Below are 56,914 nucleotides of genomic sequence, written 5' to 3'. Positions count from 1 at the left end.
CGGCTGGCCACCGGGGCCGCCACCGCCCTGGCCGCCATCCACCGCGCGGGCGTCGTCCACCGCGACCTCAAACCGGACAACGTCCTCCTCGGCCCCGACGGCCCCCGGGTCATCGACTTCGGCATCGCCCGCACCGAGGACATGTCGATCACCGCGACCGGACACCTGATGGGCACGCCCGGCTACATGGCCCCCGAGGTGCTCACCGGGCAGCGCGCGGACGGCGCCGCCGACGTCTTCGCCTGGGGAGCGGTGATGCTGTTCGCGGCCACCGGACGCGACCCCTTCCGCGGCGAGAACATCGGCGAGATCGTCGTACGGGTCACCGAACACCACCCGGACCTCACCCCCTTGCCGCCCGCGCTGCGCGACCTGGTGGGCGAGGCACTGGCCAAATCCCCGGCGGACCGCCCCACCGCCACCGGGCTGCTGCTGAGGATGCTGGGCGGACCGGCCGACTCCGCCGACGCGGCGCTCCTCGCCGCCGGCCGGGACAACGCCGGGCGGCTGCGCGACGCCACCGCCGACGCGTCCGAGCCCGCCCTTGGCGCCACGGCGGAGGCCACGTACCAGCGCCTGCCGGAACCGGTCCGGCAAGCCGTACGGGAGATCACCCTCCGCCTGATCGTCCCCGGCACCGCCGCCGACGGCTCCCAGGACACCCTCCGCACCGCCGCCACGGCGGAATGGCTCGACGGCCGCCCGTACGAGGAACGCGGCGCGCTGCGCGACGCGTTCGACTCCCTCGCCGTCGCCCGGCTCCTCATCCTGGACGACGACGCAGCCCGCCTCGCCTCCCTCGGCCTGCTGCGCGCCTGGCCCCGGTTGCGCGACTGGGTGGACCACGACCGCCAGGCACTCCTCCTGCTGCGCTGGCTCACCGCGGCCGCCGGGCACTGGGACGGGCAGGGCAGGCGGGCCGAGGACCTCCCGGCCGGCCACGCCCCGGAGGCGGCACGCGTCTGCGCGGCAGGGGCGCCGGAATGGCTGCGCGCGAGCCGGCTCGAGGGCGCGTTCCTGGAGGCGTGCCGCCAGGCGGCCGCAGCGCGTCAAAGGCGCACCCGGCGGCTGCGTACGGGCGCGGCGGCCCTGCTGTCCCTCGCGCTCGTGGCGGGCCTGGTCGCCTGGCAGCAGAAGAGCGTCAGCGACGAACGGGCCCGCCAGGCGTCCGCCCGTACGATGGCCTCCATCGCCGAGAGCCTGCGTACCTCGGACCCCGAAATGGCCGCCCTGCTGAGCGTCGCGGCCTGGCGGATCGCACCGGTCGACGACGCGCGGGCCGCCCTGTACGGATCCCTGGGCCAGGACGAGCGCGGCGTCGCCACCAACGCGGCCCGGGTCTCGACCGGCTACACCGACGACCACGCCGACTTGCTGCTCGACGGCCGGACCCTGGCCGTACTCGACGCCCAGAAGAGCGTGGAGGTCTGGGACGTGGTCAGCGGCGAGCGAACGGGCCGGGCCGAACTGCCCGCGGGTACCCCGGATCTACCGGCCGCCGTAGACCCCTCGGGAACCGTCGCGGCGCAGCCAATGCGCCAGGGCGTCCAACTGCTCGACCTCAAGACCGGCAGGGCCGGCCCACTGCTCCTGCCGGACAAGGCGACGCCCAAGGTCCTCGCGGTCTCCAGGGAGGCAGCCCTGCTCGCGATCGCAACCTCCGACGAAGTGGTCCTCGTCGACGGGCGCACCGGCCGGCCGGCGCTGCGCACGCCGGGGAACGGCCCGGTCGCCCTCTCCGAGGACGGGGCGACCTACGCGGTCTGCCCGGCGGGCAGATCCTTACAGCTGTACTCACCGGCCACCGGGCGGACAGCGGAACTGCTGCGGGACCCCACCCATCCCGTGGTCACCTGCGAGACCAACCAAGGACTGGACTTCAGCGCGGACGGCAAACGCCTGATCCACACCGGGACCGGCGGCGTCTCCACCCTGTGGGACGTCCCCTCCCGCACCGCCGTGAAAGACTTCCCCGCGGGTCGGGTGGCGGCCCTCAGCCCGGACGGCGCGCTGGCCGTCGAGATCACCGGCACCCAGCTCAAGGTGTGGGCCGCCAACGCGACCTCGTCCGCCCTGCTCGGCTATCCCCGGCTCGACACGGACGGCCGTCCCACGAACCTGTCCGTCGCCTTCGACACGGACAGTCGGCTCCTGCGGTACGTGGCCAGGGACCGTCAGGTCCGTTCGCTGGACCTGACGTTCGGACTTCAGGACACGGCCGCCAAGGCGAAGGTCTCCGAGGCAGTCTTCGCCCCGGACGCGGCGACGCTCGCGACCGTGGGCGCCACCGAGAACGACGCCGAAGACCGCTTCAGGCTGTGGACCGCAGCCGACGGCCAGGTGCGCAACCTGCCGCACCAGCCCCTCGCGGCGAGCGCCGATGGCCCCCACGACGAGGACGACGACGGCTCGTCCGCGTACTCGCCCGACGGGCGGCTCCTCGCCACCGCCATCGCCTCCCGGCACGAGGACGAGAGGCTGCGCGTGACGGTGTGGGACGCCCGTGAGAACCGGCTGCGGACCGACCTCACCCTGCCCGAACCGGTCTTCCGCATCATGGGGTTCGCTTTCACTCCGGACGGAACCCGTCTGGCCGTCGCGGTCACCAAGGAGAACGGCTCCGGCCCCTTCACCCGTGCCCTGCAGGTGTGGGACCTCGGAACCGGCCGCCAGGAGTACGAGATCGCGGACGCCGGCGCGGCCAACCTCGCGATCAGCCCCGACGGCTCCCTCCTGGTGACCTCCGCGGGGGAGCGCGTGGACCTGGCCACCCGCGCCGTCGAACGTGGCGTCCTCGGCCCCGGTGTCATCCAGGACCTGGAGTTCAGCGACGACGGCTCGGTGCTGGCGGTGAGCCTCCTCCAAGGGACGGTCACGTTATGGGACGGCTCCGGGCGCCGCCGCCTGGGAGGCCTGTCGAGTACGGCGGCCACCCGGGGAGACGATTTCGGCGGGCGGGTGGCGGGGCTGCGCTTCTCCCGCGACGGCAAGACCCTGGCCGCGATCGTCGGCGACAGCCGGATCCAGCTGTGGGACGTACCCGCCCGGCGCCGGCTGGGCGATCCGCTGCGCGGGTCGGCCGGCCTGCTGACCGCCCTCGCCTTCGACTCCCGGGGGCGGCTGCACGTCTCCTCCGTGTACCGTCCGCACCGCGTCTTCGACCTCGACCCGAAGGCCGTGGCACGGGCGCTGTGCGAGCGGGTCGGCTGGGACCTCACCCGCGCGCAGTGGGAGCAGAACGTGCCCGACCTGCCCTACCGCCCGGCCTGCTGACGCAGGCCCGCTGCCGGCGGGGACCAGACGGCAAGGTCCCCGCCGGGCAGCGAGACGAAGCGCCAGCCGCGCGGTCCCGTGATCTGCCATGCCTCGAACGAGTCGTCGGGCGCGCAATTCAGATGCGTGCCGCTGTCGAACACCACCCGCAGGCCGCCGTACTTGAACGCGACCGCGGACAGGACCTTCGCCCCGAACAGGGGAAGGGCCGCGGCCACATCCTGGGACTCCGGCGTCAAAGGCACGCCAGGGTTGGCGAGGACCGACCCTGCCGAGAGCCGGGCCGGTGCTTCCAGCACGATCTCCCACCCTGCGTCGAGGGTGAGCGTCAGCCGGAAGTCGATGCCGATCCTGGCGACACTCAGGCCACGCAGGTCCAGGATCCACCGGTCCTCCTGCTCGAAGGGTTCCCGTTCGGTTTCAGCGCTCATCGCCGGCTCCTGTCTTGACGGGGACGGCGACGGCGACGTCCGGGGCCGGCTCGTCGGCCCTCTCGCTGCCGCCCTCGCCCTTGAGCAGCCGTGGCACGTCATCGCGACCCGGGTGGCGGCGGGCCGACACGACGAGGCAGGCGACGGCGCCGGCGAAGACCACGACGGAGGTCCAGCCGTTCAGACGCAGGCCGAGGAAGGCGTGGGACTCGTCGATGCGCAGGTACTCGGTCCAGAACCGGCCGACCGTGTAGGCGGCGACGTACAGGGCGAAGGTCCTGCCGTGATCGAGTGCGAAGCGGTGGGCCGCCCACAGGACCAGTACGGCGACGCCGATGTCCCACAAGGACTCGTAGAGGAAGGTGGGGTGGTACGTCGCGACGTCGGGCAGGGCGGGCGGACGGTGTGCGCGGTCGATCTCCAGGCCCCAGGGGAGTGTGGTGGGGCGGCCGTAGAGTTCCTGGTTGAACCAGTTGCCCCAGCGGCCGATCGCCTGGGCCAGGGCTATGCCCGGGGCGACCGCGTCCGCGTAGGCGGGGAAGGGGATGCGGTGGCGACGGCAGCCGATCCACGCGCCGACCCCGCCCAGAGCGATGGCGCCCCAGATTCCGAGCCCGCCCTCCCACACGTACAGGGCCCGGATCGGCTCACCGCGTTCGCCGAAGTACGCGTCGGGGCTCGTGATCACGTGGTACAGCCGGCCACCGGCGATGCCGAACGGCACGGCCCAGAGGGTGACGTCCGCGATGACGCCCTGTTCCCCGCCCCTCGCAACCCAGCGCCGATTGCCGAGCCAGACGGCCACGAACACGCCGAGGATGATGCAGAAGGCGTACGCCCTCAACGGAACCGGGCCGAGGTGAAGGACTCCGGTCGAAGGGCTGGGCAGGTAGGCGAAGTCCATGGCGCTCCGTTGGCGTCTCAGTCGGTCAGCTTGGCGAGGGTGGTCATGCGGTGTCTGCCCGGGGCTTGTTCCGGACGGCCTGGGCGAACGCCTCGCAGCCGGTGCGCCATGCGGCGTCCAGGTCTGCGCCGGACGGGAAACGGCCGTCGAGTTCGAGCACGACCATGCCGTGCGCGAAGGCCCAGAAGGAGCGTGCGACGTCGATGTCGCCGTTCACCACGCGGGCCAGCGGCGCCGCCGCGCGATCCTCGAGTCCCTCGGGGAGCGCCGCGCGGGCGAGCGGCCGACTGTGGGTGATGCGGTAGAGGTGCGGGCCGGCGAGAGCGTGCCGACGATAGGCGCGGGCGAGAACGAGCAGGGGCGGTTCGCTGCCCATCGCTGCTTCGGCTGCCTCCAGCTCCTGCGCCAACCGGGTCATCCCTTGCGCCTGGAGCCCTGCCTCGACAGCGGCCTTGTCGGCGAAGTGCTTGTACAAGGAGGGCGCCTGGATACCGACCTGCTCGGCGATGCGCCGCATCGACAACGCATCCGGCCCTTCGGCGTCGAGCAGTGCCCGGGCCGCGGCCAGGATCTGCTGTGCGCGGGCGGCGTTCATGGCGCCCCTCTCCCGTTGCGACCGACCGTATGGCTAACAGTGTTAGCCGCAGGTCGTCACGGTATGGCTGCCGGTATGAGCCGTCAAGTCCGGAGGGTGCCGAGGAGGCGTCAACCTGTCGTGGGTCAGGGCCCGTTGAGGCCATCCGGCAACTTCCCCGGTCAACGGGATCGCGCGCCCATTTCTTAGCAACAGAGGCCAAGTATTCGTCCGGTCGCCGCCGGGGCGACTACAAAGGTCCTCACGGAACCGAACCCGGCGATGGGGTTGATGTCATCCCGTCGACGATCGGAACGATGTCGAAGGCGGTGGATTGCGTGCGCGAGTACAGCAGGATCGAATCGACGGCGGTCAGATTACTTACGGGGAGACCGGGTTCCGGCTCCTTCCTCTGATCCGGGGCGGCCATGCTGAAACCAGTCTGCTTTTCCCCGGCGTACGCATCGGTGGACGACTACCGGCTCCTGACGTCGACCATCCGGTCGCGGGTGGAAGATGCTCCGGGCTGGTTCAGCACGGCCGGGCACGGGGAGGGGGGAACTCCTCACCTCCCCCTGCGCATTCACCTGCGAGGTCTGTTCATCGAGCTCTACGTCCAGCTCCGCCTGCAGAATTCCGACCTTCGCATCGTCGGATTCCGCAACACCTTCGAGAACTGGCAGGCCCCGCCGGAAGCGTACGTCCACCACGTGCGGGACTGGGTCGCGCCGCCGGGGATCCGCCGCACGGAACCCCTGCCCTTCGGCGGAGGGCGATTCGACTTGGAGACGGCCGCCGACGTGCGCCGTTCGGGAATCTCCCTGGGGCGCCGCGCCTTGGGCGACGCGGTCGTCCGGCTGCATCGGAACCGCGATCCGAAATGCACCGCACACGGCATTCTCGTGCTCTCGGAAATGCTCTGTGAGGCCGCCCGGTACCCGGCCCTGGCCGATGCGATGTCGCGCATCTGGATGACCGGCGGGCGGCTGTCGGCCGAGGCGGGAGCCGCCTGAGGAATCGTCATAGGGGCACCCGTCCACAAGTGTTCGGAACGGAAGGAGGAGAGCAAGACCGAGACCAGGAGCGAGACACCTCTCAAGGAAACCGTTTCAACCCCGTACGATCTGTGATTCCCGTTCCGGGGATCCACGGAACAGGAGCGAAAGTGATAGTCAAGCGCGCCGGTCGCCTCGTGGTTCTCGCCGCCGTACCCGCCGCAGTGTGCCTGACCCTCGGCCTTTCCGGACCAGCTCTCGCGGAGGGCGGAAAGGCGTACCAGATCGACCTGGCGCAGCTGAACGCATCAGGCTCCAGCGGTACGGTCATGCTCAGCCTCAAGGGCAACCAACTCACCGTGCAAATCGAGTCCAAGGGAATGGTGCCCGGGCAGCCGTCGGCCCAGCACCTGCACGGTTCGACGAAGGGGCACGACTTCAAGTGCCCGGACGCCACCGACGACACCGACGGCGACGGGGTCCTCAGCAACACCGAGGCCACGCACGACTACGGCGACATCAACATCTCACTCACCACGGCCGGGGACACCAAGGCCACCAGCGGTCTCGCCGTGGACCGCATGCCCGTCGCCGACAAGCAGGGCAAGATCTCCTACAAGCGGACGATCGCCGTCGGCCAGGACGTGGTCGACCACATCAAGGACCTGCACGTCGTACAGCACGGCATCGACCGCAACAAGAACAAGAAGTACGACTTCGAGGGCGCTGGCAAGAGCGAGCTCGACCCGAAGCTGCCCCAGGAGGCCACGGCTCCGACCAACTGCGGAGAGGTGAAGGGCGCGGCCGTGGGGTCCATTCCGGTCGGCGGCATCGAGACCGGCGGCGGCTCCCCGCAACACGCGTCGGCGCCGGTGACGGTGCGCGACGGGGCGGCGATCACCGTACTCGCGGTGGTGGCGGCCGCGGTGGCCGTCACGCGGAAGCGGGCCGTTGCCGTTCCCGTACGCCGGCAGAACACCGGGGGCGGCGCGTGAAGCCGGCTCCCGCGCTCTCCACACCCGCCGCACCCGCCGCGTCCACCACACGGCCCCGACGCCGGACCGCGGGTCCCCTGGCGGCCGCCGTCCTCGCCGGGCTGCTTCTGGCGGGGTGCTCCGGCCAGAACGAGGCGAAGCCCCCCGCTTCGGACGGGCAGGCACTCAAGGGCGGGGCGCCGGCAGCCGCGGGCGGCGCCCCCACCGGGAAGGAGCCCGCAGCCGGTGACTCCGCGGCACCCGCAGACGGATCGCAGAGCGGCACGGGTACGGGTGCGGGTGCGGGGCGGGCCGAGCCTGCCCTCGCCCGGTCCGAGCCGCAGAAGATCACGATCCCCTCCCTCGGGGTGTCCAGCACCTTGGAGACGCTGCAGCAGAACGCGGACGGCACCATGCAGACCCCGAAGGACCCCGCGCTCGCGGGCTGGTACGAGCCGGGGCCGACCCCCGGTTCCCAAGGGCCGGCCGTGATCGCCGGCCATGTCACGTGGAACGGAGCATCCGCAGTGTTCGAGAAGCTGAAGACGATGAAGGGCGGCGACACCATCAAGGTGACCCGACGGGACGGCAAGACGGTCACCTTCACGGTGGACCGGGTCGCCGAGTATCCGAAGGCCGAATTCCCCACACTGGAGGTCTACAAGAACCTCGACCACGCCGGCCTCCGCCTGGTCACCTGCGGCGGCGACTTCGACCCCAAGAAGCACTACTACGACAGCAACGTCGTGGTGTTCGCCCGTATGACGGGCGCCGCGTAGCAGGCCGCCGAGGCGGAAGGACGCCCGTCAGCCGCAGACCCCCACTGCGGCCGGCGGGCGCTGCCGTGCTCCTCCACGAGCCGCCCGGCCCGCCTCGGCGAACAGGCCTCCGCGCACGCGACGGGCTCACCTCCCGGCGACAGCAGGCCGCGCCGTCTGGGAGCACAGCCTGAATGTGGGACGTTGGATCATCGACGGGAGCGATTCGTTGTACACACTGTGTACAACCCGAGCGATGAGGAGGACGTGATGAGCGCGGCCGACGAGGGACGGCGCTGGCCGGACGAGGTCAGTGTCGACAACGCGAGGATGACGCTGCTGCAGCTCCTCGCGCGGACGGGGGTCCCTTCCGGTGACGCGCGGCAACTGATCGGACTCCTGGAGGCGGGCGCCCTGGCCCTCGCGCACGAGGAGCTGAGCGGCGGCTGGAGCGCGCCGGGGGACAAGGGCGAGGAGTACGAGTCGGGCTGGCTCGACGGCGCCGGGTACCTCCTCGAAGAGCTCGGAGCCGTCGCCGAGCGGACCCTCGTAGAGGTCGTGGGGGCGGACGGGCAACCGGGCCCGGCGGGGGAGCGCCGTCGGGCCGGGCGCGTGGAGGTGGAGCGGGCGCGGGTGGCCGTCACCCCTCTCTACCTGTCGTTCACCGCGGTCTCGGAGCTGGATCCGGAGGTGACCGACGAGGTGCTCGCCGCCGTCCTCGGCACGATGAGCCCCCGGCAGCGGGCCGGGTACGCCGGGCGGCTGACGGAGTTCGCCGCAGCCCACAGGGCCCGGCTGGAGCGCATGTTCGCGGCGTACGGACCGGACAGCGCGATCACGCTGCACGGCCGGTACTCGCTCCTCCACTCGACCACGAGCATCGCCGTGCTGGAGCGGCTCGTCGCCGCGCCGGAGGAACTGCGCGACGAGTGGGACGCCGCAGCACTGCCGCCCGCATGGCTGGACGGCCTCACGACCGCCTGGAACGCCCCGGACTGACCGTCCTCCGAACGAACTGGCCGCGGAAGCGTTCGCGCCGAACCGGTCGTCTACCCTGAACTCCTCGTCGAGCCCGCCGCGATGCCGGAGAACGGGTTCGACCGGTTCCTCGAGGGTGGAGTCAGGTGAAGGACGACGAAATACGCTCGCGCTTCGACGGCCGCGGCCGCGTCGAGCTGTTGCCCGGCCAGGCCACGGCCGCGGAGCAGCGTCGCATAGAGGAGATCGCCCATGCTTTCGGCTACCGCCTGCTCACCGTCCACAACCTCGGCCTCGCGGGCGTCCGGCTCGTCTACGAACGTGACGACGCCCCGCCCGCCCGCCGTCGAAACGAGCTGACCATCGCGCGCCTGCGCGCGGGTGGGCCGCTGCTGCCGGCGGTCGAGCCGCCTGCGCCCCCGCCACCAGGTCCGACGCCACCGGTGACACCGCGGGTCCCGCGCCAGCGATCCGGCCGTTCTCCGTGGGAGCCCCCGCCGCCCCCGCCGCCGTTTCCCCCGCCACCCCCTGCCGCCCCGACCTCCTGACGGGCCGGGCGGCACAGCGGCGCCACCTCGGACCTCGAACCTCAGACCTCAGACCTCAGACCTCAGACCTTCGAGTCCGGCTTCCAGTCCTGGGCGAGGAGCCCGAGCAGCACCTCGTCCAGGAACTCGCCCATCACCCAGGCCGAGGAGCGCAACACGCCCTCGCGGACGAAGCCGTTGCGCTCGGCGGAGCGCAGCATCGCGGCGTTGTCGGACAGCGTCTCGATCTGCAGGCGCTGCAAGCCGCGCACGACGAAGCCGTAGTGGCAGAGCACCGCGACCACGTCGGTGCCGTAGCCCTTGCCGCGGGAGGACGGCAGCAGTCCGAGGCCGATGTGCGCGAACCGGTTGTGGTTGTCGATGCCCCACAGGTTCGCCGTGCCGACCAGCGTGCCGCCGTCCAGCTCCACCACGGAGAACGGGACGTGCCCTTCCGCCTTGTCGTCCACCACGAGCCGCGCGTCCTTCGAGCCGGGCGTGACCGGCCGCCACGGCCGGCTTTCGGACCGCGAGGCGTTGACCACGTCGTCGTAGAGCTCGGCCCGCAGGATCGGGATGTCGTCCTCGTGCCGGGCCCTGAGCCCGACCTTGCTGCCTCTAAGCATGCAGGCTTCCTATCCGACCGTGCTCGCCCACGGCAAACCAATATGGCAACTCCCTCGGCCGGCACAAGTGCCGTTCGGGCGCGGGCACTCGGCGGTGCACTCAGCTGATCTGGTAGTCGAACCAGATCCGATGCGTGCCGTCGGCATCGACGAAAGTTCCAGTGGCTCTGATGGGTTCACCGTATCGACGCGCTCTGACAATGCGCGGCCGCGCGAGCGCTTCACCCGTCAGGCGTCGAAGCGGTGTCGGGAGGCCTCGATGTGGCCGAAGTACCGGTGGGTCCAGTCGCACAGTCCGTCGATCGTCACGCGCAGGGCCTGGCCCGGATCGGTGAGGGTGTACTCGACCCGTGGCGGCACGACGGGGTGGACCGTCCGCTCGACCAGGCCGTTGCGTTCCAGCATGCGCAGGTTCTGGGTGAGCATCTTGTGGCTGATGCCCTCGACCTCGTCCCGCAGCTCGCCGAAGCGCAGGGTGTGTTCCCCCAGGGCCTCGATGATCAGGAGCGCCCACTTGTTGGCGACGTCCGAGAAGATCTCCCGCCCCAACGAGTCCGCGCGCCGCAAGTCCGCCTCGTCGGCCGTGCCGCTGACCTGCTTGGTCACCATGAGGTTCCCCAGTCACTGAAAAGTGCGTTCTTCCATGTCAGCGACCACTCTCCTACGGTTCCTGAGTAACCACAAGAGAGCGTGCACGTCGCGGCTCGATGGAAGCCGCCTCGCGCGCTCGCACGGCAACGGAGGCATGCGACATGGCCATCACCCTGATCAACCCCAGTGGACTGCCGGAGGTCGACGCCTATCGGCAGGTGTCGATCGCGACCGGATCGAAGCTGGTCTTCGTCGCCGGACAGGTCGCCTGGGGCGCCGACGGCGTCACGGTCGGCGAAGGCGACCTCGCCGCCCAGGTCGAGCGCTGCTACCTCAACGTCGGCACCGCCCTGGCCGAGGTCGGCGCCTCCTTCGACGACGTGGCGAAACTGACCCTCTACGTCGTCGACTGGACCCCCGACAAGATGCCCCTGCTCATGGAGGGAATCACCCGGGCCGCCGCGAAGCTGGGGGCGGCCCCGGTCCCGCCGGCCTCACTGCTGGGCGTCGCGGCGCTGGACGTGCCCGAGCACCTGGTCGAGCTCGAAGCCACCGCGGTGATCGACTGAACCGGCGCTCTGCGCTCCGGAACCGGTGCGGCCCTGTGGTCAGTTCGGTTGCCGTAGTCCTGCGACGAGGAGCGCGACCAGCCGGCGTGCGTCGTAGCGGGTGTCGCTCTCCGCGCCGATGCAGAGGTTCCCGATGCCGCGCATGAGCTGGTACGCGTCGAGGTCGGAGCGGATCTCGCCGGAGGCGGTGGCGGCGTCGAGGAGCTGGGTGCACACCGGCACGAGGCGTTCGAGGAAGTAGGCGTGCAGCGTCTCGAAGCCGGTGCCGTCCCCCTGCATCGCGGCGGCCAGGCCGTGTTTGGTGACCAGGAAGTCGACGAAGAGGTCGACCCACAGCCCCAGCGCGGCGTGGGGCGTCGGGCTGGTCTCCAGCAGCGCCGGGCCGGCCTCGGCGCAGGCGTCGACCTGGTGGCGGTAGACGGCGATGACGAGGTCCGCCCGGGTGGGGAAGTGGCGGTAGATCGTGCCCAGCCCGACACCCGCCTCGGCCGCGATGTCGCGTACCGGCGCTTCCACGCCCGAGGTCACGAAGACCGCGGCCGCCGCGTCCAGCAGGGTCTGCTGGTTGCGCCGGGCGTCCTTGCGCTTGGACCTGGCGGAGCTTCCCGGGGCCTGGCCGCTTTCGTTCACCACGGCACTCCTTCCCTCATCGGCCTTGTGAATCGGAACAACGTTCCGTATTTTTAACGGAGCGATGTTCCGTTTCATTCATGATGACAGAACCGGAGCGCGGCCGACCAGGCCGCCGCCGTGCGCGATCGCCGACCATCGAACCCAAGCCTGCGAGGGCACAGAACGGAAGGCACTTCCATGTCCCACTCGAAGACCGCGAACGCGCAGGAGCTCGCGGGCCCGCCCGCCATGGTCGTATCCGCGAAACCGGTCGTCCTGGCCGCCGCCGGTCGCGGCGAGGACCTCCAGGTCCGCGTGTCCGCCCCCGCCACCGGCGGCGATCTGCCCGTCATCGTCTTCTCGCACGGCTTCGGCTGGTCGATGAACGGCTACGCCCCGCTGGCGGACCACTGGGCGGCTCACGGTTTCGTGGTCATCCAGCCCACCCACCTCGACTCCAGGACACTCGGCCTCCCTGCCGAGGACCCCCGAACCCCGCAGATCTGGCGCTTGCGCATCGAGGACATCACGCGCGTGCTGGACGAACTCGACGGCCTGGCGGCGTCCGTGCCGGGCCTCGCCGGGCGCCTCGACCGCAGCCGCATCGCCGTGGCCGGCCACTCCTGGGGCGCCCAGACGGCGAGCGCCCTGCTGGGCGCGCGCGTCCGCGACTCCGACGGCGTTCCCGGCGAGGACATGTCCGACCCCCGCGTCAAGGCGGGGGTGCTGCTCGCCCTGCCCGGTCTGGGCGACGACCTGACCCCGTTCGCCGCCGAGCACCTCCCCTTCATGAGGCCGTCCTTCGACACGATGACCACCCCGGCTCTCATCGTCGCCGGAGACCGCGACGACTCCGCACTGACCACGCGCGGACCGGACTGGTTCACCGACGCCTACACCTACAGCCCGGGAGACAAGAGCCTGCTCACCCTCTTCGAGGCCGAGCACTCGCTCGGCGGCATCCCCGGATACGAGGTCGCCGAGACCACCGACGAGAGCCCCGCACGCGTCGCCCTGATCCAGCAGCTCACCACGGCCTTCCTGCGCAGCGCCCTCTGCCCCGAGGACACCGCTTGGAAGGCGGCGGCCGCCGCACTGGAGGAAGGCCACCCTCTGGGGAACCTGCGGCACAAGTAGACGGGCAGCCGCCGAGCCCGCCCTTCCGGTCGCACGAGCGGGCCGGATCGAGGAGGATGGTCGCCGTGATCGATGACCGCGGGCACACACCGCCCCCGGCCGATGGGCGGGGCGTCCTGGCTGCCGGCTCCCGGGGCGAGCCCGCGATGGCCCGGCCGGTTCCAGGAGACGCAACCGCGCCGGAGGCGCCGGCGGGTTGCCGAGGCGGACGGGAGCCACTTGATGGCGGAACGGATCCCGCCGGACGTCTGGGAGAAGTTCGACGCCGCACTGCAGCGGGAAGTCCTCGCCGACCGGCCTGCCGAAGTCTCGGTGCTCATCGTCCTCACTCCGGTCACTGATCACCCGTCAGGACCGGCCGTGACGCGTGGCGAGGCCGTCGACGCGATGCGTCGGGCATTCGGGCGCCGCGCCGAGGCGGTGGTCGCCACCCTCGTTGCGTCGGGTGGGCGAGACATCCGCGAGTTCTGGCTCAATCACACGGTTGCAGCTCGTCTATCGATACCGTCGTTGCTCGCGGCCGCGGGCCGTCCGGAGGTCCGGCAGGTACTGCTGGATTCGCCGAGGCAGGCCGAGATCGTGGCCGAGCACTGAGAGGAGCCAGGATGCCCTCGCCGACCGCTGGAAGGGACGACCGGTCAGCAGCCGACCGTAGCCGCGAACAGTTCGACTGGTACGTACAGACGAGACGCCGCAAGCAGCTGGAAGAGCTGACCGCGGAGAGCCCGGCAGCGGTGCCCAAGATCGATCCGTGGGTCGTCAACACGATCCTCCACGAGCGCGAGCAACGCAAGCTCGCCACCTGGACGGGTGCGCCCGGCGTGACCGAGGAGCCGGTGCACGAGGTCCTGATCAATCTGATGTCGGGCCGGGATGCCGTACGCCGGGGCGCCGTTCCGAAAGCGGAACGGGCCCGGGCGATCGAAGTGCGTCAAGCCGAGGCCGACATCTTCCTGCAGGGCATCCGGGCGGACCTCGAACGGCGGGGCATCGACGTCCAAGAGGAGTTCTGGCTGACCCACAGCGTGCGCGCCACGCTCACTACGTCCGAGGTGCTGGCGGTGGCGGCGCGAGCCGATGTCAGCAGTGTGACCAGTAACAAGCAGCGCCATGTCGAGTGCCTCGACGTCAGCCGGCCGCTCATCCGGGCGGACGTCCTGCCCACCGGAATCACGGGTGCGGGCATCTCCGTAGCGGTCATCGATACCGGTGTGGACGCCGCGCACCCCGCGCTCGCGGGCGTGGTCGGCCCGCAACAGGACATGACCGGTACGGCGGTGAACCGCGACGACAGGGGCCACGGAACTCATTGCGCGGGGATCATCGCGAGCCGGAACGCGACATTCCGAGGCATCGCCCCCGGCGCGAACATCATCGACATCCGGTTCATCAGTAACACGGGCGGTGCCACTCCGGCGTGGGCGACCGCGGGGCTGACCGCGGCGGCGACCTCCGGCGCCGACGTCGCGAGCAACAGCTGGGGCTATTCGCACCGCGACGGCGCGTGGGTCTGCCCCTCCGGCAACTGCGTGCTGTGCACCGCCGCCGACAACCTCGTGAACCTCGGCGTGGTGGTGGTCGTCGCCTCCGGCAACGAAGGCGTCGACTTCTGGGGAGATTACGCGACCAAGATCCGCTGTCCCGGTAACGCACGCAACGTCATCACCGTCGGAGCCACCGACGACGGGGACAACATCGCGGACTTCACCAGCCACGGCTCGACCCCGGACGGCAGGCCGAAGCCGGATGTCGCAGCCCCGGGGGTGTTGACCGCCTCGGCGCGGGCGCCGGGAACGGGAAGGCCGCAAGACGTCGTCGCGCCGGGCTTCATCAACAAATCCGGCACCAGCATGGCGGCCCCCCACGTGGCGGGTGTCGCCGCGCTCATGCTGGACAAGAACCCCGACATCACCCCCGCCACGGTCAAGAGGCTCATCGTCACGACCACGCCGGGACCGATCCCGCTCGTCTGGTACGGCAGGGTCGACGCGCTCGCGGCGGTCAACGCCACGCCGGCGCCGCCGTGACGGCGCACCACACCACCGGTCGGAAACCGCCCATGAGGAGAGACGTCCCATGCCCGACGATTTCGCGCCCCGAGCAGCAAGCGTCACCGACAACGACAGAACACTGGCGGGCGCGGTGCGGAGCGGGGTCAGGGACTTCAAGACCGAAAACCCGGTGGAGTTCCGGGAGATGGTGGGCGAGTTCGACGGCCGCCAGGCCAACGTGGCCGTGCTCGGCTTCGGCCGGATCAACGTCCGCGTCGGCGGCGGGGACGTCGTCATCGAGCCCGGGCTGGGATCGGGGGAGATGATGCACGGCGCGGTGTACCGGGAAACCGCCCAGCTGATCGCGGCCGGCCGCCTCACACCACTTCAGGCGTACTTCCGGGGAGACGTCATCGTCCGGGCTGCGGCCGGCGACCTGCACAACGGCTACGGCTTCTTCGTACGGTTCGCCGAACTCGCCTTCGGATCGGCAAGGCTGCGCACGCAGCTCGACGAGCTGTGCGATGAATTCCTCTGAGACCTTGACGCTCTCCCTCGACAACGGGTGGGCCGCGCGGCTCGACGACGCCCTGCACGAGGCGGTGACCGCACAGGACGCGGACCTGGGACGGATCGCCGGCGGATTGATCCGCCACGGCGGCAAGCGGCTGCGCCCGCAGTTGTTGTTCCTCGCCGCGAGCCTCGGCGAGGCCGACGAAACGCTGCTCGTCCATGCCGCCACCGCCATCGAACTCATGCACGTCGGATCGCTGCTGCACGACGACGTGATGGACGGTGCGGCGACGAGACGCGGAGCGCCCAGCGCGAACTCCCGGTGGGGCAACACACATGCCGCCACGACGGGTACGCACGTGCTCGCGTGCGCGATGGCCGAGCTGGCACACCTGCCGCACGGCGCGGTGTCGGCAGTGACGGAAGCGGCGTTCACGTTGTGCAGCGGCCAACTCCGCGAGACCGAGCACGTGTACGACACGGAGCTGGCCGCCGACGAGCATCTCGAGATCATCCGCATGAAGACGGCCACGCTGTTCGGGCTGCCGTGCCGGCTGGGCGCGGAGCTGGCCGACTGCGATCCTGGCCATGCAGACGCCCTGTTCCGCTTCGGACAGCACTTGGGGATCGCCTTCCAGCTCACCGACGACCTGCTCGACCTCGTCGGCGACCCGGCCAGTCTGGGCAAGCCGACGGGTACCGATCTCCGCGCCGGCGTGTTCTCGTACGCGGTTCTCCGCGCGCTGCGCCAGAACCCGAGCGGGCGGCTGGCGGCACTGCTGCGTCACGAGAACCTCACCGAGCGGGAGGCGGCCGAAGCGGCAGGGCTGGTCCGTCGCGGCGGCACCGTGGACCTGACGCGCGAACTCGTCCGTACGCATACCGACCGCGCCGCCACCGCCCTCGCCGAGCTCCCGGAATTCCCCGGCCTCGACGCCCTCGCCGACATGCCCCGACGGATCGCGAGCCGCATGCGATGAACCTGCCGAATCTCTACGACGCCGTGGTGGTCGGCGCGGGGCCCGCGGGCTGCGCTGCCGCCTACCATCTCGCGGTCCGGGGCCGCCGGGTCCTGCTGCTCGAGGCGCAGCGCTTCCCGCGGGACAAGGCGTGCGGCGATGCGCTGACGCAGCGCGCGGTCCGGATCCTCGCCGCGATGGGCGTCCTCGACTCACTGCCCCATGCGGAACGGATGCGGGGCGCGCGGGTCCACATGCGCGGCCGTGGCTGGCGCGACTTCGCCTACGACGCCTACCCGGGCGCGGACAGCCACTGCCTCGTGGTGCCGCGCGTCGTGCTCGACGAGGCCGTGGCCGCCCGCGCCGTTGCGGTCGGCGCCGAGCTCTGGGAGGGCGCCGCGGTCACCGCCCCGATCGTCGAGGGCGGACGGGTCGTCGGGGTACGGGTGTGCCGTGAGGGCCGCCCCGTCGACGTCCGGGCGGCTGCGGTCGTCGCCGCCGATGGTGCACGGTCCCCGCTGGCGCGCGCGGTCGGTCTGCTGCCCGGGGGCGACCTCGGCGTCGGTGTCGGCGTCCGCGGCTATCTGACCGGTCTCGACGGGCTGCCGGATCTCCAGGAGGCCTTCCTGCCCCTCGACGACCTTGCGGGACGGGACCTGTTGCCCTCGTTCGGCTGGATCAACCCGACGGGCGCTTCGGAAGCCAACATCGGCGTCGCGCTGTTCCGCCCCGGGTACGAAGGCCGCGCGGAGCAGGTGCTGCAGCAGTTCCTCACCCGGTTGAGCACACGCGGGAAGACGTCCGGCGGCCGGTTGCGCGGCCAGTGGGCGACGGCCCCGTTCCGCCTCGACTTCTCACCCGATCGCTGTGTCGGCGACGGCATCCTGCTCGTCGGCGACGCGGCCGGGCTGGTGAACCCCTTCACGGGGGAGGGCATCAGCTACGCGCTCGAGTCCGGAAAGACCGCCGCCGAGGTGATCGACCGCGGGCTGACCCGCGATCCCGCGCGTCCGGACCTGCTGGACCACGCCTTGCTGCTGGAGCATGCGTACTCCGGGTGGCTGGCGGCCGGCCGCCGGTCGGCACAGCGGTACCAGTTCGTCTGGCGGGTCCTGGAAAGCACCTTCGACAGCGAGCGCGCGCCGTTCGCACTGTGCCGCCGGGCGGTCCTCCTGCCCGAGGGCATCGGCGAACTCCGGGCGAACCGCACGATCGACGACGTGGCCGCGCTGATGGCACCCGGGGTCGACGTACGCGCCGATCTGCTCGGCGTCGGTGAGCTCATGACGAGCTCCGTCCGGGACGAGTGGCCCTTCCTGGCCCGTCTGGCCACGGCGGGCTGGGGAGATCCCGGAGTCCCGTTCCGGCCGGCGCTGTTGCTCCTGCTGGCAAGCCAGTTCGGCGACCCCGGCACGCGCTGCCGCATCGAGCTGGGCGCCGCGATCGAGCTGAGCGCGTTGGCGGCGCTCGCGCAACTCGGTGTGGAGAACACCCCGACACCACACTCCAGCTGGGGAAACAGGTTCGCCATCCTGGTCAGCGACCTGCTGATGTCGAAATCCCTGCACCTCGCCACCGACGGCGGCCCCCAGGCCCTCGCGATCCTCTCCCAAGCCGTCACGAAGGTGTGCACCGGCCGGATCCGCGAGCGGCAGCACGCGTTCGACCCGGGAGTGACCGAGGACGAGCATCTGTCGCTGGTCGAGCTGCAGACCGCATCGTCGTTCGAGCTGCCGTGCCGGCTCGGCGCCGTCGTGGCGGGAGCCGATCCGGAGCATGCCGGAGCACTCGCGCGCTACGGCCGTGCGCTCGGCGTCGCGTTCCGGCTGACCGAGGACGTCCGCAGGCTCACCGGGGCCACGGGCCCGGGGGACGACACCGCGGGCGCCGCGCTGCGCGACGGCACGCTGGCGCATCCCGTATTGGTCGCGCTGCGGCGTACACAAGGAAGACTGACGAGCCTTGTTCGCGGCGGGTGCCCGACGGCGGACGAGGTCGAGGAGGCGGTCGCGCTCGTCCGCGAGAGCGGAGCGCTCGACCTGACCCGTACGCTGGCACGCGAGCAGGCCGTCCGGGCGGCGGTCGCGCTCGAGGCACTGCCCGAAGGCCCCCCGCGCGCATCGTTGTTCGCGCTGATCGACTATGCGGTCACGCGACGGGTTCCGCAGCGGCCGGACCTGGAGTCACTGTTCGGGTGATCAGAATCCGGCTCCGGCTCCGGCATCCCGGGCCCGGGCCTGGGCCCGCAGCGTGCGGAAGCGCAGCCGGAGCGAGGGCGGCGCCCACCAGTTGGCGCCGCGGAGCAGTGTCATCGTGGCAGGAACCAGCACGCACCGCACCAGCGTGGCGTCGACGACGACGGCGACGGTCAGCGCGATCGCCAGCTGTTTCATGACCAGCAGCTCGCCCGTCGCGAAACCGACGAAGACGAGGCACATCAACGCGGCGGAGGAGCTGATGATCCGGGCGGAGCGCTGTACCCCGAGCTCGACCGCGAGGTCGTTGTCCACCCCGGAGTCGTGGAGTTCCTGAATGCGCGAGAGCAGGAACACCTCGTAGTCCATCGACAGGCCGAAGGCCAGCGCGAACACCACCACGGGGAGCCAGTAGCCCAGTCCTCCGAGCGTGTGCACTCCGAGCAGACCGGCGCCCCAGCCGTCCTGGAAGACGAGGACCAGAGCGCCGAACGACGCACCCAGCGAGAGGGTGTTCATCACGATCGCCTTGAGCGGGAGCAGCACCGAACCCGTCATCAGCAGCAGGAAGAGGAAGGTCGTCGCCGCGATCAGGGCGGCGGCCCGGGGCGCGTTGTCGACGACCTCGGCCCTGAAGTCGATGTCGAGGGCGCTGCGTCCCGTGACCCAGACGGGGAAGCCGGCGGGGCGGTCCGCCCGGATGTGCCGGACGAGCCGGTCGGCGGGCCGGCCCGCGGGGTCGGCCTTCGGCACCATGCGGACGAGCGCGACCCCGGGTCCCGCGGCCGTGGCCGTGCCCACCGCCTCGACGTCCGGGCCGCCCGCGAAGCGGCCCGCCCACCGCTGGAGCCGGGCCGGGTCGGTACGGGCCACGACCACCACCGCATCGGCGCGGTGCTGCGGAAACCGCTCCGCCACGGTGTCCGCAAAGCGTCGTGCCTCCGCCGCGGGCGGGAGCTGCCGTTCCCCGACGGGGCTGACCAGGTGGACGCGGAGGAACGGGGTGGCACAGGCGAGCAGCAGCACTCCGACGCCGAGGGCAGCAGGAAGCGCGTGCCGGCGGGTCCATCGGGCGAGCCGGGCGAACGCGCCGGAGCCGGTGTCACGGGCGGCGCAGGCTCCGATCCGATGCGGGAACGCCGCCAGCAGTGCCGGGGTCAGGGTCAGCGCGGCGGCGAGGGAGAGGGCCACGGTCCCTGCCGCGGCCAGGCCGATCGCGGCGTAGAAGTCGCTGGGGAAGGCGGCCAGCCCGCAGAGGGCGGCGGCGACGACGAGCGCCGCGAACCGGACCGAACGCCCTGCGGTGGCCATGGTCCGCACCACCGCCTCCGCGACGTCGTGTCCCGCGGCCCGCTCCTCCCTGAACCGCCCCACCGTCACCAGCGCATAGTCGATGGCCAGGGCCAGGCCCACCATGGTGGTCGTCGAGAGTGCGGGGGAGGTGAGGTCGTACCAGCGCGACAGGACCAGCAGCCAGAGCATCCCCGCGCCGACCGTGCACACGGCCGCCAACACCGGTACGGAGGCCGCCACCAGGCCGCCGAAGAGCACGTACAGCACCGCCAGGGTCACGGGCAGGGTGATCATCTCGCTGCGCCGCGTATCGGCCAGCGACCGGTCCGCCACCGCGCGGCGCGCGCGGTCGCTGCCGCCGAGGGTCACCTCGACGCCGGGAAGGGAGCCGGCGATTCCCCGCACCCGGGATTCGACCGCCGCCTCGGCCCTCCGCCGCACGTCGTCGGGGAGGCCTCGCCCCAGCCGGACCGATACCAGGGCGGCTCTTCCGTCGGCGGAAACGGCGGAATCGGCGGCAGCGGAAACGGCGCCGGGTGAGGCGGGTGAGGTGAGCGAGGTGGGGGCGGTCACCGCGATCACGCCGGGGACCGCGGACAGGTCACGTTGCGCGGCGGCCAGTTCCCGTTGGAACCGGGGATCCGCCACCGGCATGCCCGCCACGACCGCGTCGATCTGCCCTTCGAAGGACCGGATGCCGTCCAACAGGTGGTTTCCCCGGACCGACTCGTGCGGGGCCACGCTCCAGGGCTGCCGGTCCAGCCGGTCCACCACCGGCCCGACCGCGGCCAGCCCGGCACCCAGCACCAGCAGCCACATCAGCAGGACGAACCGGTGGTGGCGGACGCAGCCCAGAGCGAGCCGGGCCGACACCGTCGTGGCCGTGTCCGTGCCCGCGGGGCGGGGCGGAAGCTCCGTCAACCTGCGCACCGGCGGGCCCCCAGGCGGTACGCGGAGCCGATCGTGACATCGCCCGGCCGGCTCACCGTCAGACGGGTGAGCCCGCCGGGCGCGGGCGCCAGGCACCCGCCCCCGCCCTCGGCCCGGAGCCACGGCGAGTGGGCGAGCCGCAGGGTCACGGTTCCGGGCCCGGGCATCCGTACGACGACCTCGGCGGCGTCGGAGCGCACCACGGACGCGGGCGGATCCACCAGTGCCACCGGATCCTCGACCCGGTAGATCCGCCAGTGCGCGTCCCGCCACACCGGCTCCAGGTACGCGGGCCCGCTCGTCACCAGCGCGTACTCACGCTCCGAGGCGGCGTCCAGCGGGCCGTCGTGCAGGACGACGAAGCCCACCGCCCAGCGGTCGAGCCAGGCGCGGTAGGCATCGGCCGTGAAGGTTCCCCGGGGCACGCCGGCCCCGTCGTACCCGTCGTAGAACAGCGGTCCGCGCTCGACGTCGGCCTGCCGGTTCCAGCCGCGTGCCAGGGTGACGTGCGGCGCCAGCACGGCCGCCTCTCGATGGCTGCGCGCCATGACCACCTCCACCCTGGAGCGGCCCGCTCCCAGCCGTTCGAGGGCGCCGACGACACCGCCGGTCTCCGCGGCCCACCGGGGGACCTTCGCCGTGTCCATGACGTGGGCCGCGGTATTGCCTCCCACCCAGGTGATGGCGAGGACGAGTCCGAGGACGAGGCAGGTCTGCCGGGCCGTGCCGGGCCACCTGGGGGGACCGTCCGCCGGGAGGGCGTGTCCGTGCCCCGCCATCGCGGCGGCGAGCAGCAGCGGGGGCGCCGCGAGATGGGCGAGCCGTTCGACATTCGTCCCGACCGGCGAGGGGATCAGACAGGCCAGCCCGACTCCCACCGCGTACAGCGCCGCGGCCGCCCGCGGCAGCCGCCACGACCGCGGGACCGCCACGATGACGGCTACGGCCATGAGCAGCGGGGGCCAGATCCGCACCAGGCCCATGGGCTGTTGCCCGTGGAAGGGGAACAGCCAGGAGGTCAGGCCGAGGACGGCGACGGGAGGCACCAGTAGCGCGGCCGCCGCCGCCCGACGGGACGTCAGCAGGCAGGCCGTACCCATCAAGACAAGGAACAGTCCGGCGACGGGGCTGGCCATGGTGGCCAGCAGCGCCCAGCCGGCCGGGACCGCGCCGCGGCGCCCACTCACGAGCGCCAGCGCCGCCGCGAGCCCGAAGACGACGCCCAGGAGGAAGGTGGTGCGCCCAGAGGCCGCCTGGCACCAGAGCATGACGGCCGCCAGCAGGGCCGGCCACTGGGCCCGGTCCACTCCGCAGCGGGCACAGATGCGCCCGGCCAGCCAGGTGGACACGAGGCCGCTCGCCAGGGTCACGGGGACCACCCCGAAGGCGGCCATCACATAGGGCGAGATCAGACTGTAGGAGCCGGTGTGCAGGCCGCCGTGCCAGCCGAGGTTGTACACGGCACCGGGGTGGCGCGCGACGAACCCCGCCCATGCCTCCTGCGCCGCGAGGTCCCCGCCACCGGTCGCGAGGGCCAGGGCCCACAGGGCGTAGAGCGGGAGCACGGACCCCGTGGCGATCAGCGGCACACGATGACGCAGGTGCCACGGCTCGCGGGCGGGCACGGCCTCCGGACGGCGGGGTGTGGCCGGCCGCGGGGAAAGTTCGACGGTGGTCACGGACCGGGCTCCCATTCGGCTGCTCTCCGGGGCTGCCGGGTCGCATGATCGTCGAAGGCCGGCGGGCTCGGCCGACGGCGCGCCCACCGGGCTCCGACGAGCTGCCGCCTGATCGGCGGCTCACGGCTCCGTGGACCTACCGCATGACGCGGGCGTCCACCTCGGCGCGATCGAGGTCGCTGTAGTCGGTCGCCTGGATCTCCATGTGGATGCCGTCCAGCGTCTGCCTCAGTGAGCTCTTGGACGAGGCGAACACCATCTTGTGCTTGATGGTGCTGCTCTCGGGGAGCCAGGAAAACAGGACGATCTTGCTGGACTTCCGTCCGTCCGACTGCTCGTACTCGTAGTCGTGGAGGGCGTACCGGGGCTCGCCCTCCGGAAGGAGATCGACGAACTCGTCGTAGGTGTCGACCTTGCCGGACTTGTCGACGATGATCTCCGAGAGATCATCGGACAGCCGGCACAACTGGTAGTTGGTCTTCCTGGTCTGGAGCTTCTTGAATTCGAGCAGGACGTCGTCTTCGATCGATGTGCCGTTGCTGGACATCAGTGTCACCTTTCGTTGGCGCGGTCCTCAGGGGTTCGCGGCCCCATGTCTACTGCCTGCCCGGGGCGCGGGGTCAGGGCCAAGGGAGTGATCTTGGATGCGCCGGGCATCCGGGCCGGCTGGGGACGAGCCGATACCGGTCATCCTGCGGGGCGGCGGGACTGGGCGTGGCCCGGCGCGGGCAGGCACTCCGGGTGCTGAAGCAACCGGATGCCCTGCCCCGTCAGATCTCCGACGCCTACGTCGACGCCTTGGTCGAGCTCGAGCCGATCGTCGGCACCGCTCTGGGGGTGCCCGGCGCTTCGGGCGCGCTGCCCGACCTCTCGCCGGACGGCCGGCAGGCCGTGGCCGAGCTCGCGCGCTCGACGCTTGCGCAGCTCACGGCCGCCGAGCGGGCGCCGGGCGCGGGCAGTGCGGTCGAACGGCGGTGCGCCACCCTGCTGAAGGAGAGGCTCGAGGCGGAGCTGGCACAGTTCGAGGCCGGTGAGCACCTGCGTGCGGTGGACAACCTCTCCTCGCCGCTCCACCAGGTACGCAAGGTCTTCTCGCTGATGCCGGTGTCGACGGAAGAGGACTGGCGGGCCGTCGCGCGGCGCCTGAACGCGGTGCCCGCCGCCCTGGCCGGCTACCGGGCCTCGCTCGGCGAGGGCGTACGACGGGGCCTGCCGGCCGCGCCCCGTCAAGTGGCCGAGAACATCGTCCAGCTGAACGAGTGGCTGGGCACGGGAGGCTTCGGCCAGCTGGCCGCCGGCGCCCCCGAGGGCGGCCCGCGCAGGGAGGCCAAGACGGCGGCGCGGGTGGCCACCGGGGCGGTCGCCGAGCTGCGCGACTGGTTTGCCCAGGTGTACGCAGCGCGGGTCGACGGCCAGCCGGACGCGGTGGGCGGCGAACGCTACGCGCGCTTCGCCCGCATCTACACCGGCGCCGAGGTGGATCCGGACGAGGCGTACGCGTACGGATGGTCGGAGTTCCACCGGCTGCTCGCCGAGATGCGCGCCGAGGCCGGGCGGATCCGGCCCGGGGCGGACGACCCGTGGGAGGCACTGGCCTGGCTCGACCGGCACGGCCGTGCCGTCGAGGGCGCGGAGGAGACACGGCTGTGGCTGCAGGGGTTCATGGACGACGCCGTCGACGCACTGGACGGGACGTACTTCGACCTGGCCGAGCCCGTGCGGCGGGTGGAGTCCCGTATCGCCCCGCCGGGCGGCGCGGCCGCCCCGTACTACACGCAGCCCTCGCTGGACTTCGCCCGCCCGGGACGCACCTGGCTGCCGACGCTCGGCCGGACCCGCTTCCCGACCCACCATCTGGTGTCGACCTGGTACCACGAGGGGGTGCCGGGCCACCACCTCCAGCTGGCGCACTGGACGGTCGCCGCCGCGTCCCTCTCCCGCTACCAGACGCAGGTCGGCAAGATCAGCGCCGTCACCGAGGGCTGGGCGCTGTACGCCGAACGCCTCATGGACGAACTCGGCTTCTACACCGAGCCGCAGGACCGGCTCGGCCACCTCGACGCCCAGATGATGCGGGCCGTGCGGGTCGTCGTCGACCTCGGCATGCACCTGCGGCTCGACATCCCGGCGCACTCGCCGTTCGCCGCCGGCCGGCGCTGGACCCCGGCCCTGGCCCGGGAGTTCCTCGGCCGCTACTCCGGCCGGCCGCCCGCGTACCTGGACAGTGAGATCGTCCGCTACCTGGGCCGGCCGGCGCAGTCGATCACGTACAAGCTGGGCGAACGCACCTGGTTGCAGGGCCGGGAGACGGCCCGGGCGAAGCAGGGCGCGGACTTCGACCTCAAGCGGTGGCACATGGCCGCACTGTCGCTCGGCTCCCTGGGGCTCGACGACTTGCGGGAGGAACTGGGCCGCCTCTGAGCGGCCGGGAGATCCCCGCCCGACCGGCCACCGGTCCAGGGCTTCCGGATGCGGGCCGGTGGGCGGATGATCGGATCGTGAGCCGTGCACGGGATCTGCGGGCGGAGTTCCGGACCAAGGCTGCGGCGGCGTTCTCGTTCCTGGTCGAGGAGTCGGGTTTCGCGCAGCCGGAGATGACGGAGAGCCTGTTCTCCACCGGTCCGGGACTGCTTTTCCGCGGCCCCGGGCTGGACGTCGACGTGATGTTCCACGACGGTCGGGAACCCCAGGTGGTGACGAGCCTGGCCGCCGTCGGGCCGGACGGCGTACGGAGTCGGTGGGCCGAACTGGACGGGCTCTACGCAGCCGCCGGATGCGGGCCCGTTCAGGACGTTCCCGGCCAGGCACCGAACCGGCGGTCGACCCTCAAACGGCTCGATCAGCACGCCACGGCATTGCGTCGGCTCATGGCACACCTGCCGGCTCCCGAACTCAGCCAGTCGATCATCCGCTTCGCCGCGTTGCGATGGGAGAGGTGACCCGGCCGGGCGCGCGCCGACCTGCGCCGGTCCCGCGAGCGGTATATCAAAGAGCGTGAAGGTGAGCGCGAGGCCTCTATGGTCGCCGCCCCCCCACGGCTGAGGAGTGCGTCGCGTGGAGTTCGAGGTCAATGGCGCCCGGCGCACGGTGGACGTGGACGACGACCCGGCCGCCGTGGAGGTGGTGCGGGACCGGCTGGGTCTGACCGGCACCAAGCTGGTCTGCGCGGGCGGGGTGTGCGGGGCCTGCACGATCCAGGTCGACGGGGAGCCCCGGGTCTCCTGCCTGACACCGGCGGTCGTGCTGGCCGGCCGGCGGGTGACGACGGTGGAAGGCCTGTCCGGCCATCCGGTGGCGCGTGCCTTCGCCGGCGAGGACGCCCTCCAGTGCGGCTACTGCACCCCGGGGTTCGTGGTCGAGGCGGCAGCGTTCTTCGAGCGGTGGCGGGCGGAGCACGGCCGCACCCGTCCGGGCCGGGAACGGATCGCGGACGCGCTGGCGGGCCACCTGTGCCGCTGCGGCGCGTACGAGGGGATCTTCAGGGCGGTGGCCGCCGCCTGCGCCGGCGCCTACGACACGGAGCCGACAGGCGGGCAGGCACCGGCGGCTCCGCGCGCCGAGGCCCCGGAGAAGGCCGCTGGATCGGCCCGGTACACCACGGACCTGCGGCCTGAGGGGCTGCTGGAGGGGGTGATCATCCGCTCGCCGCACGCGCACGCGCACGTACGCGCCCTGGAAGCCGGAGACCGCCCGCTGGTGCCGCTGCTGCCTCCCGACGGCGTGGTGCGCTACGTCGGGCAGCCGGTGGCCGCGGTCGCTGCGTCGGACCGGGCCTCCGCCCGGGCGGCCGCCGCGCAGGTCAGGGTGGACTACGAGGTGCTGCCGGCGGCCCTCGACGTAGGCCGGGCCCGGACCGGCGAGGGCCCGCTGGTCTACGAGGACAAGGCGGCGCGCAAGCGGGCGCCCGGGTCCGGCGAGACGCCCCAGCTGGTGCCCGCCCGCTGGCGCGGCAACCTGCGGGGCCCCTCCGCCATGAGCAAGCGCCCCGCCACGGCCGTACGCCGCATCACCGAGGCCCGCGGCCGGAACCCCGAGCGGGTGGTGGAGGGCGTGTTCACCACCGCCGCGCAGACCCACACCCCGCTCGAACCGCACGCCTGCCTGGCCCAGTGGATCGACGGCAGTCTCCACCTGGACGTCTCCACGCAATCGGTGAAGCGCGTGGCCGAGCTCGCCGCCGAGCGCTTCGGCCTGCCCGCCGAACGGGTGATCGCGAGGGCCGTCCACGTGGGTGGCGGCTTCGGCTGCAAGATGGGGCTGACCTCCGACGTCGTCGCCGCGGTGGAGCTGGCCCGGCTGCACGGCGCCCCGGTGCGGGTGGCGCTGGACCGGGACGAGGAGCTCACCGACGGCGGATACCGGCCCGGCACCCGGATCCGGCTGGCGATGGTCGCGGACGCGGCCGGCGACCTGAGCGCGCTGGCCATGGACGCCGACAGCGACGGCGGGGTCTCGGTGGGCGGCGCCGTGGCGTCACTGGCCCGGTTCATGTACGGCAAGGCCCCGCGCCGCCTCCGCGACTTCGACACCGTCACCCACCGGCCTCCGGGCGCCCCGTTCCGCGGCCCGGGCGGACCCACGATGTGCTGGGCCCTGGAGCAGGCCGTCGACGAGATGGCCCACCGGCTCGGCCAGGACCCGATCGCCCTGCGCCGCCGCTGGGACGGCAACCCCAAACGGCACGCCCTGTACGACCGGGCCGCCGCTCTTCCGCTCTGGTCGGGACCCCGCGGCGGCACCGGGAGGTTCCGCCGCGGCGTCGGCGTCGCGGCGGCCAACTGGCTGTACCTCCTCGATCCCGCCACCGAGGTCGAACTCACCGTCGAGGACGGAGTCGTCGTCGCCCGCTGCGCCGTGCAGGACATGGGCACGGGCTCGCGGACCGTGCTGCGCCGGGCCGTCGCCGAGGGCCTCGGCGTACCGGAGGACAGGGTGCGCGCCGAGGTCGGCCGGAGCGACGCCGTGCACGGTCCCACCTCCGGCGGCAGCCGCACCACGCCCTCCATCGCGCCCGCCGCCGCGGACGCCGCAGCCCGGCTGCGCGAGGCGCTCGGCGGTGGCGACGTCGCCGCCCGGCTGGACTCGGCGCACGGCGTACGGGTGACCGGCCGGCGCCCCCGCGACCGCCGGGGCTTCGTCACCCCCTTCACCCTGGGCGGCATCGCCATCGGCCGCGGCTTCACGGGATCGGTGCAGGTCGCCGAGGTCGAGGTGGACACACGCCTCGGCCGGGTCCGCCCGCTGCGCGTGTGGAGCGGCATCGCCGCGGGCCGCATCCACGAGGACCGGCTCGCCCGCAGCCAGTGCGAGGGCGCCGTCGTCCAGGGCATCGGCTACGCCCTGTACGAGGAACGGCGCACCGATCCGGTCACCGGCCGGGTGCTGACCGAGAACCTGGAGGACTACCGCATCCCCGGGATCGGCGACACCCCCGAGATCACCGTGCACTTCCATCAGGAGGGCTTCGAGCACGTCCCCGGCGGCGGCGTCGGGCTCGGCGAGATCTCGACCCTGCCCACCGCGGCCTGCCTGGCCAATGCGGTCCACGACGCGACCGGATGGCGCCCGTACGACATGCCCATCCGCCCCGACCGGCTCCTGGAAGGACTGGGTACGTGAGCAGCGAACCCGCCCTCGCCGACCTCTCGGCCGCCGTCCTGGCCCGTGGCGGGGAGCTGCGCGCCGGTGGCACCGACACCACCGCCCGGCAGCGCAGCGGCATCTCCCCGGGGCCGTTCACCGACCTCGACGGCGCCGGCCACCTGCGCGGCTGTACGCCGCTCCCCGGCGGCGGGCTGCGTATCGGAGCCCTGACCACCCTCGCCGCGCTGGCCGCCGATCCGCAGGTGCGCGCCGGCTGGCCGGCCCTCGCGGTTTCGGCCGGGACGGCGGCCACTCCGCAGATCCGCGCCGCCGGCACCCTGGGCGGCAACCTGCTGCAGCGCAACCGCTGTTGCTACTACCGCAATCCCCACGTCAGCTGCCTCCAGAAGGGCGGCACCGGCTGCCCCGCGCGCGAGGGCGACCACCACTTCGGCGTGGTCAGCGGCGCCGGCCCGTGTGTCGCCCCGCACCCGTCCACCCTCGCGATGGCCCTGCTCACCTACGATGCCGAGGCCGAGATCCACGGCGAGTCCCCGCGCGGCGTCGCCGACTTGTACGGGGACGGGAACCGGCTCTTCCACGCGGACCACCTGCTGCCGCCGGAGCGCATCCTCACCGCGGTCCTCCTGCCGCCGCCCCTGCCCGGCGAACGCGCCGCCTGCCACCGGGCCATCAGCCGGGCCCACGCCGAATGGCCTCTGGTCGAGGCCACCGCCCGGGTCGCGCTCGACGGCTCCACCCTCACGCACGCCGCCGTCGCGGCGGGCGGGGTGGCGCGCGTCCCGCTGAGGCTGGCGGAGGTCGAGGCCGCCCTGATCGGCCGCGAGGCCACTCCCGCGGTCCTCGCCGCGGCCGCCGCCACGGTACTCGCCCGTTGCCGGCCGCTGCCACAGACCGGCTACAAGGCCACGCTGTTCAGGGACACCGTCCTGGAAGCCCTGGAACAGGCCGTCGGACGGGACGCCGCCGGCTGGTGATCGATCCGCTCCACGGCTGAATCCACGGCGGACGCGGCCGGGGCGGCGGGCGTGGCGTCGGGATTTGTGCGGGTTGTCGGGTGATGATGACGTAGTGCGACTTGATCACGTGTCCTATGCGGTGGCCCGCGACAGCTTCGTCTCGACCGTCCAGTGGATCGGATCGGCCCTTGGCGCCGGCTTCGTCGACGGGGGCGTGCACCCGCGATTCGGCACCCGCAATTTCATTCTCCCGCTGAGCGGCGGCACCTTCGTCGAGGTCGTCACCACACTCGACCACCCCGCCGCCGACCGCGCACCCTTCGGCCAGGCGGTCGCGCGCCGCGCCGCCGAGGGCGGTGGCTGGCTCGGTTGGGTGGTCTCCGTAGACGACATGGCCCCGGTCGAGGCCCGCCTCGGCCGCACCTCGGCCGAGGGCCACCGTGTCCGCCCCGACGGGTTCGACCTGAGGTGGAAGCAGATCGGCCTGCTGGAACTGCTGGAGGACCCGCAGCTGCCCTACTTCCTCCAGTGGTTGGTCCCCATCGAGGAACGCCCGAGCGCCGACCCGCGCACCTCCACCACCATCCACGGGGTCTCCATCGCCGGCGACGCCGCCTCCATCGCCGAATTCCTCGGCGAACCGGCCGACCACCCCCTCGACCAGATCGACGTCACCTGGGTCGCGGATGAGGAACCGGGCCTGGTCTCGGTCGAGTTCGCCACCGCCCACGGCCCGGTCACGATCTGACCAGGGCCCGACTGCCCCACGGGAGCAGCCGGCTGAGGTCTCCTGGCCAGCGCGTGCCTCTTTGATGGGGTGGTCTGTTGATCGGACGTGTCTGCCCGATTAGTGATCACTGATGCGATGCGGGGCCGGATCGAGCCGCCGATGCCGGCCGATCCGGTCCGCCCACCAGGCAGCACTCCACCTCGCCGCCATCCTCATCTGGGCACGACGCTGACCAAAGGGACAGAACCCAGGTCCTCCCTCCTGATCATGCGTCACCCGATCCACAGCTCCTATGATTCGTCATGTGCCTGACAGCTGTGGCCCCGTGTCACTCCCACGAACGGCACCACACCGGAAGGGAGCGATCGGCACATGACCAAGCCCGAGAGCGCGGGACACGACTACGACGTCGTCATCAGCGGAGCCAGCCTCGCCGGCAGCGCCGCGGCGATCCTGCTCGCCCGACGCGGTGTCCGCGTCGCACTGCTGGAACGCCGCTCGGACCCCGAAGCGTACAAAGTGCTGTGCACCCACTCCATCACGGCCAACGCCTACCCCGTGCTGGACGAACTCGGCCTCGTCCCCGCCATCGAGAAGGCGGGCGCCGTCCGCAACGAGGCCCGCTGGTACACCCGCTGGGGATGGATCGAGCCGAGGGCCGCGCCGGCGGGCCCCGAGCTGCCGTACGCGTACAACATCAGGCGCAGCGTCCTCGACCCGTTGATCAGGTCCCGCGCGGCGGAGACCCCCGGCGTCGATCTCCTCCTCGGGCATCAGGTGACCGGTCTGGTCCGAGAAGCCGGACGAACCACGGGCGTGCGCGCCTCGACCCCACAGGGCGAGCGCGAGATCCGGGCGCGCCTGGTGGTCGGCGCCGACGGCAAGGACTCGGCCGTGGCGAAGTTCGCCGAGGCTCCTGTACAGCAGTACGAGAACGCGCGGTTCGGCTATCTCGCGCACTTCCGCAACCTTCCGCTGCACGGCGGGATAGGCCAGACCTGGTTCCTCGAACCCGACATGGCCTACGCGTTCCCCAACGACGACGGGGTGACGGTCATGGCCGTCCTCCCGGACAAGAAGCGGCTGCCGGCCTTCCGGGAAGACCTGGAGGGCAGCTTCCTCTCCTTCATCCGTGCCCTGCCGGAAGCGCCGCCCATCGACTCCGCCGAACGCGTCACGAAGATCATAGGCTTGGTCAACTACCCGCTGCACAGCCGCAAGCCGACCACACCGGGCGTCGCGCTCATCGGTGACGCCGCCCTGACCGGCGACCCCCTGTGGGGAGTGGGATGCGGGTGGGCCCTGGAGTCCGCGCAATGGCTGGCCGAGGCGGTCGCCCCGGCCGCAGCCGGCGGGGGAGACCTCGACCGGTCACTCGCCGTGTACGAGCGCAGGCACCGGCGCCGGCTGCGCGGCTACCAGTACCTGGCCGCCGACTTCGCCACGGCCCGTCCGTTCAATCCCGTGGAGCGGCTGATGTTCTCGGCGGCAGCGCGCGATGAAGCGGCGGCGCGCCACATGCATCTGTTCGCCTCCCGCCTGATCACTCCGCTGCGCTTCTTGAACCCCGTCGCACTGGCCAAGGCTTCGGTCGTCAACATCAGGCATCGCGGGGCGGCCGTGCCACCCGCGCGCCTGTCACGAACGGGGTCGTGACGGGCTCCGCGCGCCGGACTCCCGTTCCCACTCCCCGTCGTCCTCGCGGCCGAAGCCGGAAGGCCCGCCGCGGCCCTGCCCGGTGGACAGGAACTCCCGGAAGACCTGTGCGGAGCGCGGGTTCTGCCCGCACTGCCACACGCCGTGCGGGCAGTAGTCGGTGATGCTGTGGTAGAGCGGCTCGTGGTCGGCGATCCACGCCAGCATGCGCCGCATGTACTCGGGGTTGTCGCCGTTCCGGAACAGCCCCCACTCGGGGTACGAGATCTGCTTGCCGTGCGCCTTCGCGAAGTCGACATGGTGCTGGAGTCCGTAGGGCTGGTCGACCTGCTCGTCGAAGGTGTCACCGGGCGGCTGGTCGTAGGAGTCCATGCCGACGACGTCGACCACGTCGTCACCGGGGTAGCACCTGGTCCAGGCGATCGCGTCACTGCCGCGGTTGGGGGCGAAATCGAAAAGGAAGCGCTGCCCCTCCACCGAGCGCATGGCAGCCACGATGCGCCGCCAGTACCTCTTCCAGTTCTCGGGGTCGGGCTTGCACCGGTGGGTGTAGTTGAAGCCGTTCATCTCCCACCCGAGCACGATCACCGTGTCCGGCACCCCGAGGTCGACCAGACGCTCGGCCAGCCGCCGGAAGTGGTGGTCGTACTCACCCTCCGCGCCGGAGCGGATCAGCTCGGCGATCCGGCCCTCGGGGACGCCGCCCTCGTTGTGCTCCTGCATGGGCACGTTCAGGACGAACAGCCGATCGGCTCTCGCATTGCGCCACCGCGCCCAGCTGCGCAGGGAATCGGGTGCCCCCTCGATGTTCTCCCAGGTGTCGCCGGGCAGGTAGGTGTGCCCGGCGCGCAGGTCGGCGTCCCCGAGCCAGCGCGAGAGTCCCTGCATCCTCTCCACGCCGGGCGAGCCGTAGTGGAGATAGGCGCCCACGGCGACCTCGGTCCCGCCGCCACCGTGGGAAACGTCTCGCGGCGGCGGGGAGAGGGCGCCCCCGGTGAGGAGCAGGGCGGCTGCGACCGTACTTGTGCAGGCGCCAGCCAGCCAGCGGCCTCGATGGGACATGACACCTCCGCAAGCTCCGTGGACCGATGTGTCTGCCTGTGACGTTAGGCATCTCATCCGATTCGCTGCCTGTCCGGTGTCCGGATCCTGGGCCATTTGCGGCAGCCGGCCGCCTCCGCTTGGCCCGACCGGGTGAAGGCCGCCACCCGGGCGCGCCGTGACTCCGACCAAGGGTCAGCGCAGAGTCAGCACCATGACGTCGTACGCGGGGGACGCATCCCCGTACCGAGCCCGGCCGACGTTCCGGTAGCCCCAAGCGCCGTACGCCGCCCGTGCGGGCGCGGCCTCGGGCTCCGGCCGCATCGTGAGAGCGATCCTCTCGGCCTCCAGACCCGACAGGAGACGCCGGTGCAATTCCGCGGCGATGCCTTGCCGACGCCACTTCCTGCGCACCGCGAGCTCGGCGAGGTTGAAGGTCCTCCGGCCGGTCTCCTTCACGAAGGCGTCCCCGAGGGGCTCCCGCATCGCGCCCCACCAGCCGGTGTCCGCCGCAAGCCGGAAGCCGTACGCAAAGCCGGCGATCTCGCCGGCGGCCCGTGCCAGGACGAGGCGGAAGCCGTCCCGCGTCGCTTGCCGCCGCGCACGCGCGAGGAAGTCGACGGCGTCCTGAGGACCTTCGAGGTACGGCGGTTCGGCATAGACCTCCCGGTAGACAGGCACGACCGCATCCAACTTCCCTACGACCTCGTCGAAACGTTCCATCTGCTCGAACGACACACCGCTCAACCCGGACTCCCACCCTGAGTGCACGCGCGCCCCCGACGGCTGTCCGCCGCCCTGAGGGCAAGATCATGAAGTCAACGTAGAGGACCGCCCGGCGAGCGCACCGGGCACGGTCCCCGAGCCGGGGCGGCGGACGGGCGTTCCGCGCTGCGGCCGGTCGTTGCCCAGCCCCCGGATCAACGCGAAGGTGCCCCCGGGCCGCACGTGCCGGGGGCACCCTGACGCCTCGTGCTACGGCGCGGTCACGGCCATGGCGTAGCCGAGCAGGCCCTCCTTCGAGTAAGGCCCTTCGCAGTCGGCTCTGTTGGAGACGAAGTGGTCGAAGACGGACGGGATGTAGCACCGATAGAGGGGCACCGAGCCCGGCACCGCCTTGGTGTACACGTATCCGACCGCGCCGAGGGGCTGTTGGCCCTCGCACCCCGGATCGGGGGTCAGCAGCGAGTGGTCCGCCGCCCTGCACTCGTAGAGCCGGACCGTACCGGGTGCGGGGTCCCGCAGCACCTTCCAGACCGCCTCGTGGGTGAATCCGGCCGGCAGGGGGCGTAAGGAGGCCAGGTGCCCGGCGTGGGGGAGGTAGCCGCGGACCAGGGGCGCGTAGGGGGTGGTGTGGCCCCGGGCGCCCTCCCAGGTGTGCAGGTAGCCCTCGGCGCCCTGCATGAGCTCGTCCACCACGTCCTGGCCGCCGGTCACCCGGATGTCCTCGATCCAGTCCGGTACGAGGCCGTAGTGGGTGCCGCCGCCGTCCGTGTTGACGTCCCAGACGCGCGAGCCGGTGACCTGCCGGTCGAGGACCGAGCCGCCGTCGGGGCTGCGGAAGGGGTACCGAACGGGGTTTCCGGCCGCGGCGCGGGGGCCGGGGAGCCAGGCGAAGCCGTTCATGTCGGTGCCGATGCCGTACCCGGCGCCGTACTTGGTGCGCAGGGCGGCGTGTTCGCGCGCCTCGGCGGTGAACGCGGGAGCCTCGTACATGTGGCCGGTGATGAAGCCGCCCAGGCGGTAGACGCGCTCGGTCCAGTTCTCGTCCATCCAGCCGTGCGTGGACAGGACACCGGGGTAGCGCTCGGCCTCGAGCACGCGCAGCGCCTGGTTCGCCGCCTTGACGCTCATGTGGTCGATCTCCAGCATCATGCTGCGTTTCATCATGCCCAGCACCGCGTACTCGCCCAGCGAGGTCAGGCCGCGGCGGTTGCACTGCGCTGCCTGCAAGGAGGCGTTGCCGTACTGCGGGAGTTCGACGCCTTCCGGCAGGGCGCCCCGGATCCGCGCCTCCGCCTCCGCCTGCGCTGGTGCCTGTGACGCTCCGGTGCTGCCGGTGCTGCCGGTGCTGCTGGTCTTGCTGGTGTGCTCGGCCGGCCCGGCGGTGAGCCCGAAGCCGATCGGGTTGTCGTGCTCGGGGCCGGGGCAGGGCTCCGTGCTCCAGAAGGTCCCGGTCGACAGGAACTGACCGGCGTTGATGGCCATGCCCTGGGTGCCCGAGTCGAACCGGACTCCGCACAGGGCGTTGTCGAACTTGTGGCACAGGAACATGCTGCGCACGCCCAGCCGGTGCAGTTCGTCCAGGCCGCGGTCGATGTCGGCCATGGTGCAGCGGGCGCTGTCCAGCACCTGCTTGCAGCCGAACGGTTCGGAGGTCTCCACCCCGAGGACGACGGCGAGCTTGCCCTCCTGGATGACCTTGCGCGCCTGGTCGGGCTCGGTGACGACCCGGAACCAGCCCTTGCCCGCCCCGCCGTACATGGCGTCGACGTAGGCCTGGAGTTCGTACGTCTTCTGGATCTGGAGCCTGATCGCGGTCATCTCGTCGCAGCCGCGGTCCTTGAAGAAGTACAGCGAGCAGATGACCCCGTTGGTGACCATGTCGTTCACCAGGATCCGCTGGCCGCCCCGCCAGGCCCGCTCCACCCAGGCGTAGTAGGTCTGCTGGTGGGTGGCGGAGTCATGGGCCGGCCAGTCTGCGAAGGTCGGCCAGCCGTTCGGGTCGTGCCGGCCGTCACCGCCCTTGGTGATCATGTCGAAGAGGGCGAGGACGCCGTTCGGGTAGTGCTCCGGGCAGTCCTTGAGGGCGTCCGCCGCCCCTGCAGCGGAGAAGACCTTTCCGCAGACCAGCCGTCCGCCGAAGCCCTCGTTGGACATCAAGTGGACGTGTGCGTCGACGTATCCGCGGACCCGGCCCCGGGCGTCGGTCCCGGTGAACGGCTCCCCGGTGACGTTGACCTGCGAGTCCGGGGCCGGGCGCGCCACGGGCTCCCACCACTGCGGGCCCGCAGACGCGCCGGCGGCCGAGGGGCCGAGTACCAGGGTGACCATCGCGAGGACCAGGCCGATTAACAGGTAGCGGCTTCGTCCGAAAGCTCTTCGTCGGTTCATCCCCATCCCTCCCATCTCTTTCACGAGGCGTTCATGACACTGCGGAGATGGTCATCGGGCGCCGGCCACCGGCCAGCGCGGTGGTGGGGGCCGGGCTCACCCCGAGTGGTGCTGCACCGCTCCCGCCGCATGGGCGCGGACCAGGTCCAGGTACTCCGCCGCCAGGCGGTGGCAGTCGCCGGGCCACCGAGCGGAGACGTAGTTGCCGTCCCTGACGGCGAAGCCGCGTCCGGGCCGCGCGGCGGTGTCGCGGACGGGCAGCGGAGGGCCGGCGAGGAAGTGGCGCGGATCGGCGAGGGCCGCGGTGACCTCCTGCTGCACGGTGGTGCGGTACGTGCGGTAGTAGCGCCCCAGCCAGAGACGCGTGAGGTTCCACCCCGTCAACTCCAGCAGGGAGGTGAGAGCTGTCGTCCGCCGGCCGTGGAGGACCGAGCGCCCGGTGGCGGGATCCTTGGCGCGGGCGGCGAGCAGTACGCCGTGGCAGACGGCCCCGACCGGCAGACCCTGGGTGAAGATCCGGGCGAACAGCTGCTGGGCGGTGGCGTCCTCGAGCAGCGTCCGCATGCCCGAGGCGTGGCCGCCGGGCACGAAGAGGCCCGTGATCTCGGCCGGGTCGACATCCGCGTACGATGCGGGGGCGAGGAAATGGGGGTCCTCGGTGAGGCGCCGGTAGGCGGCCAGTTCGGCGCGGCGGGTCATCAGCCAGGGCGACAGCCAGGAGAAGCCGAGGTCCGTGAGTCGGGGGTCGGCGAGCGCGACCTTCCCGCCGGGGGTTGCGAACCGCACCTCGAAGCCTGCGTCCCGCAATGCGGCCCAGGGCACCGCCGCCTCGGTCGGGTCGTAGTCGCCTGCGGGGAGCAGGAAGAGAATCACGGAGCACTCCTCTGGCGGTGGTGATCAGGGCAGCACGTTTCCCCGGCTTCCCTGGATGCTCCGGATTCCCCGGCATCCCGGCGTCCCGGCGTCCCGAGGGACCCTGATCCCCTCGGTGTCCGAAGGCCGACCTTAGGAGCCGCCCGCGGCCCCGTCATTCACTCGGGCGGCCAATGCGTTGACTTCCGAACCCTCCCCGGCGGTCGTCTCGCCGCGGCGGACGGTATTGACGGGGGTGGTGTGCCCGCATTGACTGGCGGCCGTGTCCACCCCCGAGTCGCCCTCCGTCACCGCGTCGTACGCCCTCGCCGTCCTGAGCGCGACGGGAAAGGGCAAGGGCGGGCCGTCCGGTTCCTGGGCCCTGCCCACGGACCGGCTGGAGTACGGAGAGATGCGCGCCCTGTGGGACGAGGTGCTCGACGCCCGGGACGCCGGCCCGCACACCGGGCTCCTCGTGGGCGACCGGATCCGGCCCGAAGGCCTGCACATCCTGGGCCACCTCGTCCTCACCTGCGCCAGCCTCGCGGACGCGGCGCTGGCCGCCGAGCGCTACCACCCCCTGGTGAGCCAGGCGGGCACGGTGACCCTGCGCCGTCGCGGCGGCATCGGCTGGATCTGCTACCGGCCGACCGTCGGCCCGGCCGCCATGCGCCCCCAACAGGTGGAGGCGGTCGTCAGCAGCATGGTGCGGGCAGCCCGCTGGATCGCCGGCGACGCCTGGGCGCCCCTGGCCGTGTCGTTCGCCCACCCCCGCGCGGGCTCGGCCGAGCCCTACACCCGTGTCCTCGGCTGCCCCGTCACCTTCGACGCCCCGGAGAACGCGATCACGGTCGCCGGCGAGGACCTCGACAGGCGCCGGCCCCTCTACGATCCCGCGCTCAACGCCCTGCACCGGGCCTACGCCGACCGACTCCTGCACCAGCTGTCCGCAGCCGCCGCCGCGACCGTGGCCGAGCGCGTACGGCAGTGGCTGGAGCGGGCCGCGCTCGAGGACGCGGGCCCCGAAGGCCCCGCCAAGGAGCTCAACCTCAGCGTCCGAACCCTGCGCCGGGCCCTGCACGCCGAGGGCACGTCATGGCGGGCGCTCCTCGACACCGCCCGCCACGGCCGGGCCAGGCGACTGCTGGAGACCACGGTCCTGCCGCTGGACCGGATCGCTCCCCTCGTCGGTCTGAGCGGCGCGACGGCCCTGGTCCGGGCCTTCACCCGGTGGGAGGGCATGCCGCCCGGGGCCTACCGCAGCCGGTACCGGCCACCCAAGTCCAGCGGGTGAGGAAGTTCACCGCGTCCGAGGCCCCGGCCAGCTGTCACCGTTGCTAGATTGTCCGGCGGCCGGATCCAAGGCCCCGGACGAGATGCGCCGTACCCGGTTACGCACGACGACGCGCGAGGTGCTGCACGAGCAGCGCCGTCCGCTGTCCGCACCCGGGCAGCGTCCGCGTCGAGCAGGATGGGCCGAACCCATGACCGTGCCACTCACCCGCAGCCTGTACCGGACCACCGCACATGCCGCCGGGGGCCGTACCGGATCCGTCCGCACGGACGACGGGCGCCTGGACGTCCGCCTCGCCCCGCCGCGCAAGAAGGTACCCGGCACCACCAACCCCGAGCAGCTGTTCGCGGCCGGCTTCGCCGCCTGCTTCACCTCCGCACTCGCGGAGGTCGCCGCCGAGTTCGGGGCGGATGCCTCCGCCGCGCACGTGGCCTGCGAAGTGCAGCTCGGCACTACGGACACGCCCGCGGGCTACGGCCTCGCGGTGGCCCTCACGGTCAGCCTGCCCGGGTGGCGGGCGGCGGACCTCGAGCCCCTGCTGCACCGGGCGGACGCGGTCTGCCCGTACGCGCAGGCGGTACGCGGCAACGTACCGCTGACGCTCCTGGCCGTGGACGACCCCGCCACCGATGACCGGTCCTGAGCCGGTGCCGGTGGACGGCGTCCCGGTACCCGATCACGGCGCCTGGCTGCGGCGCGGCATCAGCCGCAACGGCGGACCCCTGGTGGAGGACCGGGAAGTGGTGTGGCTGCAGGCGGGGTCGTACTACGCCGACAGCCGGGGCTTCGCCGGTACGACGTCCTTCGACGGCTCCCAGGTGCACTTCCACCACCTCACCGGCGAGCCCGGCGAGGACACCGGCACCTTCCGGTGGGAGGGGACGAACCTCGTCGAGCGGGGCACCAACCCGGACGGCAGCACCTTCCTGGAGATCTGGACCCCGCTCCCCGCCGCAGCCGGCGCCACAGGCTCCTGGTCCGGCCCGGACCACCACGTGGTGCGCGTCGGCCGGCACGTCGTGCACGTCGATTCCCGCGCGGGGACGTACTGGCGCCTGTGACCTCCCCGCGGTGGGGGTGCGGCGACCGCCATGAGCGGCATTGCCGGTGCCCACACCTGCTGAGCTGGGCCGGTGGCTGAACGGTCAGGCAAGCGCAGTCCCGGATGGCGATGTCACGTGTCACGCCTCTCTGCCGAGAAAGTCGAGGAGGATCTGGCGGCTGGTCTGGGAGGTGAGGCTGCCGTAGACGTCGTCGAAGGCGTGCTCGGCGAAGGGCAGTTCCTTCACCGTGCTGTCGACGCCATGCGCCCGGAGCGAGGCGCCGAACTCCCTGATGGTTTCGGAGCGGGCGCTGCGGTCACGGTCTCCCACGACGAGCAGGGTGCGCTGCAGGCCCTTCTGAATGTCGGTGGTGGGGGAGACCTCGCGGTAGCGCTCGGGGTATTGGGCAGGTGTGCCGCCGGTGAAGAGTTCCGCGGCTTCACGGGTGCCGGCGATGTCGTCCTTCCACATGGTGCTGACGTCGGTGCCGGGGTAGAAGCCCACGACGGAGTACGGGGGCTTGGGGGTGGCGGTACTGGTGGTACCGCCGGTGGCCTGCAGGGTGCCGTTCTGGAGGCGGTAGGCGGTGTTCATGGCGAGCGTGCCGCCGGCCGACATCCCGCCCAGTGAGATGCGCGAGGTGTCGATGCCGTACTGATCGGCGTGGTCCTGCACCCAGCCAAGGGCGGTCATGAGGTCTTGCGGTGCCTTGCCCCACGTGGGGCGGCCGGGGGAGGCCAGGCTGTAGTCGACGGCTATCACGGCCACACCGTGGTCCGCCAGCCAACGGCCGGTGCCCCGCAGGTCGCTCTTGTCGAAGGTGTGGAAGCCTCCGGCATGAGCGAGCACTATGGCCGGCACCCTGCGGCCCTGGCTCTTCTTGGCCAGGTATATGTCCGCTTCGAGTGACTCGCCGTCACGGGTGGCATAGATCTGCGTCATATCCGGCGTGGCGCCGCCCGGGTAGGCGAGCTGGGTGAATACCTGGCTGAAGGAGACCTTCGTACCGGCGTCGCGTGCGGCGGCGAACTGGATGCCGCTGATGACCAGTGCGGCGATGGCCGACAGAGCGGTCACCGCGGTGAGGATGCGACCCCAGCGCACCAGGCCGCTACGCCACGCCAGCATTCCCAGAGCCACACCGGTCAGGGCGAGGATCGCCAGGTGGAAGGGGTACTGTCCGCCGATGACCGGCCCGATCACGCCGGCCTTGGGTATGGCCGGAACGTATGCGCCCAGCACGATCGCGGCCGTCAGGAAGGCCAAGACGGAGGCGATCAAGGCGACAACGACACGGAGAAACCTCCTGGTCCTGCCAGGAGAAGTAGCCTGCGAGGCAGGTGCCGGGCGTTGGGTTACGGACATGGTTGCGTTCCTTGAGAGTGCGGAGTGCGGGAGGCGGATCTGCTCCCGGACGGACATCACAAGGTTCGCTTTCAGGGCCGGTGACCCGCGTCCCCCGGAGGGGCCAACCTGCGGCGTAGCTCTCCAGGGCTACGCCCGAGACATGAGGAACGACCGCACGAGAGATCCCAAGCCCTGCTGCGGGACGCGACGGGCCAACTGCCAGCAGGCACTGCCGCATGCGGCTGCTGGCCGGGGCCGCCCAGAGGCTGGGAGCGGTAGAGGTACGCCGGTCTACGGGGTGCTTCGCAGCGAGGGTGTCCGGCGGGCAGCGTTGCCGGGCGTGACCAGGCCGGTTTCGTAGGCGAAGACGGCGGCCTGGGTGCGGTCGCGCAGCTGCAGCTTTCGCAGGATGCGGCCCACATGGGTCTTGACCGTCTCCTCGGCGACGACCAGCACATGGGCGATCTCCGCGTTGGAGAGGCCCTGTGCCACCTGTGCGAGAACTTCGGTCTCGCGGTCGGTGAGGGCGTCGATGCGCACCCCGGTCGGCGGCTTGGCGCCGGGACTCACGCGGGAGAACTCCGCGACGAGTCGCATGGTGATGTCGGGCGCGAGCAGCGCCTCGCCCCGGGCCACCACCCTTACGGCCTCCGCGAGCTGGCTGCCCGAGGCGTCCTTGAGCAGGAAACCGGAGGCCCCGGCGCGCAGGGCCTCGTAGACGTACTCGTCAAGGTCGAAGGTGGTCAGGATGAGGATCTTCGTTGCCGTTCCGGGGGTGGACGTAATCTGACGGGTGGCCTCGATGCCGTCGAGACCGGGCATCCGAATGTCCATCACGATCACGTCGGGTGCCAGTTCCTCGGACCTGGCGACGGCCTGCGTACCGTCCTCGACGGTGGCAACGACCTCGATGTCGGGCTGGGCGCCGAGCAGGACGGAGAAGGCTTCCCGGACCATGGCCTGGTCGTCGGCGATGAGCACGCGGATGGTCATGCGTGGATCTCCTTGCCGGCAGCGCGCGAAGGAGAGGCGGGCAGGGCCGCGCTGACCTCGTAACCGCCGTCGGGGGTGGGGCCACATGCGAAATCGCCGCCGAGCATGGCGGCGCGCTCCCGCATCCCAATGACGCCGTGCCCGGAACCAGGTATGGGGGCAGCGGAGAGCGTGGCAGGACCGTTGACGACCCTCAGACACAACGCATCGCGAGCGTAGGTGAGTTCGATGCTGGTCTCGGCGCCGGGGGCATGGCGCAGAACGTTGCTGAGGGCTTCCTGGATGATGCGGTAGGCCGACAGCTCCACGCCCGGGGGCAGATGGCGGGCAGTGCCCTCGGTCCGGGTGGTGGTGTGCAGGCCGGCAGCTCGCACGTTGCCGAGCAGCCCATCGAGCTGCGCCAGCGAGGGCTGCGGGCTGGTGCCGGTCGCACTGCCGCCGGGGCCGTTCGATCGCAGAAGGCCGAGCATGCGGCGCAGTTCGGCCAGCCCTTCCAGCGCGTTCGCGCGGATCGACGCCAGCTCGGTGACCAGTTCTGGTGGGGGAGTCTGGACCCGGTAGGGCGCGGCATCGGCTTGGATGGAGATGAGTGACAGGTGATGGGCCACGACGTCATGCAGCTCGCGGGCGATCCGAGTGCGCTCTTCCAGGACAGTGCGCAGCGCCCGTTCCCGGGCCGTGGCGGCGATTTGCTCGGTGAGGCGGGCATGGTCCTCGCGACGGCCGCGTACCACGGCTCCGATGAGCACGGCCAGAGCGAACAGCGCGAGGGCCCCGGTGATCATCTTCCATGAGCCGACGGTACCGCCGGACAGCTTCAGCAGAACAGCCAGCACGCCGCTGAGCACGGCCGCCGTGATGACGGAGAACAAGCGCACCCGCAGCGCGAGAAGGAAGAGGACTCCGGCGTGCACCATCCACACGTATATCTGAGCGTTGTGGGCGGGTGGATACGCCAGCGTGATGCCGGTGACGAAGACCATCGACAGCCACCAGGTGGCCGCCGGCCATCGCAGTGCCACCACGAGCATGGCCGCGTGCCCGACGGCCAAGACCGGGTCGGTCGGGCCCGCCGCGGTGGCCGTCAGAACGGCAGCGAGGCACACGAGGCTGTGGGGCAGCCAGCGCAGCCAGCGGGGCCAGGCCAGCGGCGGCATAGGGAATGGTCGTGCGGTGATGAGGTCAGCCCGCAGGATGCGAAGGCTGGGGCGATCTGCCATCGCGGCGTTCGTCTCGGGCACGTGTCCATTATCGGCCATCGCAAGCACTCCGGTGGGGCAGGTCCGGAAGCGAGGCCTTCGGCGAACGTGCCGATACACGGTGGCGCGGTGACGAAGGTGGCCTGCCACCCGACTCAGCTGTGCGGATTGGTTTCACTCGTTCATGGCGCCTTCCATCCAAATGCTCATCCTCAAACGAAACTACGGAGCCACATCCCTGGTCGGCATCCCGCTGGAGAGCCACATCGGCAGGTAGCTCTTCAGAGGGACGAGACACCTACGGAGCAGGTCCACGACAGCGACCTGCCCTCAACGGGGGAAGTTCCACTGACGTGCTGTCACACATGCTGCCCGCCGTGTCGGCTGGCCTCCCGTGAGGATGCTGCATTGCGCGGACCCCCCGTAGGTTCGCCCGCCCCGCCCGCCCTGCCTGCCGTGTCCAGTGGTTGCGGCGGGCGCTCGCTCGGATGGCTGGTAGCTGTGTCGGCGGGTGCAACAGCTTCAGTTGCCTGGATTGGGGTCGGTGGTGGTTGTCGGGGTGGTTTGGGGGTGTGGGCGGAGCCGTCGCGGCCCTCTGAGGGGTGTGGCGGCTCCGCGTTGGGTTGGTGTCTGGGGGTTGGGGTCTGCTGTTTCAGTCTTGGACGGGTGCCTGCTGGGGGTGGGTTTGGCTGGAGGTGCTGGTGGCGGGGGTGTAGTAGACGGAGCGTCCTTGTTTGCTGCGTTCGAGGAGGCCGCGGGCGACGCCTTGTTCGAGGGTGTTGCGGATGACGGCTGGTTGGACTTTGCGGTCAGGGTGGGCGGTGGTGATGCTGTTGGTTACTTCGGCGGCGGATTTGGGTTCGTTTTGGCTGGTGATGGCGGCGGTGACGAGGTCGAGCCAGGAGGGGCGGTTTGTTTCCTTCTTTGCAGCCTTCTTCGTTTCGCTCTTGCCGGTGCTCTTGGTTGCGCGCGGGGCTTTCACCTCAGCGTCGGCGGCACCCGAAGGAGCGCTAGAGCCAGCGGCGATGGGGGCAGTGGCAGCGGTGGGGGTAGCGGCATCGGCTGTGGGGGTGGTGGCGGCCGCAACGGTGGGGGTGGTTTTGGGTTGCGGGGTTTTCTTCGGGGTGGGGGTGGCGCTACGTGCGGCTGGTACGGCGGTTCGGTTTGTGCGGGGTTTGGCGGCGGGTGCGGCGGTTGGCGTCGAGGGGATGCCGAGGGCTTCCTGCATTTTCAGTAGGATTTTTGCGTTTTCTTCGAGGTGTTGAAGTTCTTGTTGGAGGCGGTGGAGTTCGGTGCGGGTGTGTTGTTGTGCGGTGTGGTTGGCGGTCAGGTCGTTGGCGATTTGTTGTGCGTAGTCGTCTTTGATGCGGGTGGCGTCGTGGGGTGTGGTCATGGGTTCCTCGGTTTGTGCCGGAGGGGCGTGTGTGAGGCGATGGTACGCATCTGTGTGTGTCCGTGAGGCGGTATCGCATACCTGTCATCCCTCAACTGTGTTCCTGTAGGCGGCGGTACGGGTGTTGTGCTAGGCGCCGGCCATCTCGTTTCCCTCCGTTGTGCTGTGGGGTTTGGCGGGTTGCCGGTCAGCTGTACGTGTGCGGAGGCGTGTGGAGGTTGTTGTCGCGGCGGCGTGTCGGCAGGGATGGTGTGGGGTCTCTTCTGCAGGGTTCCCGCCAGGGTTCGGCGGCTTTCTGCGTCTGACGTGGGAGAGTGCGGATCCCGCCCGCAACACCCACTCCCGCTCCACCACCATTTCCGCTGTCCCTGCGCCCGTCGTCTTCGCTTGCGCTGTCCCCGGACCTGCTGTTTCGGCGTCGTGTGTCCCTGTGCCCGTTCTGTTTTGGTGTTCGTTGTTTCCGTGCCGGGGGTGGTGTCCTTGTGCTGTTCGGCCGCGCCGGGGTGGCGGGTGCGGCGGTGCGGCGGTGCGGCGGTGCGGCAGGCAGGTACGGCGGTGCGGTGCGGCGGGCGCTGTGTGGGCTCGTCGGGCATGGCGGTGGGTGTGTGTTTGGTTGCGGTGGGTGGGGTTTGGGTGGGGTGGGGGTGAGGCGGCCCATAGGGCCCATGTCACATACGAGGTGGGTTAGTAGTTTCCGGAGGGCTTGCCGCGGCCTCCTTGGGCTGGCTTCTACCTGCACGGATCCTTCTTGTGCTGGTGTGGGGTCGCTGGGCCCTGGCTGCGAGGCTGGCTAGTAGGTGGGGTCGTTGCCAGGTGGTCGGGGTGGTCGGTAGAACTGGATGTGTCGCCGGGCGGCGTGGGTGTTTCACCCGCCGTCTGCGGATCCCCTCTCTCTTGTGTGAGTGGTTCACGCATGTTTTCGGCATGCCGCGACCGTCCTTGTTGCCTTCGGAAGGTTTATCCGTGTCCAACACTGTCATCCGCCGCATTGCCGTTTCGAAGAAGGCCCTCGCGGGTTCCGTCCTCGCCCTGGGCGTTGCCGGTTCCATGCTTGCCGCGGTTCCCGCGCAGGCCGCGCCGATGAGTGCCAAGGCGATCGCGCAGCAGATGATCAAGGACCCGGCCCAGTTTGCCGCCTTCGACAAGATCATCTCGCATGAGAGTGGCTGGGACCACACCGCGACCAACGCTTCTTCCGGTGCTTATGGCCTGGCTCAGGCTCTGCCGGCGTCGAAGATGGCTTCCGCGGGTGCGGACTGGAAGACCAACCCGGCCACGCAGATCAAGTGGGGCCTGGACTACATGAACGAGCGTTACGGCAGCCCCGTGGGTGCCTGGAACTTCTGGTCCGCGAACCACTGGTACTAAACCGTAGGCGGACAGTCGGTGTATCAAGACGCCCGGCCGGGATTGTTTTCCGGCCGGGCGTCTTCGCGTCTGCAGCCGCCCCCCAGGCCTGCAGGCCGCCCCCCGAGTCTTCGGGTCGCCTACGGGCCCTCCCGGCCCTGGGCCGCCGGGCCCCCGGAGTCCCGGAGCCGTCGGGCCCCGGGCTGTGGAGCCCTCCGGTCTGCCGGGCCCCTAGGTCGTCGAGCCTGGAGCCCCCGAGCCCCGAGCCCCCAAGCCCCTGGGCCTCTGGGCCGTCGGGTCGTCGGGTTGTCGGGTTGTCGGGTTGTCGAGCCTTCGGTCTCCGAGCTGTCGAGCCCGAGTCCCTGGGCCGCCGAGCTGTCGGGCTGTCGGGCTGTCGAGTCGTTGGGCTGTCGGGCCCGGGTCGCTGTTGGACCTGTGGGCTGTCGGGTCGCTGGGTCCCGAGCCGTCGAGGTGCCGTGTCCCAGAGCTGTCGGGCTGCCGGGTCGTCGAGCTGTCGCCCCCGGGGCGCCGCCCGCCCGCCCCCCGGAGCTGGCGGGCCCGGAGTTCTGGGGCTGCCGAGCTGCCAGGGTGCCGGGCCTTCGGGTCCCCGAGTTGTTGAGCGCTGGAGTCCCTGGCCCTCGGGCCGTCGAGCCGTCGAACCTCAGAGCCGCTGGTCCCCGGGCCGTCGTCGTCTCCCTCGGGGTGTCGTGCCGAACCCTGGAGTCCCTGGGCCCTCGGGCCGTCGAGGTGTCGGGTCACTGCGCCCCGGGGCCGCCGCTGTGCCACTGAGCTGTCGGGCCTCAGAGCCGCTGGCCCTCGGGCTGTCGGGCTGCCGAGCGCCCGGGCCTCCGGGCTGCTGGGCTCCGGTGTCCCCGAGCTGTGGTGCTGCCGAGTTGTTGGGCCGCCGGGCCCCGGGTTGCTGTTGGACTTCTGGGCTGTCGTGTCCCGGAGCCGCCACCCCCGGCTCCTGCGCTGTCGAGTCGCTGGGCTGCCGGCTCTCGGGCCGTCGGGCTGCCGAGTTCCCGGGCTCCGAGTTGTTGAGGCCGAGTTCCTGAGCCGTCGGGCCTGCGGGCTGCTGGGCTCCCGTGCTGCTGGGCTCCCGTGCCGTCGGGCTCCCGTGCCGTCGGGCCTCAGAGCTGTCGGGCCTTTGAGTTGTCGAGCCGCTGGGGCGCAGAGTCGCCGGGTCCTCCGAGCTCTCTGAGCCTGCCCGAGCCCTGAGCCGCCCCCGCCCCTTGGCGTTCCCGGGTCGTCGAGCTGATGCGGATCTCGACTTTTCCCCAGGGCTGCTCTTGGTTCCCCAGTCGGTTGCTGTCGGCAAGGGGATCGGGGCCGCCCGATCGTGGAGTGTGTGGGCCGTGCCGAGCGGTCAAGGGCGCCTACGGCGGCGCTCCGCGCTGGGCTGCGCCCACCCTGGACAGATCGCCCCGCCCCTGGACCTGGCTGGCTATCGGGCGGCCCCTCCGCTGTGGCGCCGCGACCGCAGGTCAGCGTCCAGGGGGTGGGGAACTTGGGTGAGCAGGTCTGTCCCACCCCCGAGCATGGGGTGGGGAGATTCGTCGAGCCCCATCAGAGCCCGGGGCTGTGGAGCTGTTGAGCCTCCGAGCTGTTGAGTCCTGGAGTTTTTGGGCCGTCGAGCCGTCGAGCCGTCGAACCTCAGAGCCGCCGGCCTCCGGGTCGTCGGCACCGGAGTTCCCGAGCCGTCGAGGTGTCGGGCCCCTGGGGGCCCGGGTCGCCGCCGGGCGGTCGAGCGGTCGAGTTTTCGGGCCGGAGTCCCTGGGCCCCCGAGCTGTCAGGACGCCGGGTTCCTGGGCCACCGGGCTGTCGAGGCCTGGGGTCCCCGGGTTGTGGAGGCCTGGGGTCCCTGGGTTGTGGAGCCGTCGAGCCTTCGGGCTTGGAGCTGTCGGGCCCCTTGCGGTCTCGAGCCGCAGAGCCGCGGAGCCGCAGAGTCGCCGGGTTCTGCGGGCTCTCTGAGTCTTCTCGGGCCTTTCGGGCCCTGGGCCGCCCCCGCCCCCGCCCCTTGGCGTTCCCGGGGTGTCGAGCCCTGGGCTGTGCAGCCGTGGAGATGCTGGGTTCCGAGCCCGCGAAGTGTCGAGTCCTGAGCCGTCGATGTGTTGAGCCCTGGAGTCCCTGGGCTGCCAGGTCGTCGGGCTGTTGGGTCCCTGAGCTGCCGGGCTGCCGCCGGCCCCCGGGGTTCCTGGCTGCTGGGCTGTCAGGTTGCCGGGCTGTCGGGTTCCCGGGCTGTGGGGTTGCCGCCGGGCACCTGAGCGGCCGGGCCCCTGGGCTGCCGGGCTCTGGGGCGTCGGGCCTACGGGCCTGCGGGCTGCCGGGTTGCAGGGCTTTTGGGCCGTTGATGGCGGTGCTTGAAGACGGCTGTGGCGGGTGTTTCGTGAGGGTCGTGGCGGCTGGGTGAGGGTGAGGGTGCGCAAGGGAGTGAGGGAGGCTCGGCCGTATGGTGTGGGTGTCTGAGGAGATGGGTTGCTCGTCACCCTTGTAGCCCTGTTGTTGCTGGTGCCTTCGTGGTTTAGGCGGTGCTTGTTTTGTCGTTGATCTGGAAGGTGATGACGTCGACTTCGTCGGTTGCCGCCAGGTCTGGGTAGTGGCTCTTGAGGCCTTCGCGGAGTTGGGTTGCGGTTGTCAGCCCCTCGGCTTGGGCGTCTTGGTTGGTGAGGTCGCTGACCAGGCAGTGCCTGATGCCGGTCACTTCTGCCGGCAGGACGACTTCGGGGTCGCTTTCGAACACCAGTCGTGCCGGCCCGAGCTGGGCGGGGTCCCGGAAGCGGGTGGTTTTGGTCTTGGTGCCTGAGCGGACGTCTTCAAGGTAGCGGGGGTTGAACCGGATGATCGGGGGACCGGCCGTCTCGGGGTCTTGGTAGAGCGAGGGGTCGAGACCGTTCATGCCTTGCGGGGTCCATCGCTGGGTCAGCGGCATCAGGTCGGCGGCGAGAACGGACCTGGGCCCCGCGGGCGTGGGCACGATGACGCGCATGGTGGGGTAGTAGTCCACGAACACCTGCCGATCACGTCCGCACGGGCCGATGACGCCGCGCCCGTGGTTTCCCACGGCAACGATGCAGCGCATCTGGCGGGCGCCCTGGGCTCGTGCGGCTCCCAGAGCCACGAGTTCGGCGCAGGGTCCGCCGGTGAAGTGGTAGAGGTTCACGCCGGCGAACATCCGGTAGTCGGCGGCCATGACCGCGGCGCCCATCGTGTGGATCCCGTCTTCGTCGGGCCCGGCGTCGGTATGCGCGTCTATGGTGCGGCGTGCCAGCTCCACGAGCTCACGCTCGTCATCATCGAGAGCTCGTGCAGATGACGGTATGTACACGTTTTCGGCCTTCCGTTTCGTCAGCATTCTCCAAGATCATTTCACGCCGTGCAGGTGGGCTCCACGGGATTTCGGCTGCCTTGACCGGGCCCCTATGTGTGGTCCCGTGGGCAGGGATGGTGCGGCCTGGCTGAGGCTGATCGTGGTTCACGGACGAGGATCCCGGGCCGCGGCTCTGTCGCGGTTGTGGTGGCTGTGGTGGGGTGGATGTCGGTATGCCACTGCCGGACCCGGGCCAGGAGCGGTCCGTCCGGTGGGCCGCTCGGCTCCGGCAAACCGGTCAACGCGGCCAGGGACGCGGGGTCGGACGGCGCCCTGGTGCTGGTCCGTCTTGCCGGTCTCGACATCTTCGTGCAGGCAGACGCGGTGCTGGTGGGCAGTTCAGTTCGTTCGAGGGCACGGGCGAGTGAGTGCAGCAGGTGTCACCTGTCGGCCACCTTCGATCGCGTCGGGTGCCGCGCGGGAGGAGGCGTGGCTGAAGGTGCTGCACCAATCTCGGCAGATGGCCTTGATTTCGGGGTGATCGGCGAGCGGCGGAGGGGCGGGCGGGGCGTGGGGCGTGGGGGGTGGGGAGGCGCCGGGCCGGCGAAGAGCGCGGACCGGCAGCCGGTGCCCGGCCCGTAGTCGGCTTCCAGCAGTCGGTCTACGGCCGGCGGTCGCCCCCCCGGCACACGTCCGGCGGTCGGCGCCTGGCTCGCGGTCGGTGCCCGGCTGTTTACTGGTGTTTTGTGTCTGCCGTTCTTGGCCGGGGTGGGTTTCGTGGGGTTTTTCTTGACCGGTTTCGGTCGAGGATCCAGGCGCCTGTGCCTACCAGCACGGCCGCGCCGGCTCCGTACAGGGGCAGCCACAGGGTTGTTGTGGAGGCCAGGCATTCGGCTACGGCTTTGCGGCGCTGGGTCTGCTGTGCGTACGTCACGGCGGCGGTGTCGTGATCGGCCAGGTCCGCGACGGCCGTCCGGGTGCGGATGACCTCGTACCTGCCGAGTTCCTCGCATCCGCTGCGGGTGGCGGGCATCGGGAACAGCCAGTCCCAGCGCTGCATCATGGGGGCCAGCGCGATCGCCACGCACAGGCCGACGACCAGCGCGTAGGCGACCAGCGTGCGCATGTATGGCGTCCGGAGGCCGGGCTTCCATGCGGGCTGCCCGCGGAAGGCGAAGACGACTGCGAACAGGGTCACCCCGATGTAGGTGGCGAACCACTGCCAGGAACCCTGCGCGAGTGCGAAGGTCAGTACTGCGGCGAGTCCGATGCCGATGACCCCGGCCTGACCGCTGCCGTCATCGCCCGCTCCGGCCGGTCCGGGCCGTCGGGGTTCTTCAGGGCCGGGCTCGCTCACGGGCCCCTCCTGCAGGGTGGGAGGCATCGCCCTCAGCATCCGCCGGGCGCCGCCGCGAGGCCCGGGCGCCATGCCGGGGACGGGTTCGGATGGCAGGTGGATGGCGCCCGGATGGGGGAGCCGCACCGGTGATGTCCTGTCAGGACACGGTGTGGCAGCCGGAATCGGGCCGACCCCCTCCATATCCCCGGCCCCCGGTACATCCCGGCCTCGGCCTCGGTGTCAGTCTCGGCGGGCATCGCGTACGTTTCAAGGCGTTAGGGACCCGCACGGCGAATGCCGAGGCCCGGGCCAAGTCCACGCGCGGCCACGCCGGGTGGGCGTGCTCGCGGACCTCGTCGACGACGGCCGACGCCGTGACCGCAGGGCACCGCCGCCGTCACCGCCGAGGACCAGGCGATGGCCGGCCTGCTGCGCGCGGCCGGCGGTGTGCTGGAGGGCGGCTGATGGTCTCCGGGCCCGGGCCGGGGGCAGGCCGGCCCGCGCAAGTGGCGTATCGCGGCCGAGCATGCGGGCGCCGTGGTCAGGCAGCGCGACGGCCTCGCCTCTCTGCGCACGTCAGGACATCGCTCGCACGATCTGGTGGTGCTGGGTGGGCCGGGCCGGTTTAACCGGACGCGCGGCCACGCAGCGGTCCGTGAGGCACACCGACGACTGACTGCGAGATGTCCGCGCCGGTCCTGCGCGCGTCGGCCAGGGCCTGCGACGACCTGGCCGCGGCGATCACGGCAGCGCAGCAGGGCCTGAACAGTGCCCTGGACTACGCCGTACCCGTGCCGCACCTGTCGACGGCAGCGGCCGGTTCCCGTGCTGCCCTGCCTCGTCATGGCGCTGCAGGGCAGCACGGGCAGGCCGGTGCTGGCGATCCTGTGGCAGGAACAGCAGTGGTACCAGAACGTCAGCCCCGGCCTGACCTGGCCTCTGGCCCAGGCGGGAAACGGATCTTCGGCGGCGTTGACGCCGAAGCCGAGCCGGGTGCCGACCGGGTTTTGAGTGCGCCATGGCCGGCGACGTGATCGCCGCTCTGGCCAGGGGTGGCTTCGACTGTTCGGCTCGGACGTCACCTGTGAGGTGCAGCACCGTGGAACGACCGTCTGCCACCACATCCCGGTACGGCCGGGGCGAGGTCGGGGATTTGTTTGCGGCTGGGCGCCGGGCCTGCCGGCACACCGTCGTCGCTGTTGGGAACTGGTTCGTGTGGGTGTGGCCCGGGGCCTGTGCCTACGCCTGCGTCTGCGATATGGCGGTGGTGCTGCCCGCCGCGATGGTCCTGGAACCGCTCGCGGAGAAGCAGGAGAAGTGGCAGGAGGAGTAGGGGAGTAGGGCCCCGTTCGGCTGTGTGGGGTGTGGCAGCGCTGGGTGGGAGGGGTGTCGTCGGTGCGGGTTTCGTGGGCAGGTGTGGACAGTGGTGGGCAGGGGTCGGGTCCTGTGGGGGGTGGAGAGTGGACAGTGCCCGGGCGGAGGCTGTGTGCCACACACCTGTACATCCGTGCATCTGTGCATTCGTTTTAGGGAGTGATGGTCATGGTGTTCCGTCCGATTCGTTTGTTGATGGTGGTGAGTGCTGCGGCGGCTTTGTGTGCTGCTGCTGCGACCGTCTCCGCCGCCGCGCCCGCCCCCACCACCGCCACTGTGTCCGCTTCCGGTTCCGGCGTGCCGGCTGTGTGGGATGCCGGTCGGGGTGTGCCGCGGGTCGTGAGCGCGTGGGCGCGGGCCTGGAATGGCGGCGACCCTCAGGCTCTCGGTGCGTTGTTCACTGCCGATGGCACCTATACCGATGAGGCCGTGGGGGTCACTTTCCGTGGGCGGGGGGAGATCGCCGGGTGGAAGGCACGCGCCGACACTCTGATCGACCATGTTCACGTCACCGTTCGTACCGCCCGTGTTCAGGGGGACCGTGTCACCGTCCAGGCCGTCTACTCCGGCCATCTCAAGGGCGCGCCCAGGCCGTTCGCGGTGGCGATGACCACCGTCCTGGGTCTGGATCGCGGCCACTGCCGGATCGTCTTCGACCAGGACCACTACAGCCTGGCCGAGGTCCTGTCCCAGTCCGGGCTGCCCGCCGACTGGACCCCGCCCGCCGCCTGACCGAGGGGGCCGGCCGCTCGAGGACCACTCGAAGGCGGCTCGAACCGTCCACCGCCGCGGACCCCCGCGCCCGTATGATCCCCATGACTTGACGATTCGATGACCCGTTCCCGAAGAATCGATGACCGACAGACTTGGCGGACGGACGGACAGGGGGACGCACGATGGAGACGGCACGCTTGGCCTCGCTGATCGCCGCCACGCTCACCACGGGGCTGGTCAGTGGTCTCTTCTACGGTTTCTCCGTTTCCGTGATGCCGGGTCTGAAGCGCACGGACGACCGTACGGTCATCGAGGTCATGCAGCGCATCAACGTGGCCATCCTGAACGGCTGGTTCGTCCTCGGCTACATCGGGGCGTTCCTGTTCACCGCGCTGGCGCTGGCCCTGCACGTGCCCTCGGACGGCCGTGACGTGCTGGTGCCGCTGATCGCGGCCCTGGTCTGCTACATCGTGTCGATGGGTGTCACCAACAAGGTGAACATCCCGCTCAACAACATGCTGGAGAAGGCCGGTCCCATCGACCGGATCCCCGACCCCGCGGCCGTCCGCCGTGCCTTCGAGGGCCCCTGGGCGCGTGCGAACGTGTGGCGGACCCTGCTGTGCACGGCCTCCGTCGGTTTCCTGTGCTGGGCGCTGTACCTGCACGGTCAGGCCGGCTGATCCCGCTGATCCCGGGGACGGGCCGGGTCTGCCCCCGGTCTGCCCCTCGTCTGTCCTTCGGCCGCCGTCCCCCCGGCCGGCCGGAGGCAGGATGCGCGAAGTCCCCCGGCCGCCGAGGCCGGGGGACTTCGTGGTGATGCCGTGGGGGAGGGGTGAGGGGTTCGGGCCGTGGTTCAGCGGGTGGCGCGGCCGTACAGGACCAGGGCGCGGGAGAGGGCGGTGAGGGCCGCCGTGCACAGCAGGGTGCGGATGATGTTGGTGGAGACCCAGGTGCTCTTGAACTTGTCGACGATGGAGAAGTCCGTGAGTTTCGCCGCGTCACCGGCGTCGGCGAGTTCGTTGTTGAGGGGGATGTTCACGGAGAAGGTGATCATCAGGACGAGGAAGTAGGCCACGGTGGCCGCCCCGACCCAGATCGCCACGGTGCGGCGGCCCTTGCGGAACTCGATGACCGCGGAGGCGGCGGAGGCGAGCAGGGCGAGGACGAAGGCCATGCCGAAGAGTCCGTTGCCGTCGATCGCCGCGTTGAAGTTCTGCATGGCGGTGACGTAGGTGCGTTCGTCGCCCGCCGCCAGACCCGGCATCACCGAGACGTCGAAGGCGAAGAACAGGCCGGCCATCAGGCCCATGAGGATGGTGGAGACCAGCAGGAGGGCGGTGGCCGCCTTCCCCCGCTCGGCCGAAACGGACGCAGGCGCGGGCGCGGGGGGTTGGGGCTGGGTCTGGGGCGGGGTGTAGGGGCCGGGCTGGGGCTGGTACGGGCTCGGGCCTCCGGCGGTGTAATGCTGGGGGCCGCCGGCCGGGTTGGGGTTCATGGGACATCCTCGTCTGGGGTGGTGGGAGCAGTGCTCTTTCGGCACGGACATCCGATCGTGACACTCCCGGGGACACCCGGCCATGGGCTTTCCACCGGCTCTCGAGCAGGCCTCGAGAGCCGGTGGCTCGATCTTTTCGGCCACAGATCAGGAGCTGATCAGGGAGGGGTCAGTAGCGGTAGTGGTCCGGCTTGTACGGGCCCTCGACCCGGACGCCGATGTACGCGGCCTGCTCGGGGCGCAGGGTGGTCAGGCGGACGCCGAGGGCGTCGAGGTGGAGGCGGGCGACCTTCTCGTCCAGGTGCTTGGGGAGCACGTAGACCTCGGTCGGGTACTCCTCGGGCTTGGTGAAGAGCTCGATCTGGGCCAGGGTCTGGTCCGCGAAGGAGTTCGACATCACGAACGAGGGGTGGCCGGTGGCGTTGCCCAGGTTCAGCAGACGGCCCTCGGACAGCACGATGAGGACCTTGCCGTCGGGGAACTTCCAGGTGTGGACCTGCGGCTTGACCTCGTCCTTGACGATGCCGTCGATCTTCGCGAGGCCGGCCATGTCGATCTCGTTGTCGAAGTGGCCGATGTTGCCCACGATGGCCTGGTGCTTCATCTTGGCCATGTCGGCGGCCATGATGATGTCCTTGTTGCCGGTCGTGGTGATGAAGATGTCGGCGGTCTCGACGACGTCGTCGAGGGTGGCGACCTGGTAGCCGTCCATCGCCGCCTGCAGCGCGCAGATCGGGTCGATCTCGGTGACGATGACCCGGGCGCCCTGGCCGCGCAGCGACTCCGCGCAGCCCTTGCCGACGTCGCCGTAGCCGAAGACCACGGCCGTCTTGCCGCCGATGAGGACGTCGGTGGCACGGTTGATGCCGTCGATCAGGGAGTGGCGGCAGCCGTACTTGTTGTCGAACTTCGACTTCGTCACCGCGTCGTTCACGTTGATCGCCGGGAACAGCAGCGTGCCCTCCGACATCATCTCGTACAGGCGGTGGACACCGGTGGTGGTCTCCTCCGTCACGCCGCGGATCCCGGACGCCAGCGCCGCCCAGTCGAGGGAGGTCTTGTGCAGCAGGTCCAGGACCAGGGCCATTTCCTCATTGTCCGCGGTGGACGGGTCCGGAACACTGCCCGCCTTCTGGTACTCGACCCCCTTGTGGACCAGGAGAGTGGCGTCACCGCCGTCGTCGAGGATCATGTTCGGGCCCGCGTGACCGGGCCAGGTCAAAGCCTGCTCCGTGCACCACCAGTACTCCTGGAGCGTCTCGCCCTTCCAGGCGAAGACGGGGATCCCGGCGGCGGCTATCGCCGCGGCCGCGTGGTCCTGCGTCGAGTAGATGTTGCACGACACCCAGCGCACCTCGGCACCGAGCGCCACCAGCGTCTCGATCAGGACGGCCGTCTGCACGGTCATGTGCAGGGAGCCGGTGATGCGGGCACCGGCCAGCGGCTGCGCCTGGGCGTACTCGCGGCGGATCGACATCAGACCGGGCATCTCGTGCTCGGCCAGGGTGATCTCCTTGCGGCCGAAGTCCGCGAGTGAGAGATCGGCGACCTTGAAGTCCATGGGTTCTACTCCGTGATGGTGGTGGCTGGGTTCCCGCTGACGTTCCGGCTGATGTTCCCGCCGACGTGCAGGTTCGGGGTCGGGGTCGGGGTTGGGGTCGGGTTGAGGTTTTTGTGGATGTCCAGAGTCGCGGTGGACTTGTTGAGGGTGATGTAGTGCAGGCCCGGCGCACCCTCGGCGAGCAGACGCTCGGCCATGACGGTCGCGTACTCGACACCGATGCGGTGGCCGGCCGCCGCATCGTCCTTCGCCGCCTCCAGCCGCTGGGCCAGCGCGGCCGGGAAACGGGCGTCGCTGAGCTCGGCGAAGCGCCGGATCTGGCGGAAATCGGTGGCCGGCATGATCTCGGGGATGACCGGTGTCAGACAGCCCACCGCGGCGAGCCGGTCGCGCAGGCGCAGGTAGTCCTCGGCGTGGAAGAACATCTGGGTGATGGCGTAGTCGGCGCCGGCCCGGCACTTCGCGGCGAAGTGCCGGATGTCCTCGCTCCAGCCCGGCGAGCGGGGATGACGCTCGGGGAACGCCGCCACCCCCACCGTGAAGTCACCCAACTGACGTATCAAAGTGACCAGTTCATGGGCGTGGGTCAGCCCGTCCGGATGCGGCGTCCACTGCCCCTTCGGATCGCCGGGCGGGTCACCGCGCAGGGCGAGCACGTCACGGATGCCCGCATCCGCGTACTGGCCGATGATGTGGCGCAGCTCGGCGACCGAGTGCCCCACCGCCGTCAGGTGCGCGACCGGGCGCAGCGTGGTCTGCGCCGCGATGCGCTTGGTGACCTCCACGGTCCGGTCACGGGAGGAGCCGCCGGCCCCGTAGGTGACGGAGACGAAGGACGGCGCGAACGGCTCGATCCTGCGGATCGCCGCCCACAGGGTGCGCTCCCCGGCGTCGGTCTTCGGCGGGAAGAACTCGAACGAGAACGTCCGCCGGCCCTGGGACAGCAGCTCGCGGACCCCGCCGGCGGCGGGCGTGGCGGTGCGGGGGCGGTCGGTGGTGGCGGCCAGGGCAGCCGGCATGTCGGGCTCCTTTCCAACTCATCCGGTCTCAGCGTGCGTTGAAGTACGACGCCTCGGGGTGGTGGATCACGATCGCGTCGGTGGACTGCTCCGGGTGGAGCTGGAACTCCTCCGACAGGTGGACGCCGATCCGCTCCGGCTGCAGAAGGCCGGCGATCTTCGCACGGTCCTCCAGGTCGGGGCAGGCGGGATAGCCCAGCGAGTAGCGGCAGCCCTGGTACTCGGTGCGGAACATGCCGTCCATGGACAGCGGATCGGATCCGGCGATACCCAGCTCGGTGCGGACCCGGGAATGCCAGTACTCGGCCATGGCCTCGGCGAGCTGCACGGACAGGCCGTGCAGCTCCATGTACTCGCGGTAGGAGTCGGCGGCGAACAGCCGGGCCGTCTCCTCACCGATCCGGCTGCCGACGGTGACGACCTGGAAGCCCACGACGTCGGTTTCCCCGCTGTCCTCGGAGCGGAAGAAGTCCGCCAGGCACAGGCGGCGGCCGCGGCCCTGGCGGGGGAAGGTGAAACGGGTCCGCTCGGATCCGTTCTCGTCGAGGACGATCAGGTCCTCGCCCTTGGAGACGCACCGGAAGTAGCCGTGCACCACGGCCGCCTCCAGCAGAGCGCCGGTGTGCAGGCGCTCCAGCCAGCCGCGCAGCCGGGGCCGCCCGTCGCTCTCGATGGTGTCGGTGTCCTTCAAACCCCACTGGCCCTTGAACAGAGCCGTCTCGTCCAGCCAGGAGGCGTACTCCTTGAGCGGGATGCCCTTGACGACACGGGTGCCCCAGAACGGCGGGTCGGGCACCGGGTTGTCGACGGCGACGTCGGAGCGGCCGCCGGGCTGTGGCTGCGCCGCCGGCAGCGGCGTATCCCGCTTGGCGACACGGCGCTGCTTCAACGGCGGCAGGACCACGCCGGGAACACCGCGTTTGACTCCCATCAGGGCGTCCATGAGGCGCAGGCCTTCGAAGGCGTCGCGGGCGTAGCGGACTTCGCCTTCGTAGATTTCGTGGAGGTCTTGTTCGACGTAGGC

At 71.1% G+C, this 56,914-nt stretch carries 50 protein-coding genes and 1 riboswitch (1 of these 51 cut by a window edge); of the genes, 27 read left to right on the top strand and 23 right to left on the bottom strand.

Features of this window, described 5'->3' with window-relative positions; genetic code table 11:
* Positions 1-3,273 carry the 3' portion of a WD40 repeat domain-containing serine/threonine protein kinase gene (locus ACIPYQ_RS38195; protein WP_401258931.1) on the top strand. It extends 339 nt beyond the left edge of the window, so only the last 3,273 of its 3,612 coding nucleotides appear in the window; its start codon lies off the left edge, out of view; its stop codon occupies positions 3,271-3,273.
* Here ACIPYQ_RS38195 and ACIPYQ_RS38190 read toward each other — a convergent pair.
* From ACIPYQ_RS38190 to ACIPYQ_RS38180, 3 genes are read right to left on the bottom strand one after another with little or no spacing between them, the layout of a single operon-like run.
* Complete coding sequence (locus ACIPYQ_RS38190) at positions 3,255-3,704, bottom strand: DUF6188 family protein (protein ID WP_401258929.1); 450 nt, start codon at positions 3,702-3,704, stop codon at positions 3,255-3,257. The genes ACIPYQ_RS38195 and ACIPYQ_RS38190 overlap by 19 nt on opposite strands.
* Positions 3,694-4,608: a prolipoprotein diacylglyceryl transferase gene (gene lgt, locus ACIPYQ_RS38185; protein WP_401258928.1), complete on the bottom strand. Its 915-nt coding sequence runs from the start codon at positions 4,606-4,608 to the stop codon at positions 3,694-3,696. Before lgt ends, ACIPYQ_RS38190 begins: the two co-directional genes overlap by 11 nt.
* A gap of 43 nt (positions 4,609-4,651) precedes the next feature.
* Entirely contained in the window at positions 4,652-5,203 is a 552-nt protein-coding gene (locus tag ACIPYQ_RS38180) for a TetR/AcrR family transcriptional regulator (protein ID WP_401258927.1), read from the bottom strand.
* Between the two features lie 446 nt (positions 5,204-5,649).
* Between ACIPYQ_RS38180 and ACIPYQ_RS38175 the strand changes: the two genes are divergently transcribed.
* The 5 genes from ACIPYQ_RS38175 to ACIPYQ_RS38155 all read left to right on the top strand — a co-directional run bounded on the left by ACIPYQ_RS38175 (position 5,650) and on the right by ACIPYQ_RS38155 (position 9,435).
* Entirely contained in the window at positions 5,650-6,195 is a 546-nt protein-coding gene (locus ACIPYQ_RS38175) for a ribosome-inactivating family protein (RefSeq protein WP_401258925.1), read from the top strand.
* Between the two features lie 152 nt (positions 6,196-6,347).
* Positions 6,348-7,172, top strand: coding sequence for a hypothetical protein (locus tag ACIPYQ_RS38170; protein ID WP_361760975.1), 825 nt, complete (start codon positions 6,348-6,350; stop codon positions 7,170-7,172).
* Positions 7,169-7,930, top strand: coding sequence for a class F sortase (locus ACIPYQ_RS38165; RefSeq protein WP_401258924.1), 762 nt, complete (start codon positions 7,169-7,171; stop codon positions 7,928-7,930). Before ACIPYQ_RS38170 ends, ACIPYQ_RS38165 begins: the two co-directional genes overlap by 4 nt.
* Positions 7,931-8,179: 249 nt before the next feature.
* Positions 8,180-8,908 carry a hypothetical protein gene (locus ACIPYQ_RS38160; RefSeq protein ID WP_361760969.1) on the top strand — a complete coding sequence of 243 codons (729 nt, stop codon included), beginning with the start codon at positions 8,180-8,182 and terminating at the stop codon, positions 8,906-8,908.
* A 125-nt stretch (positions 8,909-9,033) separates the two neighbouring features.
* Entirely contained in the window at positions 9,034-9,435 is a 402-nt protein-coding gene (locus ACIPYQ_RS38155; protein WP_401258921.1) for a hypothetical protein, read from the top strand.
* 62 nt (positions 9,436-9,497) lie between these two features.
* On the opposite strand, the gene ACIPYQ_RS38150 is transcribed toward ACIPYQ_RS38155, so the two are convergent.
* Together ACIPYQ_RS38150 and ACIPYQ_RS38145 are read right to left on the bottom strand one after the other, a co-directional pair.
* Positions 9,498-10,040 (bottom strand): GNAT family N-acetyltransferase, encoded by a 543-nt coding sequence (locus ACIPYQ_RS38150; RefSeq protein ID WP_401258919.1) that lies wholly within the window; start codon positions 10,038-10,040, stop codon positions 9,498-9,500.
* Between the two features lie 228 nt (positions 10,041-10,268).
* A complete protein-coding gene (locus tag ACIPYQ_RS38145; protein WP_401258917.1) occupies positions 10,269-10,649 on the bottom strand; it encodes a winged helix-turn-helix transcriptional regulator in 381 nt (126 codons plus the stop codon).
* Positions 10,650-10,792: 143 nt separating this feature from the next.
* Here ACIPYQ_RS38145 and ACIPYQ_RS38140 point away from each other — a divergent pair, with 143 nt between their 5' ends.
* Positions 10,793-11,200, top strand: coding sequence for a RidA family protein (locus tag ACIPYQ_RS38140; RefSeq protein ID WP_401258916.1), 408 nt, complete (start codon positions 10,793-10,795; stop codon positions 11,198-11,200).
* A 39-nt stretch (positions 11,201-11,239) separates the two neighbouring features.
* On the opposite strand, the gene ACIPYQ_RS38135 is transcribed toward ACIPYQ_RS38140, so the two are convergent.
* Positions 11,240-11,830 carry a TetR/AcrR family transcriptional regulator gene (locus tag ACIPYQ_RS38135; RefSeq protein ID WP_401258914.1) on the bottom strand — a complete coding sequence of 197 codons (591 nt, stop codon included), beginning with the start codon at positions 11,828-11,830 and terminating at the stop codon, positions 11,240-11,242.
* Positions 11,831-12,010: 180 nt separating this feature from the next.
* On the opposite strand from ACIPYQ_RS38135, the gene ACIPYQ_RS38130 reads away from it, so the two are divergent.
* From ACIPYQ_RS38130 to ACIPYQ_RS38105, 6 genes are all read left to right on the top strand, one after another.
* Positions 12,011-12,949, top strand: a complete 939-nt coding sequence (locus tag ACIPYQ_RS38130; RefSeq protein ID WP_401258912.1) for an alpha/beta hydrolase family protein — start codon at positions 12,011-12,013, stop codon at positions 12,947-12,949.
* A 222-nt stretch (positions 12,950-13,171) separates the two neighbouring features.
* Complete coding sequence (locus tag ACIPYQ_RS38125; RefSeq protein ID WP_401258910.1) at positions 13,172-13,543, top strand: hypothetical protein; 372 nt, start codon at positions 13,172-13,174, stop codon at positions 13,541-13,543.
* Between the two features lie 227 nt (positions 13,544-13,770).
* The gene (locus ACIPYQ_RS38120) at positions 13,771-14,976 is read left to right on the top strand and encodes a S8 family serine peptidase (protein ID WP_401258908.1); all 1,206 of its coding nucleotides are present in this window, start codon (positions 13,771-13,773) and stop codon (positions 14,974-14,976) included.
* 49 nt (positions 14,977-15,025) lie between these two features.
* Positions 15,026-15,478 carry a hypothetical protein gene (locus ACIPYQ_RS38115; protein WP_401258907.1) on the top strand — a complete coding sequence of 151 codons (453 nt, stop codon included), beginning with the start codon at positions 15,026-15,028 and terminating at the stop codon, positions 15,476-15,478.
* Positions 15,465-16,433, top strand: coding sequence for a polyprenyl synthetase family protein (locus tag ACIPYQ_RS38110; protein ID WP_401258906.1), 969 nt, complete (start codon positions 15,465-15,467; stop codon positions 16,431-16,433). Before ACIPYQ_RS38115 ends, ACIPYQ_RS38110 begins: the two co-directional genes overlap by 14 nt.
* Complete coding sequence (locus ACIPYQ_RS38105; protein WP_401258904.1) at positions 16,430-18,610, top strand: geranylgeranyl reductase family protein; 2,181 nt, start codon at positions 16,430-16,432, stop codon at positions 18,608-18,610. The genes ACIPYQ_RS38110 and ACIPYQ_RS38105 overlap by 4 nt, the downstream gene beginning before the upstream one ends.
* Here ACIPYQ_RS38105 and ACIPYQ_RS38100 read toward each other — a convergent pair whose 3' ends face one another.
* The 3 genes from ACIPYQ_RS38100 to ACIPYQ_RS38090 form a co-directional block, all read right to left on the bottom strand.
* A complete protein-coding gene (locus ACIPYQ_RS38100; RefSeq protein WP_401258903.1) occupies positions 18,611-20,821 on the bottom strand; it encodes an MMPL family transporter in 2,211 nt (736 codons plus the stop codon).
* A complete protein-coding gene (locus tag ACIPYQ_RS38095) occupies positions 20,818-22,509 on the bottom strand; it encodes a hypothetical protein (RefSeq protein ID WP_401258902.1) in 1,692 nt (563 codons plus the stop codon). Before ACIPYQ_RS38095 ends, ACIPYQ_RS38100 begins: the two co-directional genes overlap by 4 nt.
* Positions 22,510-22,645: 136 nt before the next feature.
* Positions 22,646-23,056, bottom strand: a complete 411-nt coding sequence (locus ACIPYQ_RS38090; protein ID WP_401258900.1) for an actin-binding ADF family protein — start codon at positions 23,054-23,056, stop codon at positions 22,646-22,648.
* 194 nt (positions 23,057-23,250) lie between these two features.
* Between ACIPYQ_RS38090 and ACIPYQ_RS38085 the strand changes: the two genes are divergently transcribed.
* The 6 genes from ACIPYQ_RS38085 to ACIPYQ_RS38060 all read left to right on the top strand — a co-directional run bounded on the left by ACIPYQ_RS38085 (position 23,251) and on the right by ACIPYQ_RS38060 (position 31,458).
* Positions 23,251-24,930 (top strand): DUF885 domain-containing protein, encoded by a 1,680-nt coding sequence (locus ACIPYQ_RS38085; RefSeq protein WP_401258899.1) that lies wholly within the window; start codon positions 23,251-23,253, stop codon positions 24,928-24,930.
* Between the two features lie 77 nt (positions 24,931-25,007).
* A complete protein-coding gene (locus ACIPYQ_RS38080; protein WP_401258898.1) occupies positions 25,008-25,448 on the top strand; it encodes a hypothetical protein in 441 nt (146 codons plus the stop codon).
* Positions 25,449-25,563: 115 nt separating this feature from the next.
* A complete protein-coding gene (locus ACIPYQ_RS38075; protein ID WP_401258896.1) occupies positions 25,564-28,128 on the top strand; it encodes a molybdopterin-dependent oxidoreductase in 2,565 nt (854 codons plus the stop codon).
* A complete protein-coding gene (locus tag ACIPYQ_RS38070; RefSeq protein ID WP_401258894.1) occupies positions 28,125-29,090 on the top strand; it encodes an FAD binding domain-containing protein in 966 nt (321 codons plus the stop codon). Before ACIPYQ_RS38075 ends, ACIPYQ_RS38070 begins: the two co-directional genes overlap by 4 nt.
* 94 nt (positions 29,091-29,184) lie before the next feature.
* Complete coding sequence (locus ACIPYQ_RS38065) at positions 29,185-29,820, top strand: VOC family protein (RefSeq protein WP_401258892.1); 636 nt, start codon at positions 29,185-29,187, stop codon at positions 29,818-29,820.
* Positions 29,821-30,174: 354 nt separating this feature from the next.
* Entirely contained in the window at positions 30,175-31,458 is a 1,284-nt protein-coding gene (locus ACIPYQ_RS38060; RefSeq protein ID WP_401258890.1) for an NAD(P)/FAD-dependent oxidoreductase, read from the top strand.
* Here the strand turns inward: ACIPYQ_RS38060 and ACIPYQ_RS38055 are convergent.
* The 4 genes from ACIPYQ_RS38055 to ACIPYQ_RS38040 all read right to left on the bottom strand — a co-directional run bounded on the left by ACIPYQ_RS38055 (position 31,441) and on the right by ACIPYQ_RS38040 (position 36,486).
* The gene (locus ACIPYQ_RS38055) at positions 31,441-32,520 is read right to left on the bottom strand and encodes a glycosyl hydrolase (RefSeq protein WP_401258887.1); all 1,080 of its coding nucleotides are present in this window, start codon (positions 32,518-32,520) and stop codon (positions 31,441-31,443) included. The two genes, ACIPYQ_RS38060 and ACIPYQ_RS38055, sit on opposite strands and share 18 nt — an antisense overlap.
* A 174-nt stretch (positions 32,521-32,694) precedes the next feature.
* On the bottom strand, positions 32,695-33,237 hold the full coding sequence (locus ACIPYQ_RS38050; RefSeq protein WP_401258994.1) for a GNAT family N-acetyltransferase: 543 nt from the start codon (positions 33,235-33,237) through the stop codon (positions 32,695-32,697).
* Positions 33,238-33,474: 237 nt separating this feature from the next.
* A complete protein-coding gene (locus ACIPYQ_RS38045; protein WP_401258885.1) occupies positions 33,475-35,613 on the bottom strand; it encodes a hypothetical protein in 2,139 nt (712 codons plus the stop codon).
* A gap of 96 nt (positions 35,614-35,709) precedes the next feature.
* Positions 35,710-36,486, bottom strand: a complete 777-nt coding sequence (locus ACIPYQ_RS38040) for a type 1 glutamine amidotransferase domain-containing protein (RefSeq protein ID WP_401258882.1) — start codon at positions 36,484-36,486, stop codon at positions 35,710-35,712.
* A gap of 262 nt (positions 36,487-36,748) precedes the next feature.
* Here ACIPYQ_RS38040 and ACIPYQ_RS38035 point away from each other — a divergent pair, with 262 nt between their 5' ends.
* From ACIPYQ_RS38035 to ACIPYQ_RS38025, 3 genes are all read left to right on the top strand, one after another.
* Complete coding sequence (locus ACIPYQ_RS38035) at positions 36,749-37,759, top strand: AraC family transcriptional regulator ligand-binding domain-containing protein (protein ID WP_401258881.1); 1,011 nt, start codon at positions 36,749-36,751, stop codon at positions 37,757-37,759.
* Positions 37,760-37,813: 54 nt separating this feature from the next.
* A riboswitch (guanidine-III (ykkC-III) riboswitch) is annotated at positions 37,814-37,875 on the top strand.
* 74 nt (positions 37,876-37,949) lie between these two features.
* Positions 37,950-38,402, top strand: coding sequence for an Ohr family peroxiredoxin (locus ACIPYQ_RS38030; RefSeq protein ID WP_401258879.1), 453 nt, complete (start codon positions 37,950-37,952; stop codon positions 38,400-38,402).
* A complete protein-coding gene (locus ACIPYQ_RS38025) occupies positions 38,389-38,820 on the top strand; it encodes a hypothetical protein (RefSeq protein ID WP_401258877.1) in 432 nt (143 codons plus the stop codon). The genes ACIPYQ_RS38030 and ACIPYQ_RS38025 overlap by 14 nt, the downstream gene beginning before the upstream one ends.
* A gap of 120 nt (positions 38,821-38,940) precedes the next feature.
* Here ACIPYQ_RS38025 and ACIPYQ_RS38020 read toward each other — a convergent pair whose 3' ends face one another.
* From ACIPYQ_RS38020 to ACIPYQ_RS38005, 4 genes are all read right to left on the bottom strand, one after another.
* Entirely contained in the window at positions 38,941-40,083 is a 1,143-nt protein-coding gene (locus ACIPYQ_RS38020; RefSeq protein WP_401258875.1) for an alpha/beta hydrolase, read from the bottom strand.
* Between the two features lie 357 nt (positions 40,084-40,440).
* Entirely contained in the window at positions 40,441-41,142 is a 702-nt protein-coding gene (locus ACIPYQ_RS38015; protein ID WP_401258872.1) for a response regulator, read from the bottom strand.
* Complete coding sequence (locus tag ACIPYQ_RS38010) at positions 41,139-42,383, bottom strand: sensor histidine kinase (protein ID WP_401258871.1); 1,245 nt, start codon at positions 42,381-42,383, stop codon at positions 41,139-41,141. The genes ACIPYQ_RS38015 and ACIPYQ_RS38010 overlap by 4 nt, the downstream gene beginning before the upstream one ends.
* A gap of 610 nt (positions 42,384-42,993) precedes the next feature.
* Positions 42,994-43,734 carry a hypothetical protein gene (locus ACIPYQ_RS38005; RefSeq protein ID WP_401258869.1) on the bottom strand — a complete coding sequence of 247 codons (741 nt, stop codon included), beginning with the start codon at positions 43,732-43,734 and terminating at the stop codon, positions 42,994-42,996.
* 924 nt (positions 43,735-44,658) lie between these two features.
* On the opposite strand from ACIPYQ_RS38005, the gene ACIPYQ_RS38000 reads away from it, so the two are divergent.
* Positions 44,659-45,102, top strand: coding sequence for a transglycosylase SLT domain-containing protein (locus tag ACIPYQ_RS38000; protein ID WP_401258868.1), 444 nt, complete (start codon positions 44,659-44,661; stop codon positions 45,100-45,102).
* Positions 45,103-47,602: 2,500 nt separating this feature from the next.
* Here the strand turns inward: ACIPYQ_RS38000 and ACIPYQ_RS37995 are convergent.
* Together ACIPYQ_RS37995 and ACIPYQ_RS37990 are read right to left on the bottom strand one after the other, a co-directional pair.
* Entirely contained in the window at positions 47,603-48,355 is a 753-nt protein-coding gene (locus ACIPYQ_RS37995; protein WP_401258866.1) for an ASCH domain-containing protein, read from the bottom strand.
* A 766-nt stretch (positions 48,356-49,121) separates the two neighbouring features.
* Complete coding sequence (locus ACIPYQ_RS37990) at positions 49,122-49,745, bottom strand: hypothetical protein (protein WP_401258865.1); 624 nt, start codon at positions 49,743-49,745, stop codon at positions 49,122-49,124.
* 825 nt (positions 49,746-50,570) lie between these two features.
* Here ACIPYQ_RS37990 and ACIPYQ_RS37985 point away from each other — a divergent pair.
* The 4 genes from ACIPYQ_RS37985 (at position 50,571) to ACIPYQ_RS37970 (ending at position 52,495) form a co-directional block, all read left to right on the top strand.
* Positions 50,571-50,738 carry a hypothetical protein gene (locus ACIPYQ_RS37985; RefSeq protein WP_401258864.1) on the top strand — a complete coding sequence of 56 codons (168 nt, stop codon included), beginning with the start codon at positions 50,571-50,573 and terminating at the stop codon, positions 50,736-50,738.
* An 88-nt stretch (positions 50,739-50,826) separates the two neighbouring features.
* A complete protein-coding gene (locus ACIPYQ_RS37980) occupies positions 50,827-51,060 on the top strand; it encodes a hypothetical protein (protein ID WP_401258863.1) in 234 nt (77 codons plus the stop codon).
* 209 nt (positions 51,061-51,269) lie between these two features.
* Positions 51,270-51,833 carry a nuclear transport factor 2 family protein gene (locus tag ACIPYQ_RS37975; protein WP_401258861.1) on the top strand — a complete coding sequence of 188 codons (564 nt, stop codon included), beginning with the start codon at positions 51,270-51,272 and terminating at the stop codon, positions 51,831-51,833.
* Positions 51,834-51,997: 164 nt separating this feature from the next.
* The gene (locus tag ACIPYQ_RS37970; protein ID WP_401258859.1) at positions 51,998-52,495 is read left to right on the top strand and encodes a DUF1772 domain-containing protein; all 498 of its coding nucleotides are present in this window, start codon (positions 51,998-52,000) and stop codon (positions 52,493-52,495) included.
* A 173-nt stretch (positions 52,496-52,668) separates the two neighbouring features.
* Here ACIPYQ_RS37970 and ACIPYQ_RS37965 read toward each other — a convergent pair whose 3' ends face one another.
* The 4 genes from ACIPYQ_RS37965 to ACIPYQ_RS37950 all read right to left on the bottom strand — a co-directional run.
* On the bottom strand, positions 52,669-53,310 hold the full coding sequence (locus ACIPYQ_RS37965; RefSeq protein ID WP_401258857.1) for a DUF1772 domain-containing protein: 642 nt from the start codon (positions 53,308-53,310) through the stop codon (positions 52,669-52,671).
* Between the two features lie 169 nt (positions 53,311-53,479).
* Positions 53,480-54,871: an adenosylhomocysteinase gene (gene ahcY / locus ACIPYQ_RS37960; RefSeq protein WP_401258855.1), complete on the bottom strand. Its 1,392-nt coding sequence runs from the start codon at positions 54,869-54,871 to the stop codon at positions 53,480-53,482.
* 5 nt (positions 54,872-54,876) lie between these two features.
* Entirely contained in the window at positions 54,877-55,890 is a 1,014-nt protein-coding gene (gene metF, locus ACIPYQ_RS37955) for a methylenetetrahydrofolate reductase [NAD(P)H] (protein WP_401258852.1), read from the bottom strand.
* A gap of 28 nt (positions 55,891-55,918) precedes the next feature.
* Positions 55,919-56,914, bottom strand: a 996-nt coding sequence (locus ACIPYQ_RS37950; RefSeq protein ID WP_401258851.1) for a vitamin B12 dependent-methionine synthase activation domain-containing protein, incomplete at its 5' end; no start/stop codon positions are given.

Origin of the sequence: Streptomyces sp. NPDC090045, from assembly GCF_044747975.1 — a bacterium.
Taxonomy (GTDB): domain Bacteria; phylum Actinomycetota; class Actinomycetes; order Streptomycetales; family Streptomycetaceae; genus Streptomyces.
The sequence above is the reverse complement of the archived record's forward strand: the minus strand, read 5'-3'. Positions and strand labels throughout refer to the sequence as shown.

Excerpts from the sequence above, each read along its gene's own strand:
- ACIPYQ_RS38030 (WP_401258879.1), top strand. The coding sequence starts at position 37,950 with ATGACCGTGCCACTCACCCGCAGCCTGTACCGGACCACCGCACATGCC.
- ACIPYQ_RS37975 (WP_401258861.1), top strand. The coding sequence starts at position 51,270 with ATGGTGTTCCGTCCGATTCGTTTGTTGATGGTGGTGAGTGCTGCGGCG.
- ACIPYQ_RS38025 (WP_401258877.1), top strand. The coding sequence starts at position 38,389 with ATGACCGGTCCTGAGCCGGTGCCGGTGGACGGCGTCCCGGTACCCGAT.
- ACIPYQ_RS38150 (WP_401258919.1), bottom strand. The coding sequence starts at position 10,040 with ATGCTTAGAGGCAGCAAGGTCGGGCTCAGGGCCCGGCACGAGGACGAC.
- ACIPYQ_RS37970 (WP_401258859.1), top strand. The coding sequence starts at position 51,998 with ATGGAGACGGCACGCTTGGCCTCGCTGATCGCCGCCACGCTCACCACG.
- ACIPYQ_RS37965 (WP_401258857.1), bottom strand. The coding sequence starts at position 53,310 with ATGAACCCCAACCCGGCCGGCGGCCCCCAGCATTACACCGCCGGAGGC.
- ACIPYQ_RS38145 (WP_401258917.1), bottom strand. The coding sequence starts at position 10,649 with ATGGTGACCAAGCAGGTCAGCGGCACGGCCGACGAGGCGGACTTGCGG.
- ACIPYQ_RS38015 (WP_401258872.1), bottom strand. The coding sequence starts at position 41,142 with ATGACCATCCGCGTGCTCATCGCCGACGACCAGGCCATGGTCCGGGAA.
- ACIPYQ_RS38090 (WP_401258900.1), bottom strand. The coding sequence starts at position 23,056 with ATGTCCAGCAACGGCACATCGATCGAAGACGACGTCCTGCTCGAATTC.
- ACIPYQ_RS38190 (WP_401258929.1), bottom strand. The coding sequence starts at position 3,704 with ATGAGCGCTGAAACCGAACGGGAACCCTTCGAGCAGGAGGACCGGTGG.
- ACIPYQ_RS38125 (WP_401258910.1), top strand. The coding sequence starts at position 13,172 with ATGGCGGAACGGATCCCGCCGGACGTCTGGGAGAAGTTCGACGCCGCA.
- ACIPYQ_RS38060 (WP_401258890.1), top strand. The coding sequence starts at position 30,175 with ATGACCAAGCCCGAGAGCGCGGGACACGACTACGACGTCGTCATCAGC.
- ACIPYQ_RS38180 (WP_401258927.1), bottom strand. The coding sequence starts at position 5,203 with ATGAACGCCGCCCGCGCACAGCAGATCCTGGCCGCGGCCCGGGCACTG.
- ACIPYQ_RS38105 (WP_401258904.1), top strand. The coding sequence starts at position 16,430 with ATGAACCTGCCGAATCTCTACGACGCCGTGGTGGTCGGCGCGGGGCCC.
- ACIPYQ_RS38160 (WP_361760969.1), top strand. The coding sequence starts at position 8,180 with ATGAGCGCGGCCGACGAGGGACGGCGCTGGCCGGACGAGGTCAGTGTC.
- ACIPYQ_RS37985 (WP_401258864.1), top strand. The coding sequence starts at position 50,571 with ATGGCGCTGCAGGGCAGCACGGGCAGGCCGGTGCTGGCGATCCTGTGG.
- ACIPYQ_RS38140 (WP_401258916.1), top strand. The coding sequence starts at position 10,793 with ATGGCCATCACCCTGATCAACCCCAGTGGACTGCCGGAGGTCGACGCC.
- ACIPYQ_RS38110 (WP_401258906.1), top strand. The coding sequence starts at position 15,465 with ATGAATTCCTCTGAGACCTTGACGCTCTCCCTCGACAACGGGTGGGCC.
- ACIPYQ_RS38115 (WP_401258907.1), top strand. The coding sequence starts at position 15,026 with ATGCCCGACGATTTCGCGCCCCGAGCAGCAAGCGTCACCGACAACGAC.
- ACIPYQ_RS38005 (WP_401258869.1), bottom strand. The coding sequence starts at position 43,734 with ATGACCACACCCCACGACGCCACCCGCATCAAAGACGACTACGCACAA.
- ACIPYQ_RS38000 (WP_401258868.1), top strand. The coding sequence starts at position 44,659 with ATGCCGCGACCGTCCTTGTTGCCTTCGGAAGGTTTATCCGTGTCCAAC.
- ACIPYQ_RS38130 (WP_401258912.1), top strand. The coding sequence starts at position 12,011 with ATGTCCCACTCGAAGACCGCGAACGCGCAGGAGCTCGCGGGCCCGCCC.
- lgt (WP_401258928.1), bottom strand. The coding sequence starts at position 4,608 with ATGGACTTCGCCTACCTGCCCAGCCCTTCGACCGGAGTCCTTCACCTC.
- ACIPYQ_RS38045 (WP_401258885.1), bottom strand. The coding sequence starts at position 35,613 with ATGAACCGACGAAGAGCTTTCGGACGAAGCCGCTACCTGTTAATCGGC.
- metF (WP_401258852.1), bottom strand. The coding sequence starts at position 55,890 with ATGCCGGCTGCCCTGGCCGCCACCACCGACCGCCCCCGCACCGCCACG.
- ahcY (WP_401258855.1), bottom strand. The coding sequence starts at position 54,871 with ATGGACTTCAAGGTCGCCGATCTCTCACTCGCGGACTTCGGCCGCAAG.
- ACIPYQ_RS38055 (WP_401258887.1), bottom strand. The coding sequence starts at position 32,520 with ATGTCCCATCGAGGCCGCTGGCTGGCTGGCGCCTGCACAAGTACGGTC.